Origin of the sequence: Streptomyces sp. NPDC000348 (assembly GCF_042898795.1) — a bacterium.
Classification (GTDB): domain Bacteria; phylum Actinomycetota; class Actinomycetes; order Streptomycetales; family Streptomycetaceae; genus Streptomyces.
The window spans coordinates 166932-216447 of record NZ_JBIAZD010000001.1 but is presented as its reverse complement, the minus strand read 5'-3'; the positions used below and the strand labels follow the sequence as shown (position 1 = coordinate 216447).

49 protein-coding genes, 2 tRNA genes and 1 riboswitch (1 of these 52 running past the window's edge) are annotated in these 49516 nt (G+C 71.4%); of the genes, 25 read left to right on the top strand and 26 right to left on the bottom strand.

Going from position 1 to position 49516, the window contains the following annotated elements; all coding sequences use genetic code 11:
• Positions 1 to 38: 38 nt before the first annotated feature.
• On the bottom strand, positions 39 to 560 hold the full coding sequence (locus tag ACFY3N_RS01070; RefSeq protein ID WP_390814542.1) for an NUDIX hydrolase: 522 nt from the start codon (positions 558 to 560) through the stop codon (positions 39 to 41).
• Positions 557 to 1993 (bottom strand): zinc-dependent metalloprotease, encoded by a 1437-nt coding sequence (locus tag ACFY3N_RS01065; RefSeq protein ID WP_390814541.1) that lies wholly within the window; start codon positions 1991 to 1993, stop codon positions 557 to 559. The genes ACFY3N_RS01070 and ACFY3N_RS01065 overlap by 4 nt, the downstream gene beginning before the upstream one ends.
• A 192-nt stretch (positions 1994 to 2185) precedes the next feature.
• Here ACFY3N_RS01065 and ACFY3N_RS01060 point away from each other — a divergent pair, with 192 nt between their 5' ends.
• The 4 genes from ACFY3N_RS01060 (at position 2186) to ACFY3N_RS01045 (ending at position 5413) form a co-directional block, all read left to right on the top strand.
• Positions 2186 to 3349, top strand: coding sequence for an SDR family oxidoreductase (locus ACFY3N_RS01060; RefSeq protein ID WP_390814540.1), 1164 nt, complete (start codon positions 2186 to 2188; stop codon positions 3347 to 3349).
• A gap of 103 nt (positions 3350 to 3452) precedes the next feature.
• Positions 3453 to 3911: a molybdenum cofactor biosynthesis protein MoaE gene (locus tag ACFY3N_RS01055; protein ID WP_390814539.1), complete on the top strand. Its 459-nt coding sequence runs from the start codon at positions 3453 to 3455 to the stop codon at positions 3909 to 3911.
• 161 nt (positions 3912 to 4072) lie between these two features.
• Positions 4073 to 4219, top strand: coding sequence for a hypothetical protein (locus ACFY3N_RS01050; protein WP_390815040.1), 147 nt, complete (start codon positions 4073 to 4075; stop codon positions 4217 to 4219).
• A gap of 99 nt (positions 4220 to 4318) precedes the next feature.
• Positions 4319 to 5413, top strand: a complete 1095-nt coding sequence (locus tag ACFY3N_RS01045; protein WP_390814538.1) for a PDZ domain-containing protein — start codon at positions 4319 to 4321, stop codon at positions 5411 to 5413.
• Positions 5414 to 5422: 9 nt separating this feature from the next.
• Here ACFY3N_RS01045 and ACFY3N_RS01040 read toward each other — a convergent pair whose 3' ends face one another.
• The gene (locus tag ACFY3N_RS01040) at positions 5423 to 5965 is read right to left on the bottom strand and encodes a PPA1309 family protein (RefSeq protein WP_390814537.1); all 543 of its coding nucleotides are present in this window, start codon (positions 5963 to 5965) and stop codon (positions 5423 to 5425) included.
• A gap of 164 nt (positions 5966 to 6129) precedes the next feature.
• Here ACFY3N_RS01040 and ACFY3N_RS01035 point away from each other — a divergent pair, with 164 nt between their 5' ends.
• The 4 genes from ACFY3N_RS01035 to ACFY3N_RS01020 all read left to right on the top strand — a co-directional run bounded on the left by ACFY3N_RS01035 (position 6130) and on the right by ACFY3N_RS01020 (position 11604).
• Positions 6130 to 9069, top strand: a complete 2940-nt coding sequence (locus ACFY3N_RS01035) for a UPF0182 family protein (protein WP_390815016.1) — start codon at positions 6130 to 6132, stop codon at positions 9067 to 9069.
• A gap of 55 nt (positions 9070 to 9124) precedes the next feature.
• Positions 9125 to 9198 (top strand) — tRNA-Met (locus ACFY3N_RS01030).
• Positions 9199 to 9420: 222 nt separating this feature from the next.
• A complete protein-coding gene (locus ACFY3N_RS01025; protein WP_390814536.1) occupies positions 9421 to 11238 on the top strand; it encodes a sel1 repeat family protein in 1818 nt (605 codons plus the stop codon).
• Between the two features lie 292 nt (positions 11239 to 11530).
• Positions 11531 to 11604 (top strand) — tRNA-Met (locus tag ACFY3N_RS01020).
• Between the two features lie 102 nt (positions 11605 to 11706).
• Here the strand turns inward: ACFY3N_RS01020 and ACFY3N_RS01015 are convergent.
• Complete coding sequence (locus ACFY3N_RS01015) at positions 11707 to 12123, bottom strand: Fur family transcriptional regulator (RefSeq protein WP_390814535.1); 417 nt, start codon at positions 12121 to 12123, stop codon at positions 11707 to 11709.
• A gap of 145 nt (positions 12124 to 12268) precedes the next feature.
• Here ACFY3N_RS01015 and ACFY3N_RS01010 point away from each other — a divergent pair, with 145 nt between their 5' ends.
• Complete coding sequence (locus ACFY3N_RS01010) at positions 12269 to 13720, top strand: catalase (protein WP_390814534.1); 1452 nt, start codon at positions 12269 to 12271, stop codon at positions 13718 to 13720.
• A 71-nt stretch (positions 13721 to 13791) separates the two neighbouring features.
• On the opposite strand, the gene ACFY3N_RS01005 is transcribed toward ACFY3N_RS01010, so the two are convergent.
• Both ACFY3N_RS01005 and hisN read right to left on the bottom strand, forming a co-directional pair.
• Positions 13792 to 14193, bottom strand: a complete 402-nt coding sequence (locus ACFY3N_RS01005; RefSeq protein ID WP_390814533.1) for a cyclic nucleotide-binding/CBS domain-containing protein — start codon at positions 14191 to 14193, stop codon at positions 13792 to 13794.
• Between the two features lie 169 nt (positions 14194 to 14362).
• Entirely contained in the window at positions 14363 to 15163 is an 801-nt protein-coding gene (gene hisN / locus ACFY3N_RS01000; RefSeq protein WP_390814532.1) for a histidinol-phosphatase, read from the bottom strand.
• A gap of 127 nt (positions 15164 to 15290) precedes the next feature.
• Between hisN and ACFY3N_RS00995 the strand changes: the two genes are divergently transcribed.
• The gene (locus tag ACFY3N_RS00995; RefSeq protein ID WP_390814531.1) at positions 15291 to 15899 is read left to right on the top strand and encodes a TetR/AcrR family transcriptional regulator; all 609 of its coding nucleotides are present in this window, start codon (positions 15291 to 15293) and stop codon (positions 15897 to 15899) included.
• Positions 15900 to 15905: 6 nt separating this feature from the next.
• Here ACFY3N_RS00995 and ACFY3N_RS00990 read toward each other — a convergent pair whose 3' ends face one another.
• From ACFY3N_RS00990 to ACFY3N_RS00975, 4 genes are all read right to left on the bottom strand, one after another.
• Positions 15906 to 16229 (bottom strand): DMT family transporter, encoded by a 324-nt coding sequence (locus ACFY3N_RS00990; RefSeq protein WP_390814530.1) that lies wholly within the window; start codon positions 16227 to 16229, stop codon positions 15906 to 15908.
• A 110-nt stretch (positions 16230 to 16339) separates the two neighbouring features.
• The gene (rsgA, locus tag ACFY3N_RS00985; RefSeq protein ID WP_390814529.1) at positions 16340 to 17350 is read right to left on the bottom strand and encodes a ribosome small subunit-dependent GTPase A; all 1011 of its coding nucleotides are present in this window, start codon (positions 17348 to 17350) and stop codon (positions 16340 to 16342) included.
• 9 nt (positions 17351 to 17359) lie between these two features.
• A complete protein-coding gene (gene aroA / locus ACFY3N_RS00980; RefSeq protein WP_390814528.1) occupies positions 17360 to 18700 on the bottom strand; it encodes a 3-phosphoshikimate 1-carboxyvinyltransferase in 1341 nt (446 codons plus the stop codon).
• Positions 18701 to 18822: 122 nt separating this feature from the next.
• Positions 18823 to 19545 carry a M50 family metallopeptidase gene (locus tag ACFY3N_RS00975; protein ID WP_390814527.1) on the bottom strand — a complete coding sequence of 241 codons (723 nt, stop codon included), beginning with the start codon at positions 19543 to 19545 and terminating at the stop codon, positions 18823 to 18825.
• A gap of 60 nt (positions 19546 to 19605) precedes the next feature.
• On the opposite strand from ACFY3N_RS00975, the gene ACFY3N_RS00970 reads away from it, so the two are divergent.
• The 10 genes from ACFY3N_RS00970 (at position 19606) to ACFY3N_RS00925 (ending at position 29712) form a co-directional block, all read left to right on the top strand.
• Complete coding sequence (locus tag ACFY3N_RS00970) at positions 19606 to 20421, top strand: SOS response-associated peptidase (protein WP_390814526.1); 816 nt, start codon at positions 19606 to 19608, stop codon at positions 20419 to 20421.
• A gap of 1 nt (position 20422) precedes the next feature.
• The gene (locus tag ACFY3N_RS00965) at positions 20423 to 21064 is read left to right on the top strand and encodes an alpha/beta family hydrolase (RefSeq protein WP_390814525.1); all 642 of its coding nucleotides are present in this window, start codon (positions 20423 to 20425) and stop codon (positions 21062 to 21064) included.
• A 255-nt stretch (positions 21065 to 21319) separates the two neighbouring features.
• Entirely contained in the window at positions 21320 to 22006 is a 687-nt protein-coding gene (gene sigR / locus ACFY3N_RS00960) for an RNA polymerase sigma factor SigR (protein ID WP_320588452.1), read from the top strand.
• Positions 22003 to 22314 carry a mycothiol system anti-sigma-R factor gene (gene rsrA, locus ACFY3N_RS00955; RefSeq protein WP_390814524.1) on the top strand — a complete coding sequence of 104 codons (312 nt, stop codon included), beginning with the start codon at positions 22003 to 22005 and terminating at the stop codon, positions 22312 to 22314. Before sigR ends, rsrA begins: the two co-directional genes overlap by 4 nt.
• A 145-nt stretch (positions 22315 to 22459) precedes the next feature.
• Positions 22460 to 23860: an HD-GYP domain-containing protein gene (locus ACFY3N_RS00950; protein WP_390814523.1), complete on the top strand. Its 1401-nt coding sequence runs from the start codon at positions 22460 to 22462 to the stop codon at positions 23858 to 23860.
• On the top strand, positions 23857 to 25158 hold the full coding sequence (locus tag ACFY3N_RS00945; protein WP_390814522.1) for an HD-GYP domain-containing protein: 1302 nt from the start codon (positions 23857 to 23859) through the stop codon (positions 25156 to 25158). Before ACFY3N_RS00950 ends, ACFY3N_RS00945 begins: the two co-directional genes overlap by 4 nt.
• Positions 25159 to 25260: 102 nt before the next feature.
• Positions 25261 to 26241: a tetratricopeptide repeat protein gene (locus ACFY3N_RS00940; RefSeq protein WP_390814521.1), complete on the top strand. Its 981-nt coding sequence runs from the start codon at positions 25261 to 25263 to the stop codon at positions 26239 to 26241.
• Positions 26242 to 26389: 148 nt separating this feature from the next.
• A complete protein-coding gene (def, locus tag ACFY3N_RS00935; protein ID WP_390814520.1) occupies positions 26390 to 27040 on the top strand; it encodes a peptide deformylase in 651 nt (216 codons plus the stop codon).
• Positions 27041 to 27259: 219 nt separating this feature from the next.
• The gene (gene cyc1, locus ACFY3N_RS00930) at positions 27260 to 28345 is read left to right on the top strand and encodes an epi-isozizaene synthase (protein ID WP_390814519.1); all 1086 of its coding nucleotides are present in this window, start codon (positions 27260 to 27262) and stop codon (positions 28343 to 28345) included.
• Positions 28342 to 29712, top strand: a complete 1371-nt coding sequence (locus ACFY3N_RS00925) for a cytochrome P450 (RefSeq protein WP_390814518.1) — start codon at positions 28342 to 28344, stop codon at positions 29710 to 29712. The genes cyc1 and ACFY3N_RS00925 overlap by 4 nt, the downstream gene beginning before the upstream one ends.
• A 15-nt stretch (positions 29713 to 29727) precedes the next feature.
• Here the strand turns inward: ACFY3N_RS00925 and ACFY3N_RS00920 are convergent, their stop codons facing one another.
• Positions 29728 to 30690 (bottom strand): GlxA family transcriptional regulator, encoded by a 963-nt coding sequence (locus ACFY3N_RS00920; RefSeq protein WP_390814517.1) that lies wholly within the window; start codon positions 30688 to 30690, stop codon positions 29728 to 29730.
• 93 nt (positions 30691 to 30783) lie between these two features.
• On the opposite strand from ACFY3N_RS00920, the gene ACFY3N_RS00915 reads away from it, so the two are divergent.
• Positions 30784 to 31008 carry a hypothetical protein gene (locus tag ACFY3N_RS00915; protein WP_390814516.1) on the top strand — a complete coding sequence of 75 codons (225 nt, stop codon included), beginning with the start codon at positions 30784 to 30786 and terminating at the stop codon, positions 31006 to 31008.
• Positions 31009 to 31038: 30 nt separating this feature from the next.
• On the opposite strand, the gene ACFY3N_RS00910 is transcribed toward ACFY3N_RS00915, so the two are convergent.
• From ACFY3N_RS00910 to nagB, 7 genes are all read right to left on the bottom strand, one after another.
• Positions 31039 to 32046, bottom strand: a complete 1008-nt coding sequence (locus tag ACFY3N_RS00910) for a ribonucleotide-diphosphate reductase subunit beta (protein WP_390814515.1) — start codon at positions 32044 to 32046, stop codon at positions 31039 to 31041.
• Positions 32046 to 34412, bottom strand: a complete 2367-nt coding sequence (locus ACFY3N_RS00905) for a ribonucleoside-diphosphate reductase subunit alpha (protein ID WP_390814514.1) — start codon at positions 34410 to 34412, stop codon at positions 32046 to 32048. Before ACFY3N_RS00905 ends, ACFY3N_RS00910 begins: the two co-directional genes overlap by 1 nt.
• 122 nt (positions 34413 to 34534) lie before the next feature.
• Positions 34535 to 34706: riboswitch (cobalamin riboswitch) on the bottom strand.
• A 12-nt stretch (positions 34707 to 34718) separates the two neighbouring features.
• Positions 34719 to 35225 (bottom strand): GNAT family N-acetyltransferase, encoded by a 507-nt coding sequence (locus tag ACFY3N_RS00900; protein ID WP_390814513.1) that lies wholly within the window; start codon positions 35223 to 35225, stop codon positions 34719 to 34721.
• 76 nt (positions 35226 to 35301) lie between these two features.
• The gene (mctP, locus tag ACFY3N_RS00895) at positions 35302 to 36930 is read right to left on the bottom strand and encodes a monocarboxylate uptake permease MctP (protein WP_390814512.1); all 1629 of its coding nucleotides are present in this window, start codon (positions 36928 to 36930) and stop codon (positions 35302 to 35304) included.
• Entirely contained in the window at positions 36927 to 37193 is a 267-nt protein-coding gene (locus ACFY3N_RS00890; RefSeq protein ID WP_390814511.1) for a DUF3311 domain-containing protein, read from the bottom strand. The genes mctP and ACFY3N_RS00890 overlap by 4 nt, the downstream gene beginning before the upstream one ends.
• 206 nt (positions 37194 to 37399) lie before the next feature.
• Complete coding sequence (locus tag ACFY3N_RS00885; RefSeq protein ID WP_390814510.1) at positions 37400 to 38164, bottom strand: GntR family transcriptional regulator; 765 nt, start codon at positions 38162 to 38164, stop codon at positions 37400 to 37402.
• Positions 38165 to 38322: 158 nt separating this feature from the next.
• The gene (gene nagB / locus ACFY3N_RS00880) at positions 38323 to 39108 is read right to left on the bottom strand and encodes a glucosamine-6-phosphate deaminase (RefSeq protein ID WP_390814509.1); all 786 of its coding nucleotides are present in this window, start codon (positions 39106 to 39108) and stop codon (positions 38323 to 38325) included.
• A 499-nt stretch (positions 39109 to 39607) separates the two neighbouring features.
• On the opposite strand from nagB, the gene ACFY3N_RS00875 reads away from it, so the two are divergent.
• Positions 39608 to 41083 carry a sensor histidine kinase gene (locus ACFY3N_RS00875; RefSeq protein ID WP_390814508.1) on the top strand — a complete coding sequence of 492 codons (1476 nt, stop codon included), beginning with the start codon at positions 39608 to 39610 and terminating at the stop codon, positions 41081 to 41083.
• 138 nt (positions 41084 to 41221) lie between these two features.
• On the opposite strand, the gene ACFY3N_RS00870 is transcribed toward ACFY3N_RS00875, so the two are convergent.
• Positions 41222 to 41479, bottom strand: a complete 258-nt coding sequence (locus ACFY3N_RS00870) for a WhiB family transcriptional regulator (RefSeq protein ID WP_030219886.1) — start codon at positions 41477 to 41479, stop codon at positions 41222 to 41224.
• 318 nt (positions 41480 to 41797) lie between these two features.
• On the bottom strand, positions 41798 to 42766 hold the full coding sequence (locus ACFY3N_RS00865) for a diacylglycerol/lipid kinase family protein (RefSeq protein ID WP_390814507.1): 969 nt from the start codon (positions 42764 to 42766) through the stop codon (positions 41798 to 41800).
• A 115-nt stretch (positions 42767 to 42881) separates the two neighbouring features.
• Between ACFY3N_RS00865 and ACFY3N_RS00860 the strand changes: the two genes are divergently transcribed.
• Positions 42882 to 43325, top strand: a complete 444-nt coding sequence (locus ACFY3N_RS00860) for a hypothetical protein (protein WP_390814506.1) — start codon at positions 42882 to 42884, stop codon at positions 43323 to 43325.
• 21 nt (positions 43326 to 43346) lie between these two features.
• Here the strand turns inward: ACFY3N_RS00860 and ACFY3N_RS00855 are convergent, their stop codons facing one another.
• The 3 genes from ACFY3N_RS00855 to ACFY3N_RS00845 form a co-directional block, all read right to left on the bottom strand.
• Positions 43347 to 44486 (bottom strand): RNA polymerase sigma factor SigF, encoded by a 1140-nt coding sequence (locus ACFY3N_RS00855; RefSeq protein ID WP_390814505.1) that lies wholly within the window; start codon positions 44484 to 44486, stop codon positions 43347 to 43349.
• 17 nt (positions 44487 to 44503) lie between these two features.
• Complete coding sequence (locus tag ACFY3N_RS00850) at positions 44504 to 44917, bottom strand: anti-sigma regulatory factor (RefSeq protein ID WP_004925829.1); 414 nt, start codon at positions 44915 to 44917, stop codon at positions 44504 to 44506.
• Positions 44918 to 45175: 258 nt separating this feature from the next.
• Complete coding sequence (locus tag ACFY3N_RS00845) at positions 45176 to 45436, bottom strand: UBP-type zinc finger domain-containing protein (protein WP_030219872.1); 261 nt, start codon at positions 45434 to 45436, stop codon at positions 45176 to 45178.
• Positions 45437 to 45496: 60 nt separating this feature from the next.
• Here ACFY3N_RS00845 and ACFY3N_RS00840 point away from each other — a divergent pair, with 60 nt between their 5' ends.
• A complete protein-coding gene (locus ACFY3N_RS00840; RefSeq protein WP_390814504.1) occupies positions 45497 to 47089 on the top strand; it encodes a Na+/H+ antiporter in 1593 nt (530 codons plus the stop codon).
• A gap of 4 nt (positions 47090 to 47093) precedes the next feature.
• Here the strand turns inward: ACFY3N_RS00840 and ACFY3N_RS00835 are convergent, their stop codons facing one another.
• The 3 genes from ACFY3N_RS00835 to ACFY3N_RS00825 form a co-directional block, all read right to left on the bottom strand.
• Entirely contained in the window at positions 47094 to 48014 is a 921-nt protein-coding gene (locus ACFY3N_RS00835) for a 1-aminocyclopropane-1-carboxylate deaminase/D-cysteine desulfhydrase (protein ID WP_390814503.1), read from the bottom strand.
• Positions 48011 to 48436 carry a DUF6010 family protein gene (locus ACFY3N_RS00830; protein ID WP_390814502.1) on the bottom strand — a complete coding sequence of 142 codons (426 nt, stop codon included), beginning with the start codon at positions 48434 to 48436 and terminating at the stop codon, positions 48011 to 48013. Before ACFY3N_RS00830 ends, ACFY3N_RS00835 begins: the two co-directional genes overlap by 4 nt.
• 141 nt (positions 48437 to 48577) lie before the next feature.
• On the bottom strand, positions 48578 to 49168 hold the full coding sequence (locus ACFY3N_RS00825; RefSeq protein WP_390814501.1) for an N-acetylmuramoyl-L-alanine amidase: 591 nt from the start codon (positions 49166 to 49168) through the stop codon (positions 48578 to 48580).
• 294 nt (positions 49169 to 49462) lie between these two features.
• Between ACFY3N_RS00825 and ACFY3N_RS00820 the strand changes: the two genes are divergently transcribed.
• Positions 49463 to 49516: the start of a family 2B encapsulin nanocompartment shell protein gene (locus tag ACFY3N_RS00820; RefSeq protein ID WP_390814500.1), read on the top strand. The gene runs 1353 nt beyond the window's last position; only the first 54 of its 1407 coding nucleotides appear in the window; it begins with the start codon at positions 49463 to 49465; its stop codon lies off the right edge, out of view.

Here is a 49516-nt window from a genome sequence, read left to right as displayed (position 1 = left end):
TGGGGGCGACCGCCCGGGCGGTCGCCCCCACCCCCCGGTCAGGCGCCCAGTCTCATCCGGGTCGCTTCCACCAAACGGGTGACCGAGGTGTCGGCCACGTCCGCCACCTCGTCGTACGGGAACCAGCGCAGGTCGAGGGACTCGTCGCTGATCGCCTCGACTGCTCCGGGCGGAGCCAGGACCGCGTACTGGACATCCAGGTGCCAGGCACACGGCGTGTGGTGACGGTCCAGCCGCACGGGCCCGCCGGGCACGAGCGTCAGTCCCGCGATGCCGGACTCCTCCGTCGCCTCCCGCAGGGCCGCCGCCGCGAGCGAGACGTCACCCGGCTCGCAGTGCCCGCCCATCTGGAGCCACATCCGCAGCTTCCGGTGCAGGGTCAGCAGGACCCGGCCCCGCTCGGGATCGATCACCAGGCCGCTCGCCGTGATGTGAGCGTCCCCGCAGGCCTTCCACATGCCGTCCGGATGCGCCGCGAGATGGTCCAGATAGGTCTGGCGCAGTTCGGGCTGGTCCTCGTACCCCTTGAGCACGAGGACCGCGTCGTCGTGGAGGCTCACTCGGCGTCGTCGCCCTCGTTCTCGTCCTTGTCCGCGTCCTTCTTCTTGAGGTCGGGCCTGCCGGCGGCCTCGCCGAGCATCTTGTCCAGCTCGGAGAAGTCGATCTGCTCGCGGTGCACGAAACCGTCCGGGTCGTCCAGGTCGGTCGCCGTCGGCAGCATGTCCGGGTGCGCCCACAGGGCGTCCCGGCCGTCGACTCCGCGCGCGTCGGTGAGCGAGGCCCACAGGCGCGAGGCGTCGCGCAGCCGGCGCGGGCGCAGCTCCAGACCGATCAGCGTGGCGAACGTCTGCTCCGCCGGGCCACCCGAGGCGCGACGGCGGCGCAGCGTCTCGCGCAGCGCGTCGGCCGACGACAGCCGGGGCTTGGCCGCCGCGTGCACCACGGCGTCCACCCAGCCCTCGACGAGCGCCAGAGCCGTCTCCAGACGGGCCAGGGCGGCCTTCTGCTCCGGCGTGTCCTCCGGCTGGAACATGCCCTGCTGGAGGGCCTCCTGCAGCTGCTCGGGGTTCTGCGGGTCGAACTGGCCGACGACGTCCTCGAGCTTGCCGGTGTCCACCTTGATCCCGCGCGCGTAGCCGTCGACGGCGCCGAACAGGTGTGAGCGCAGCCACGGGACGTGCGCGAACAGGCGCTGGTGGGCGGCCTCGCGCAGGGCGAGGTACAGCCGCACCTCCTCTTGGGAGACGCCCAGGTCCTTGCCGAACGTCTCGATGTTCAGCGGCAGCAGCGCGGCCCGGCCGGCCGGGCCCAGCGGCAGACCGATGTCGGACGAGCCGACGACCTCACCGGCGAGCACGCCGACGGCCTGCCCGATCTGCGTGCCGAACATGGCGCCGCCCATGGAGCGCATCATGCCGATCAGCGGGCCTGCCATGGCCTGCATCTCCTCCGGCAGCACGTCACCCATCGCGTTCCCGACGCGCTCGGCCACCGGGTCGACCAGCTCCCGCCACGCCGGAAGGGTGGCCTCCACCCACTCCGCGCGGCTCCAGGCCACGGCGGAGTTGGCTCCCGACGGCAGGGAGGTCGCGTCGTCCAGCCACAGGTCGGCCAGACGGACCGCTTCCTCCACGGCCCTGCGGTCGGCGGGGCCGACGCTCGCGTCCTTCGACCCCTCCGCGGTGCCCTGCGAGACGGTCTGCCGGGCGATCTGCTTGGCCATGTCCCAGTTCACCGGCCCGCCCTCGTAGGAGAGCATCTGGCCGAGCTGCTGGAACGCTGCGCCCAGGTCGGTGGGGTTCAGCGACCCGAACATCGCGGCGAACGGATTGTCCGCGCCCGGGCCGCCAAAGCCTCCTGCTCCGGGCATGCCGAAGCCGAACGGGTTGGCCGGGCCCTGACCACCACCGCTCTGCGGGTCCTTCTTCTTGCCCTCGTCGCCGTCGTCCGGCTCCTCCGGCGGAAGGCCGAATCCGAATGGGGTGTCACTCACGGGTTTCCTCGGCTGGTAAGGCCACCGGTTCTCTCCGGCGGCACGGCTGCCCGACAACACCACCCAGCGTAGACACCTGAAGCCGTTCGGGCCTCGGTGCTTCGCCGACAGGAGGCCTGCGGCAGGATGGATGCCACCTGGTACGCACGCGTCGCTCGCGCTCGTACTGAAGACAACCGCTGGAGACGCCCGGTGAGTTCCCCAGATCCGCAGGTTCGCGCAGCGCGAAACGACTCAGCCCACCCGTCACCCGACCATCGCCCCTCAACGAAGGCGCTGCGCGCCGACAGGACGACTGCGGCGCGCGGGCCCGTCGTAGCGGTCACCGGAGCCGCGTCCGGCGTCGGCGCGCTGCTCACCGCGCGGCTCGCCGCCTCGGAGGAGATCAAGCAGGTCATCGCCATCGACGAGCGGCGCGGCGAGTGCGCCGAGGCGCGCTGGCACGTCCTGGACGTACGGGACCCGGCCATCGCGGACAAGCTGCGCGGCGCCGACGTGGTGGTCCACCTCGCGCTCGACCTGGACCTGGAGACCGATGCCGCCGCCCGGACGGCCTACAACGTGCGGGGCACGCAGACGGTGCTGACGGCCGCCGCGGCCGCCGGAGTGCGCCGCGCGGTGCTGTGCACGTCGACGATGGTCTACGGGGCGCTGCCGGACAACGAGCTGCCGCTGTCCGAGGACGCGGAGCTGCGGGCCACGGCGGAGGCCACGGGGGTCGGCGACCTCCTGGAGATCGAGCGGCTCGCGCGCCGGGCGCCCAGGGCGCACCCGGGGCTCAATGTCACGGTGGTGCGCCCCGCCGTGCTGGTGGGAGGCACCGACACCGCGCTGACCAGGTACTTCGAGTCGCCCAGGCTGCTCGTGGTGGCCGGGTCGCGGCCCGCGTGGCAGTTCTGCCACGTCGAGGACCTGTGCAGTGCCCTGGAGTACGCCGTTCTGGAGAAGGTCGACGGCGAGCTGGCCGTCGGCTGCGACGGATGGCTGGAACAGGAGGAGGTCGAGGAGCTCAGCGGGATCCGGCGGATGGAGCTGCCGTCGGCCGTCGCGCTCGGCGCGGCGGCCCGGCTGCACCGGATCGGGCTCACCCCGTCCCCGGCCGGGGACCTGGCGTACACGATGTACCCCTGGGTGGTGAGCGGGAGCCGGCTGCACGACGCCGGGTGGCGGCCCGCGCACACCAACGAGGAGGTGCTCGCGGAACTGCTGGAGGAGGTGTCCGGCAGGCACACGGTGGCCGGCCGGCGGCTGGGGCGCAAGGACGCGACGGCGGCGGGCGCCGCGGGGGCGACGGTGGCCCTGCTGGGCGCGGCCGCGGTGGTACGACGGGCGCGCAAGGCCCGGCGCCGGATCTGACGTGCCTCCTGCGGGAAGCTCCGGGAAGCTTTGTACGGGCACGCGCGCGTGCCGGGCGACGCCGCCGTTCCGCGATGCCGCCGGGGTGGGGCACGATGGGGGCATGGCATCCACGCACGAGCACCCCGGTGAGCAGGCCGCACAGGACCCGATCAAGCTGATCTCGATCCGCGACACGCCGCTCTCCGTGGACGAGGTCCTCCGCGCGGTCGGGGACGACGCGGCCGGCGGGACGGCACTGTTCGTGGGGACCGTGCGCAACCACGACGGGGGCGCCGACGTCGACGGACTCGGCTATTCGTGCCACCCCGGCGCCGAGGACGAGATGCGGCGGATCGCCGGGAAGGTCGCCGCCGAGTACCCCGTTCGGGCGCTGGCCGCCGTGCACCGTGTGGGGGACCTCCGGATCGGGGACCTGGCCGTGGTCGTCGGCGTGTCCTGTCCGCACCGGGGGGAGGCCTTCGAGGCCTGCCGGAAGCTGATCGACGACCTCAAGCACGAGGTGCCCATCTGGAAGCACCAGAGGTTCTCGGACGGGACCGAGGAATGGGTCGGCGTGTAGCGCCGTCGCCGGGGGCGGGTGCCCGCTGAGCGGGCCGGAACTCCGGTTGCGTAACCCCACCCCTGACGTGAGCGTTGTCACTGCGGATGGTTAATCTGCTGATCAGTCAGTGTTGCGGACGCTCATGGGGTTGGGAGGTCGGCATGGCGGCACTCGCCTGGTTGCTGATTCCGCTTGTGGCCGCGATCGGAGCGGGGCTGTGGGGCAGTTGGGCCAATCGCACCCGCAAGGTGCGGGGCGACGGCCCCGAACTCATCGGTTACGCCCGGTTCCGCGAGGCCATGGAGAAGCCGCGCCCGGGCGGCTGAGGGCCGAAGACAGCAGGTCACGGCGTACGACGCGGGCAGGGCCGTCCGTCCGGGCGGCCCTGACGGTGCGCTGACAGGCCTGTCCCGTACTGTCGAGTCATGCCACGCCGCACCGCGACGATGCTCGCCTCCACCCTGATGCTGATCGCGCTCCTGTGCGCGGGAGTGTTCATCCCCGTGCCCTATGCGGAGATGTCCCCGGGGCCGACGGTGAACACGCTGGGCGAGCACGACGGCGAGCCGGTGCTGCAGATCGACGGGCACAAGACCTACCCGACGGACGGGCACCTCAACATGACCACGGTGCGGGTCACCAGTGCCGACTACCGGATGAACCTCGTCGAGGCCGTCTACGGATGGCTCGCGCACGACAACAAGGTCGTCCCGCACGACACCCTCTACCCCGACGGCAAGACGGAGGAGCAGTCCACCCAGGAGAACGCCGAGGAGTTCAGCCAGTCCCAGGAGAGCGCCAAGGTCGCGGCCCTGAAGGAACTCGACGTCCCGGTGGAGTCCTGGGTGATCGTCTCCACGGTGGTCAAGGGGTCCCCCGCCGAGGGCGAGCTGCACGCGGGTGACGTCATCAAGGCCGTCGACGGCACGGCGGTGGAGGAACCGGCCGACGTCGCCGAGCGGGTGACCGAGCACAAGCCGGGCGAGGACGTCGTCTTCACGATCGTGCCGGCCAAGGAGCAGGCCGCCGCCGAGAAGGAGAACCGGACGGCGACGAGGACCGAGAAGGTGACGATCACCACCACGGCCTCCGAGGACGGCGGCGAGGAGCGCGCCATCGTCGGGATCTCCGCCGGGACCGACCACACCTTCCCGTTCACCATCGACATCAAGCTCGCCGACGTCGGCGGGCCGAGCGCGGGCCTGATGTTCGCCCTCGGCATCTACGACAAGCTCACCCCGGGCAGCCTGACCGGCGGCGCGTTCGTCGCCGGCACCGGCACGATCGACGACGACGGCCGGGTGGGGCCGATCGGCGGGATCGAGATGAAGACGGTGGGCGCGCGCAGCAAGGGCGCCCGGTACTTCCTTACGCCCGCCGACAACTGCGCGTCCGCCGCCAAGGACACCCCGGAGGGCCTCACGCTGGTGAAGGTCGACACCATCGACGACGCCCTGGACGCCCTGAAGGGCATCCGCTCCGGCGACACCTCGGACCTGCCGAGGTGCACGGCGTCCTGACCGGCCCCGCTACTCCTCGAACGTCGCCGTCAGCGCCTCCGCCAGGCCCGGCACCAGCTCGGAGCCGGTGAGGACCTCCGTGGCGGAGTCCTTCTCACGCAACCGCAGAGCGGACTCGCGGGCTCCGTCGCGCAGCACCGCGACCGTCATCCGGACCTCCTGGCGCTCCGGGTGCCGCGCCACCCACTTCGTCAGCGCGGCCTCGTCCAGATCCTCCGGGACCTGGGCCTCGGCCGACGGCGGCAGCATCAGCCGCTCCACGGTCAGGGCACAGCCGGTCACCGCGTCGGGCCAGGCGATGGTGCCCAGGAACTCGTCGAGCGGCTTGCCCGTTGGAATCTCGTCCTGCTCGATCGGGGTGAGAGCGGTCGTCTCCTGTTCGTCGCCCAGACCGAGCCGGTCCGCGAGCGAGGGCTGTTCGGCCCGCAGCCGGGCGGTGTCGACGAGGGCGAACAGGCGGGCGGGCTGGTCCCAGCCGAGGCCGGAGACGTACTCGTCGATCTCGAGCACGGCCCGGGTGAGCGGGTTGGCCGCCATGGGTGTGTTGGACATGGTCACAATCCTCTCTCGTTCCTGGCCGGAATCGGGAACCGAGTAAAGCGTGAGTAAGTTGCATAGGTGTGGGCCCGCGATCACGGGGGGCCACGCACGGTCCGTGAAGACGCGGACCTGCCGAATCAACAGCGAACTTCGAGGTGCCTACCTTGGCTTTCCAGATGCCGGACCGCGGCGGAGGCCCGACGGGGCCACGGATCAGAGTGGGCCGCCCGTCCCGGCGGGTCCGGACCCTGCTCATGACACTGGGCGTCCTGGCCGTCCTCGGCATGGTGTTCACCATGTTCGCGGGCTTCTGGACCGACTGGCTGTGGTACCGCTCGGTCGACTACTCGTCGGTGTTCACGACGACCCTGTGGACCAAGATCGGGCTGTTCTTCGTCTTCGGTCTGCTGATGGCCCTCGCGGTCGGCTTCAACGTCTGGCTGGCACACCGGATGCGGCCGCCGCTGAGCGCCATGTCGATGGAGCAGCAGAACCTCGACCGGTACCGGATGGGCATCGCCCCGTACAAGAAGTGGCTGCTGCTCGGCATCACCGCGCTGGTGGGTCTGATCGCCGGCGCCTCGGCGTCGAGCCAGTGGCGGACCTGGCTGATGTGGGTCAACGGCGTGTCCTTCGGCCAGAAGGACCCGCAGTTCAAGCTCGACGTCTCCTTCTACGCCTTCGACCTGCCCTGGTACCGGTTCCTGCTCGGCTTCGGTTTCGCCGCCACCATCCTGGCGCTGATCGCCGCCGCGCTCACCCACTACCTGTACGGCGGGCTGCGCATCACCAGCCCGGGCGCGCGCGCCACGGCCGCGGCCACCGGACACCTCTCGGTGCTCCTCGGCGTCTTCGTCGCCCTGAAGGCGGTCGCCTACTGGCTCGACCGGTACGGCCTGGCGGTGAAGTCCAGCGACTTCAAGGCCACCGACAGCTGGACGGGCCTCAGGTACGTCGACGCCAACGCCTATCTGCCGGCCAAGACGATCCTGTTCTGCATCGCCGTGATCTGCGCGCTGCTGTTCTTCGGCACGCTGTGGCGGCGCACCTGGCAGCTGCCCGTGATCGGCTTCGGCCTGATGGTGCTGTCGGCGATCCTCATCGGCGGCCTGTACCCGGCGATCGTGCAGAAGTTCCAGGTCCAGCCGAACGAGCAGGCCAAGGAAGCGCCGTACGTCGAGAAGAACCTCAAGGCCACGCGTGAGGCCTACGGCATCGACGACTCCAAGGTCACCGACTACCCGGGCACGAGCCAGACCGAGGACAAGACCCAGCTGCGGGACGACGTCACCGACACGGCGAGCATCCGGATCATGGACCCGAACATCGTCTCGCCGACGTTCCAGCAGCTCCAGCAGATCAGGAACTACTACGCGTTCCCGACCAACCTGGACGTCGACCGGTACCCCGTCGACGGCAAGGAGCAGGACACGGTCATCGGTCTGCGCGAGCTGAACCTGGACGGCATCCCCAAGCGGAACTGGATCAACGACCACTTCCGCTACACCCACGGATACGGTGCCGTCGCGGCCGAGGGCACCAGCGTGGACTCCGGCGGCCGTCCGAACTTCGTCGAGTCCGACCTGCCGTCCAAGGGCGAACTCCCGGAGTACGAGCAGCGCGTCTACTACGGCGAGCGCACCACCACGTACTCGATCGTCGGCGGTCCCCAGAAGGAGATCGACTACTCCGACGACAGCGGCGAGAAGACCTACAGCTACAAGGGCGACAGCGGGGTCAACCTCGAGAACCCGATCAACCGGGCCGCCTACGCGGTCGCGTTCAGCGAGCCGCAGATCCTCTACTCCGGGGCGATCGGCGAGGGGTCGCGGATCCTGTACAACCGCACGCCCAAGGAGCGGGTCGAGGCGATCGCCCCGTGGCTGACCATCGACGGCGACGCCTACCCGGCGGTCGTGGACGGCCGTATCCAGTGGATCGTCGACGCCTACACCACCACCAACGGCTATCCGTACGCGTCGCGGACGACCCTCGGTGACACCACGGCCGACTCGCTGACCGCCACCAACGACCAGCGCGCGGTGGTGGCCCAGCAGAACCAGGTCAACTACATCCGCAACTCGGTGAAGGCGACCGTCGACGCGTACAGCGGCGAGGTCAAGCTCTACCAGTGGGACACCCAGGACCCCGTCCTGAAGACCTGGATGAAGGCCTTCCCGGACACGGTGCAGCCGAAGACCGAGATCTCCGGCGAGCTGATGTCCCATCTGCGGTACCCGCAGGACCTGTTCAAGGTGCAGCGCGAACTGCTGACCCGCTACCACGTGAAGGACGCCACGACGTTCCTCTCGGGCAGCGAGGTGTGGCAGGTGCCGGACGACCCGACCAACAAGACGGGCGACGCGGTGCCTCCGTACTACCTCAGCATGAAGATGCCCGACCAGGACGAGCAGACCTTCTCGCTCACCACGACGTTCACGCCGAACGGCCGGGACAACCTCAGTGCCTTCATGGCGGTGAACGCCGATCCGGGCACCGAGGACTACGGCAAGATCAGAGTGCTGAAACTGCCGACCAGCACCACGGCCGCCGGACCCAAACAGGTCCAGAGCCAGTTCAACTCCGAACAGGACATCGCCGAGTCCATCAGGCTGCTGAGAGGCGGTGACTCCGAGGTCGAGTACGGCAACCTCCTGGCCGTCCCGCTCGACGGGGGACTGCTCTACGTGGAGCCGGTCTACGTGCGCGGTGGTGGACTGAAGTACCCGCTGCTGCGGAAGGTGCTGGTGACCTACGGAGGCCAGACCGCCTTCGAGGACACCCTCGACCAGGCCCTCAGCAAGGTCTTCGGTGGTGAGGGCACGACCACCGAGCCACCGGGCGAGGACCAGGGAACCGGCGAGCAGGAAGGCACGACGCCACCGCCGACGTCCGACAATCCGACGGTCCAGGAGGCGCTGAACGACGCCCAGAAGGCCTTCGACGCCGGCCAGGAAGCCCTGAAGAAGAACGACTGGGAGGCCTACGGCCAGGCGCAGAAGGACCTGGAGGAAGCGTTGCGCAAGGCCGAGCAGGCCCAGTCGGCAGAAGGAGGCAGTGGCGGCGGCGGGGACGGCGGTACCGGTCCCGGCACGAGCCCGAGCCCGAGCAGCTAGCGAGCAGGCTGGTCAAACGCCCGCCCCGCGCCGTGCTACGGTTGCAGCACAACGGCGCGGGGTGGAGCAGCTCGGTAGCTCGCTGGGCTCATAACCCAGAGGTCGCAGGTTCAAATCCTGTCCCCGCTACTCACATCGCCGAGTCGGCGAATCAAAGGCCCGGATTCCTGAAGGAATCCGGGCCTTTGTGATGGGCGAACGCATGTGCCTGGACGAGTGACGGCCGTGCCGCCGACGGGAGTTGGCGGATCTGTGTTTGACTTGTCTCTCTGTGGGCATGTCGACAAAACGCTGTAGTGACCTCACTGACTGCGGTATACCAGGTGTACCCAGGTTGCAGGTGGTGCGACGATGGATGGTATGGGGGACAAGGCAACTCTGTTCGGGACAGGGCGTTTTGTGCAGTCCTCCCCTCGGGAGGAACCCCGCGACGAAGCGGGGGAGGCCGCCGACGAGGCGGCCGAGGAGCTCCGTCAGCGGCTCGCCGCCGAGGCCGGCGACGTCGAGGCGATGAGCGTCCTCGGCGCCATGCTGCTGCGCCGCGGTGATCTCGACGGGGCCGAACCCCATCTGCGTGCCGCCACCGCCGCGGGCGACCGCGCCGCCGCCAACAACCTGGGCGTTCTGCTCCACCAGCGGGGCTACGCCGACGAGGCCGCGGGCTGGTGGCGGATCGCCGCCGTGGCCGGCTCCACCGCGGCGGCCCACGCGCTCGGCCGCCACCACCGGGAGCGCGGGGACGAACCCGCCGCCGAGTACTGGCTGCGCCAGTCCGCCGAGCAGGGTCACACCCTCGGCGCGTACGCCCTCGCCGACCTGCTGGAACATCGCGGGGACACGGCCGGGACCGAGCGCTGGATGCGGGCCGCCGCCGAGCGGGGGCACCGGGAAGGGGCCTACCGGCTGGCCCGGGCGCTGGACCGCAGGGCCGCGCGGGAGGGCGACGGCCACGCCGCGGCGCTGGTGCGGGAGGCCGAGCAGTGGTACCGGCAGGCCGCCGCGCGGGGACACCGCCGGGCCGCACTGCACCTCGGGGCGATCCTGGAGCGGCGCGGCGAGCTCAAGGAGGCCGGCCGCTGGTACCTCACCTCCGCCAAGGACGGCGAGGCCCGGGCGGCCTGCGCGCTCGGCTTCCTGCTGCGCGACGCCGGGGACACCGAGAACGCCGCCGTGTGGTGGCTGCGGGCCGCGCAGGACGGCGACGGCAACGCCGCCAACGCGCTGGGCGCGCTGCACGCCGAGCGGGGCGAGACCCAGACCGCCGAGCGCTGGTACCGGGCCGCGATGGACGCCGGTGACATCAACGGCGCGTACAACCTCGGGCTGCTCTGCGCCGACCAGGGCCGCACCGCCCAGGCCGAGCAGTGGTACCGCCGGGCCGCGTACGCCGGTCACCGCGAGGCGGCGAACGCGCTGGCGATCCTGCTGCTGCGGGCCGGGGACGAGACCGGCGCGGAGCCGTGGTTCTCCAAGGCCGCGGAGACCGGCAGTGTGGACGCCGCCTTCAACCTCGGCATCCTGCACGCGGGCCGGGGCGAGGAGCGGTCCGCGCTGCGCTGGTACGAGCGGGCGGCGGCCGCCGGACACATGGAGGCGGCGCTCCAGGTCGGGATGGCGCGGCTGCGGGAGGGCGAGGAGGGCGAGGCGGAGCGGTTCCTGCGGTGCGCGGCGGGCGGGGGAAGCGCGGAGGCCGCGTACCGGCTGGCGACGGTGCTGGACGCCCGCAGGCCGCCGGAGCCCGCGCACGAGCTGGGGGAGCCGGTGAACCGGCGCAGCGAGTGCGAGGAGTGGTACGAGCGGGCGGCCTCCCAGGGACACCGGCGGGCGCAGGTGCGGGTCGGGATGCTCGCGGCGGCCCGGGGGGACGTGGTGGAGGCGGCGCGCTGGTACCGGGAGGCGGCGGAGGCCGGGTCGCGCAACGGTGCCTTCAACCTGGGGTTGCTGCTGGCCCGTGAGGGCAGCGAGCCGGAGGCGGCCGTGTGGTGGACCCGGGCGGCCGATGCGGGGCACGGGCGGGCGGCGCTGCGGCTTGCGCTGGTCTACGCGCGGCGAGGGGAGCTCGCGGAGGGGCAGCGGTGGGCCGAGCGGGCGGCGGCGCTGGGGCCGACGGCGGTCGCGGAGCGGGCGACGCGGCTGCGGGACGCGCTGCGTGAGGAACTGTCGGCGTGAGGCCGGGCGGAGGCATTGCGCAGCCCGGCGTTGGCGGGGTGCCTCCCCCAGAGGGGGACCCCCGGCCCACCCTCCCCCACTCTCGGCTCCTCCCCCCACTCTCGGCTTCGCTCGAGCGGGGGGACCCCCATGAGCGGGGCCCCCATCGCCCTGGGGGCACCTCCCAGGCCTTTAAGGCACTGGGGGAGGCACGCCTGCCCGCAGGGGCGGGGCGGTGCGCGACTGCCCGCAGGAGCGCGCGGAAACGGATTTGCTTCTGCCGGACGTCTTGACGTAGTGTTTCATTCATCGCCGCGGGGTGGAGCAGCTCGGTAGCTCGCTGGGCTCATAACCCAGAGGTCGCAGGTTCAAATCCTGTCCCCGCTACTGAAGGCCTGAGGCCGGAATCCGACAGGATTCCGGCCTCAGGTCGTTCTCGGCCCCGGCATCCCTCGGACGCCGGGGCTTCCGCTTGCGTGCGCGTGCCGCCTATGCCGCCGCGCAGTTCGGGCAGACCCCGCGGTACGTCACCTCGACGTCGGAGACCGTGAAGCCGAAACGCTCCGTGTCGGGGAGGTCGGACAGCGGATTGCCGGTCGGGTGGACGTCGCGGATCGCGCCGCACTGCGCGCACACCAGGTGGTGGTGCGGACGGTGCGCGTTGGGGTCGTACCTCTTGGCCCGCTTGTCCGTGGCGACTTCCAGCACCTCGCCGAGCGAGACCAGCTCACCCAGGGTGTTGTAGACGGTCGCCCGGGAGATCTCGGGCAGCTTGGCGACGGCCCTGGCGTGCACCTCGTCGGCCGTCAGGTGGACGTGTTCGCCGTCGAGGACCTCGGCCACGACACGGCGCTGTGCGGTCATCCGCCATCCACGTCCACGGAGCCGTTCCAAAAGGTCACTCATAGGCACCAGCCTAACAGCAGGGGGGACGAGAATCCCGAACGGGTGTGATTTTGGAGCTCTGCTTGACTTAGACATTGTCCATTGTAGGATCGGGATCGGATTTGGCCAAGGCATGGTTTGGTCAGCAAGGACGCAGGAGGCGCACGTGACGCAGGGACCGCTCACTACGGAGGCCGGTGCTCCGGTAGCCGACAACCAGAACAGCGAGACCGCGGGCGTCGGTGGCCCGGTCCTCGTCCAGGACCAGCTCCTCCTGGAGAAGCTGGCCCACTTCAACCGTGAGCGCATCCCGGAGCGTGTGGTGCACGCCCGCGGTGCCGGTGCCTACGGCACCTTCACGGTGACCGCCGATGTCACGCAGTACACGCGGGCCGCGTTCCTCTCCGAGGTCGGCAAGCAGACGGAGACCTTCCTCCGCTTCTCGACGGTGGCCGGCAACCTGGGCGCCGCGGACGCCGTGCGCGACCCGCGCGGTTTCGCGCTGAAGTTCTACACCGAGGAGGGCAACTACGACCTCGTCGGCAACAACACCCCGGTGTTCTTCATCCGGGACGCGATCAAGTTCCCGGACTTCATCCACACCCAGAAGCGCGACCCGTACACGGGCTCGACGGAGGCGGACAACGTCTTCGACTTCTGGGGTCTGTCGCCGGAGTCCACGCACCAGGTGACCTGGCTGTTCGGTGACCGCGGCATCCCGGCGTCGTACCGCCACATGGACGGCTTCGGCTCGCACACCTACCAGTGGAACAACGAGGCCGGCGAGGTCTTCTGGGTCAAGTACCACTTCAAGACGGACCAGGGCATCAAGAACCTGACCGCCGAGGAGGCCGAGATCCTCGCGGGCAAGGACCCCGACTCCCACCAGCGGGACCTGCGCGAGGCCATCGAGCGCGGCGAGTTCCCGTCCTGGACCGTCTACGTCCAGGTGATGCCGGCGGCCGAGGCGGCCACGTACCGCTTCAACCCGTTCGACCTGACCAAGGTCTGGCCGCACGCGGACTACCCGCTGATCGAGTTCGGCAAGCTGGAGCTCAACCGCAACCCGGAGAACATCTTCGCCGAGGTCGAGCAGTCCATCTTCAGCCCCGCCCACTTCGTGCCGGGCATCGGTCCCTCCCCGGACAAGATGCTCCAGGGCCGCCTCTTCGCGTACGGCGACGCCCACCGCTACCGCGTCGGCATCAACGCCGACCACCTGCCGGTGAACCGCCCGCACGCCACCGAGGCGCGTACCAACTCCCGTGACGGCTACCTGTACGACGGCCGCCACAAGGGCGCGAAGAACTACGAGCCGAACAGCTTCGGCGGCCCGGCCCAGACGGGCCGTCCGCTGTGGCAGCCCATCCCGGTGACCGGCGTCACCGGCGAGACGGTCACGCCCGTCCACGCCGAGGACAACGACTTCGTGCAGGCGGGCAACCTCTACCGGCTGATGACGGAGGAGGAGAAGGAGCGCCTGGTGAGCAACCTGGCGAACGCCATCTCCGGCGTCACGCGTGACGAGATCGCCGACCGCGCGATCAACAACTTCCGTCAGGCGGACGAGGACTTCGGCAAGCGGCTGGAGGCCGCGGTCCAGGCCCTGCGCGGCTGATTCCAGCGCTGGACCGCTTGTCGAAACACGGGCCGGACCCCCTCCCGGGGTCCGGCCCGTTCCGCGTGTCACTACGCCGGTACCTGCTGGGCCCGCTGCCGCCCGGGTGCCCAGCAGCGGATGATGTCGCGGACCGAGACGACACCGGCGGGCTCGTCTCGGTCCAGGACGATCAGATGGCGGAAACCGCCGCGGGCCATGGCGACGGCGGCCTCCTCCAGGGTCCAGGACGGGGCGGCGAAGACGACGTCGGTGGTGGTGTGGGCGTGGGCGCGCTCGGCGTCCGGATCCTGGCCGAGGCCGAGGGAGTTGAGGACGTCCCGTTCGGTGAGGATGCCGATGCCGGTGCCGTCGGGGTCGAGGACCACCGCCGCGCCCACCCGGCGGGCGGACATCAGGGCGGCGGCCTGCCGGAGGGTGTGGGCGGGGCCGATGGTGAGGACCACGGTGCTCATGGCGTCACGGACGAGCATGGATGGAGCCACCTCCTACCGGAAAACGCGAGGTCACGGGCGAGGGGCCGGTTCGTTCGCGATTTCACAAGTTCACAAGTGGGGGAGCTCTCAGAGTGGCAGGCACAGCGGGGGTCAACAAGAGGGCGCGTGCGGCCGATCGGGGGCGCGCACGCTCGCCCCGTGCCGCTCAGTAACGCTGGTTGAGATACCCCAGCAACTCGTCGTGCAGCAGCCCGTTCGACGCGGCCGCGTTGCCGCCGTGCGGGCCGGGGCGGCCGTCGAGCCCGGTGAAGCTGCCGCCCGCCTCCGTGACCACGATCGCGGTGGCCGCCATGTCCCACAGCGACAACTCCGGCTCGGCGCACAGGTCCACCGACCCCTCGGCGACCATCATGTACGGCCAGAAGTCGCCGTACGCGCGCGTGCGCCACACCTCGCGGGTGAGGTCGAGGAAGCCGTCCAGGCGTCCCTGCTCCTCCCAGCCGCTGAGCGAGGAGTACGCGAAGGAGGCGTCGGAGAGTTCGGAGACGCGGGAGACGTGCAGCCGGGAGGCCGACGACAGACTGCGGCCGGTGTAGGCGCCGTGCCCCTGCGCGGCCCACCAGCGGCGGCCGAGGGCGGGGGCGGAGACCACTCCGACGACCGGCTGGAAGCCTCCCTCACCGGCCTCCATCAGGGAGATCAGCGTGGCCCACACAGGGACCCCGCGCACGTAGTTCTTGGTGCCGTCGATCGGGTCGATCACCCAGCGCCGGGGCCCCGTGCCCTCCACCCCGTACTCCTCGCCCAGGACCGCGTCCCTCGGGCGGGCGCGCTTGAGATGGCCGCGGATGAGTTCCTCGGCGGCCTTGTCCGCCTCACTCACCGGAGTCATGTCCGGTTTGGTCTCCACCTTGAGGTCGAGAGCCTTGAACCGTTCCATCGTCGCGGCGTCGGCGGCGTCCGCCAGGACATGGGCGAGACGCAGGTCGTCGAGGTAGTCGGGCATGCAACGAACGGTATCTGCCGAGGTCGGTGCGGGGCCACCGGGGGCGGGTCCCGCGAACCCTTGACAGTGCCCGACGGCGCGTCAAACCTGACCGCAGGGCCGGCCGCTCGTTCCGAGGGAGGCGAAGATGCCCGCAGCGCGGGAATCCCTGCTGGACGCCGCCTGCACGGCGCTGGAGCGTCGCCCGTGGTCCGCGGTGCGGATGGTGGACGTGGCCGCCGCGGCCGGGTTCTCCCGCCAGACGCTGTACAACGAGTTCGGCAGCAAGGACGGCCTGGCCCGGGCCCTCGTCCGCAGGGAGGCCGACGGCTACCTCGCCGGCGTCGACCGCGCCCTCAGCGGCCACTCGGACCCGCGCGACCGGCTGACCGCGACCGCCGAGTGGACCACCGCCAGCGCCCGTGAGAACGCCCTGGCCCGCGCCCTGCTCACCGGCTGCTGGGGCGAACGCCTGCCCGCCCCGGGCCTCGCGGCCGTGGCGTCCGGCTCCGCCGTGCCCGCGCAGCGCCGCGCCGACGGCCCGCTGCCCTCACCCACCGACCTCGTCGGCCTCGTCCGCGACCGTGCCGTCGCGGTCCTGGCCGGCCCCGGCGTCACCGGGGCAGGCACCGCCGAGCTGGCCCGGTGCTGCGAGCTGGTGGTCCGCCTCGCCCTGTCCTGCGTCGCCGCGCCCCCGGCCGACGGCGTCGCCGACCTGGTGCGCGGCGCCCTGCACCGGCCCGCGGTGGTGCCGTAGCAGGGCTCAGTGCGCGGACCCCGACAGCTGCAGCCCGATCACACCGACGATCACGAACGTGATCGACACGATCTTCAGCGTCGACACCAGGTCCCCGAGGAACACCATCCCGTAGACGGCCGTCCCCGCCGCGCCGATGCCCGTCCACACCGCGTACGCGGGTCCCACGTCCAGCTTCTTCAGCGACAGGGTCAGCAGCCCGAAGCTGCCCAGGGCGAACGCGGAGAACGCGACGGTCGGCCAGAGCCGGGTGAAGCCGTGCGACAGCTTCAGACACACGGCGAAACCGGTCTCGAGCAACCCGGCCACCACGACCAGCAGCCACGCCATGTGTCGTCCTCCCGCATTCCCCGCCTACAGTGACCGCTTCGTCAGGTTCGGGTCCGGCTCGGTGCGATTATGCACTTACCGTCCGGGGGCCACGGCAAACAACGCGGAGGTCAGTCGTCCTCCGTGCGCTCCCGCGTCGCCAGCAGCCGCCGCAGCGAGTACAGCCGCGCCGGATCCGCGTGACCCCCGGCCACCCACGCGTCCAGCGCGCAGTCCGGCTCGTCGTGACTGCACGCGCGCGGACAGCCCTCCGTGCCCGACTCGAGGTCGGGGAAGGCGTGGATCACCCGGGACGGGTCGACGTGGGCGAGCCCGAAGGACCGCACCCCCGGGGTGTCGATCACCCAGCCCTCGGCACCCGACAGCGGCAGCGCCAGCGCGGACGTCGTCGTGTGCCGCCCCCGCCCGGTCACCGCGTTGACATGTCCGGTCGTACGCCGCCGTTCCTCCGGCACCAGCGCGTTGACCAGCGTCGTCTTGCCGACCCCGGAGTGCCCCACGAACGCGGTGATCCGGCCGTCCAGCTGCTCCCGGACCCGGTCCGCCGCCTCGCCGCTCTCCAGCTCCGCGCGACTGGTCACGACGTACGGGATGTCGAGGTCGCCGTACAGCTCCAGCAGCTTGTCCGGCGGCGCGAGGTCCGACTTGGTCAGCACCAGCAGCGGTTCGAGACCGCCGTCGTACGCCGCGACCAGGCAGCGGTCGATCAGCCGCGGGCGGGGTTCGGGGTCGGCGAGGGCGGTGACGACGGCGAGCTGGTCGGCGTTGGCGACGACGACCCGCTCGTAGGGGTCGTCGTCGTCCGCGGTACGGCGCAGCACCGAGGCGCGCTCCCCGATCCGCACGATCCGCGCGAGGGTGTCCTTCTTCCCGGACAGGTCGCCCACGATCGCCACCCGGTCGCCGACCACCGCCGCCTTGCGGCCCAGCTCGCGGGCCTTCATCGCCAGTACGATCCGGTCGTCGACGAGGCAGGTCAGCCGGCCCCGGTCGACGGTGAGGACCAGGCCCTCGGCGGCGTCCTCGTGCTTGGGCCGGGTGTGGGTGCGCGGCCGGTTGCCCCTGCGGTTGGGGCGGGAGCGGATGTCGTCCTCGTCGGTGTGCTTGCCGTAGCGGCGCATGGTGAACCCCTACGCCCCGAGCATCCCGGTCCACAGCTCGGGGAAGTCCGGCAGGGTCTTCGCCGTGGTCGCCACGTTCTCGATCTGCACGCCCTCGACCGCCAGGCCGATGATCGCACCGGCGGTGGCCATGCGGTGGTCCTCGTAGGTGTGGAAGACCCCGCCGTGCAGCCGGCGCGGGCGGATGTGCAGACCGTCGGCGGTCTCGGTGACGTCGCCGCCCAGCTCGTTGATCTCCTTGGTCAGCGCGGCCAGCCGGTCCGTCTCGTGCAGCCGGAGGTGGGCCACGCCCCGCAGGGTCGACGGGGAGTCCGCGAGCGCCGCCACGGCCGCGATGCCGGGCGTCAGCTCGCCGACCTCGCCGAGGTCCACGTCGACTCCGTGGATCGACCCGGAGCCGGTGAACACGAGCCCGAACTCGGTCAACTCGCAGGAACCGCCCATCTCGGTGAAGATCTCCCGCAGCCGGTCACCGGGCTGGGTGGTACGGGCCGGCCAGTCCGGGACGACGACCTTGCCGCCGGTCACCAGCGCAGCCGCCAGGAACGGCTGGGCGTTGGACAGGTCCGGCTCGATGGTCAGGTCCCGGCCCAGCAGGGCGCCCGGCGTGACCCGCCAGACGTTGGGCTCGCCGCCCGACTCGGGGGTGTCCACCTGGGCGCCCACCGCGCGGAGCATGTCGACGGTCATCCGGATGTGCGGCAGCGAGGGCAGCGTCGCGCCGGTGTGGCGGACCTCGACGCCCTGGTTGAAGCGCGGCGCGGACAGCAGCAGGGCGCTGACGAACTGGGAGGACGAGGACGCGTCGACCTCCACGGTGCCGCCGTCCAGGGCGCCGCCGCCGTGCACGGTCATCGGCAGCGCGCCGCGGTCCTCGTCGTCGATGCGGGCGCCCAGCTGACGCAGCGCGTCGATGACGCCGTTCAGGGGACGCTCGTAGGAACGCGGGTCGCCGTCGAAGCGGACGGGGCCGTCGGCCAGCGTGGCGACCGGGGGCAGGAACCGCATCACCGTGCCGGCGTTGCCGACGTCGACGGTGGCCGGGCCGCGCAGGCCGGTGGGGAGCACCCGCCAGGCCTCGCCGGTGACGTCCGGGCCCCCCGCGACGGAGGAGCTGGACGACACCGTCTCCTCGATCTCGACGCCCATGGCGCGCAGCGCGCCGGCCATCAGCAGGGTGTCGCGGGAGCGCAGCGGGCGGCGCAGCCAGCCCGGCTCGGAGGCGAGGGCGGCGAGCACGAGGGCGCGGTTGGTGACCGACTTGGACCCGGGCACGTGGACCGTCGCGTCGACGGCTCCGCTCGCGTGCGGGGCGGGCCAGAGGGCGGTGTGTGCGGGGTTTCGGGCCATGGGGTCCACTTTATAAGGAGGGCGGGGGGCAGGCCGTGCTTCGGGTACGGCCGCGTGGTGGCCTGTCGCGCCCACGCGGCGGAACCCCGCGGCCCTGCCGACAGGTGCCGTGCCCGTGCCCGCTACAGCCCCAGGAGCCACCTGCCGCCGCCCAGCAGGGAGCACAGGGACACCGCGTGGAACAGGAACAGCCACAGGCCCGCCGGCACGTGGGTCAGACGCGAGAGCTGGTCCGCGTCCGAGTCCCCCGCGCCGCCGCGTGAGCGCTTGGCCTGGAGCTCGAAGGCCGGGCGCACGCCGCCCAGCAGCAGGAACCAGACCACGGCGTACGCGAACGCCGCCTGCACCTGGGGCCCGGCCAGCCAGGACACCAGGACGAACGTGCCGCCCGTGACGAGCACCGACACCGCCCCGTACGCGTTGCGGATCATCACCAGCATCGCCACCAGCAGTGCCGTGGCCAGCCACAGCAGCAGCGTGATGCGGCCGGCGCCGAGCAGCGCGGCGCCGCCCAGCCCCAGCAGCGGGGGAGCGGTGTAGCCGGCGGCGGCCGTGAGGATCATGCCGACGCCGTGCGGTTTTCCGCGGCTGACGGTCAGACCGCTGGTGTCCGAGTGCAGACGTATCCCCGTCAGCGTGCGGCCGGTGAGCAGCGCCACCAGACCGTGCCCGCCCTCGTGGGCGATCGTGACGGCGTTCCGGGACAGCCGCCACAGCCCCTGCGGCACGACGACGGCGGCCGCGGCCACCAGTGTGGCGACGACCACCCACACGTCCGGGTCGGGCTGGGTGCCGGAGACCTCGTCCCAGAGGGAGGCGAGTGAGGCGGACGCGGTACTGACCATGCTTTCCATCTGTTTCCGGTTGCTCCCTCTGCGCGTGCGGAGTCTGGCAGTGTTGCACGTATGTGCGGACGGTATGCAGCGAGTCGCAGGCCCGAGGATCTCGCAGGAATCTTTGAGATCGAGAAGTGGGAGCCGGAGGAAGCCCTGGAGCCCGACTACAACGTGGCGCCGACCAAGGAGGTCTACGCCGTACTCGACCGTGCCCTGAAGGACGCGGCGGACCCGCGCCCGGTTCGGCAGCTGCGGAAGCTGAGGTGGGGCCTGGTGCCCTCCTGGTCCAAGACGCCCGAGGGCGGGGCCCGGATGATCAACGCCCGCGCGGAGACCGTCCACGAGAAGCCGTCCTACCGCCGCGCCTTCTCCTCCCGGCGCTGCATCCTGCCCGCCGACGGCTACTACGAGTGGGTCACCGGCAAGCAGGAGCGGGACCTGGAGGTCGAGGGGAAGAAGAAGCGGCCCCGCAAGCAGCCCTACTTCGTGACCCCGGCCGACGGCTCGGTGTTCGCGATGGCCGGGCTGTACGAGTTCTGGCGGGACAGGACGCTGCCGGACGACCATCCCCAGGCCTGGTGGGTGACGTGCTCCGTCATCACCACCGAGGCGGAGAGCGACCCGCTCGCCGTGTCGCCGGCGGACGGCCCGCACACCCTCGCCGAGATCCACCCGCGGATGCCGCTGATGCTCACCCCGGACCGCTGGGACGCCTGGCTCGACCCCGCCCGCACCGACGTCGGCGAAGTGCGCGAGCTGCTCGCCCCGCCGCCCCCCGGCCTGATGCGCGCCTACCCGGTCGCCACGGCGGTCAGCAACGTCCGCAACAACGGGCCGGAGCTGCTGACCGAGCTGGCCGCGCCGGAAGAGGGCACACTCTTCTGACGTGACCTCTGACACGACCGAGACCGTCGGGACGGACGCGGGCCCCGCCCGCATCACCTGGCACCGCGCACCCGGCCGCGCCCGCCTCGTCCTCGCGCTGGGTCACGGCGCCGGCGGCGGCGTCGAGGCCCGGGACCTGAAGGCGCTCGCCGCCGCACTGCCCGCGCACGGGGTGACCGTCGCCCTGGTCGAACAGCCCTGGCGGGTGGCCGGCAGGAAGGTGGCCCCCGCGCCGAGGACCCTCGACGCCGGCTGGCGCGGCATCTGGCCCGCGCTGGCGAAGCCGGGCCCGCCGGTGGTCGCGGGCGGGCGCAGCGCCGGCGCCCGCGTCGCCTGCCGCACCGCCACGGAACTCGGCGCGCACGCCGTGCTCGCCCTGAGCTTCCCCCTGCACCCGCCGGGCAGGCCCGAGAGGTCCCGCGCCGACGAGCTGCTGGGCACCGGCGTGCCCACGCTCGTGGTCCAGGGCGGCAACGATCCCTTCGGCAGGCCCGGGGAGTTCCCCGAGGGGGGTTTCGAACTGGTCGAGGTCCCCCACGGCGACCACGGCTTCGCCGTGCCCAAGCGGGCGGACATCACCCAGGACGGGGCCGTGGCGGTCGTCACCGACGCCGTCGTGCGGTGGACCGGCACGCTCGGCTGAGCACCGGGAATGCCCGGGCGGCTCCCACTGTTGGGACGGTCGTACGTGCCGGCCGACGGCACCACCGCCGTAGGAGAGGAAGTCCGCCGCATGGGTTCGACAGCCTGCCCGACCCGCAGCAGCCGCGCCGACCTGGACTGGACGGTGCTGCACGCGGCCAAGACCGCCCCCATTCGGGCGGCGGGCGGACCGGATCGTCGTCTATCCTCCGATTCGGGTGGGGCCGCCTTCGGTCCCACGACAACTCTGGAGGAGGTGGGTCCGGTTCCCGGTACCGACGCAGGGACCGAACACGGCCAGGCGGAGCAGCCCGAGGGCCAGGGCGGCACGGGCGCGGAGTCGACCGCGGAGCGCAGTGCGCGCTTCGAACGGGACGCGCTCGAGTTCCTCGACCAGATGTACTCGGCCGCCCTGCGCATGACGCGCAACCCGGCCGACGCGGAGGACCTGGTGCAGGAGACGTACGCCAAGGCGTACGCGTCCTTCCACCAGTTCCGTGAGGGCACCAACCTCAAGGCGTGGCTGTACCGGATCCTCACCAACACCTTCATCAACTCGTACCGCAAGAAGCAGCGCGAACCCCAGCGCAGCGCGGCCGAGGAGATCGAGGACTGGCAGCTCGCGCGCGCCGAGTCGCACATGTCCACAGGTCTGCGCTCCGCGGAGTCGCAGGCGCTGGACCACCTGCCCGACTCGGACGTCAAGGAAGCGCTCCAGGCGATCCCGGAGGAGTTCCGCATCGCGGTGTACCTCGCCGATGTGGAGGGCTTTGCCTACAAGGAGATCGCGGACATCATGGGGACACCCATCGGTACGGTGATGTCCCGGCTGCACCGTGGCCGCCGTCAGCTGCGCGGCATGCTGGAGGACTACGCGCGCGAGCGCGGACTGGTCCCGGCCGGCGCCGGAGAGTCGAACGAAGCGAAAGGCTCGGGGTCATGAGCTGCGGAGAGCCGCACGAGACGGATTGCAGCGAAATCCTCGATCATCTCTACGAGTTCCTCGACCGTGAGATGCCGGATTCCGACTGTGTGAAGTTCGAGCACCACTTCGAGGAGTGCTCGCCGTGCCTGGAGAAGTACGGGCTCGAGCAGGCGGTGAAGAAGCTGGTCAAGCGCTGCTGCGGGCAGGACGACGTGCCGGGCGACCTGCGCTCCAAGGTCATGGGCCGGATCGACCTGATCCGTTCCGGCCAGGCCGTCCCCGGCCAGGACGTCACGGCCTCGCCGGCCACACCGCAGGAGTCCTGACACCCCGCGGTTCCCCGGCCCCTGTATCACTCGAACGTGCTAATGCGCGGGTTATCGGCCCGTGGAGGCACACCCCGCCGTCCTAGGCTCCAGAGCCTGGCAGGTGACAGGTCGGGTGTCGGCGGGCACGGTCGGGGAGGGGTTCATGGAGGCGTTACCGGCACGGGCCCGCGCGTATGTCACCTGTGTCACCGTGCTGGGCCTGCTCTGTCCGCTGTCCCCGGCCCTTTCCGCCCCGGTGTCCCCGCCGGGCGGCGCCCGCTTCTCCTGGTGGGCGGTCGCCCTGCTCGCCGCGCTGTACGCGGGCTGCGAGCGCCTCGCCCGCTCGCGTCCGGCCGCCGCCCCGCACCCGGGCGGGACCTTCCACCCCGTCCTGCTCGCCGGGGCCTTCCTGCTGCCACCGCCCGCCGCGGCGCTGGTCGCGCTCCCCGGGGCGCTGCTGCTCCCCGGGGACCAACGCCCGCACCTGACGCGCGGGCTCTGGCGGGCCGGCCGGCTGATGCTCGCCGTGTGGGCCGCGAGCCGGGTCCACCTGGCGGTCGGCGGCCGGGACGCGGTGGCGGACTGCGACGTCCCGGCCGCGCTCGGCACGGCCGGGGCCGCGGTGCTGGTGTTCTGCCTGGTGCTCACCCTGCTGGACGGCGGCATCCCGGCGCCGGCGCCCGGCGTGCTCCCGCACGGGAGGCGGATCCCGGTGTCGGCCGCCTGGTGGCGGTTGTTCCTCGGGTCGCTGGCCCCGATCACCGTGCACGGCCTCGCCGGACTCATGATGGCGCTGCTGTGGCGCAGCCCCTACGGTCCCGTGGCCGCGCTGCTCGTGCTGCTGCCGATGGGCGTCTCCTGGTGGGCGTTCGCCCAGTACCACCGGGAGCGGGCCGCCCATCAGGCGACGATCCGCGCCCTCGTCCAGGCCGTCGACATCAAGGACGGCTACACGCGCGGGCACAGCGAACGCGTCGGACGGGCGTCCATGATGATCGCGCGGGAACTCGGCATGGACGACGAGCGCGTCGAGGTGCTCCGCTTCGCGGGCATCCTGCACGACGTCGGCAAGCTCGGCGTGCCCACCCGGCTGCTCACCAAGAACGGCCCGCTGACCCCCGAGGAGCGCCGGGTGATCGAACTGCACCCCGAGTACGGGCACGAGATGGTGCGGGGGATCTCCTTCCTCGGCGAGGCCCGCGCAGCGGTCCTGCACCACCACGAACGGCTGGACGGCACCGGATACCCCTACGGACTGGCGGGTGGTCAGATCCCGGAGTCCGCCCGGGTGGTCGCCGTCGCCGACGCCTTCGACGCGATGACCTCCACCCGCTCCTACAGCAGGGCGCGGCCCGTGCCCGTGGCGCTGGAGGAGCTCCGGCGGTGCGCGGGCGCCCACTTCGACCCGCGGATGGTGGCCGCGCTGGTACGGGCGATCGGCCGGGCCGGCTGGCATCCGGCGGTGACCGCCGACGACCCCCGGCCGGCCACCGGCGACCCACGGTCCACCGCCGTGCCCGGGCCCGCGGCACCGGTCGCCGGCCGGCCCGGGACGCGCCGATGAGGCCCCGGCTCCACACCGTCGTGCACCTGTGCGCCGCCGTCCTCGCCGCCGGTTCCCTCGGCGCCACCCTCTACAACGGCGTCGAGGAACGCGGTGCCGCCCTCGCCTTCGGGGTGTTCATCGCGGTCGGCGAGCTCACCCGGCGCAACGGGACGCGGATCAGGGAGGCCGCGCCGCTCGCCGCCGCGGGATCCCTGGCGTACGCGCTGCTCGGCGAGACCGCCGGACGGCCCACCCAGCACGGCGCCGCCCAGGTCGTCACCGTGGTGCTCGCCGCGTCCCTGCTCGGCAGCGTGCCGCACGTCGGGCGTGGTGAAGGCCCCGCCCTCGACCCGCCGGCCCGCAGGGTGCTGACCGTCGGGTTCGCCGCCGTGTGCTTCCAGCCGCTGTACAACCGGGGCACCTTCGACGACTGGGGAGGCCCCGCCCACGCGCTCCTCCTGCTCGCCCTGCTGTCCCTCACCGCGCTGTGCGACGCCGTGCTCGCCGCCGCGCTGGCCCACTCCCGCACCGGGTGGCCCTTCCGGCCGGCGCTGCGCGACGAACTGCGGGCCGTGCCCGGGATCGGGGCCGCCGTCATCGCCACCGGCGCGGTGATGGCGCTCGGGGTCGCGGTCGTGGGGCTGTGGGCGCTGCCCGTCTTCTCCGTGCCCCTCCTGCTGGCCCAGCTGTCCTACCGGCGGTACGCCGCCGTGCGCGCCACCTACCGGCAGACCATCGCCTCCCTCGCGCGGGCCACCGAGATCGCCGGATACACCCCGGCCGGGCACGCCCGCCGGGTCGCCGCGCTCAGCCGGGCGGTGGGCCGGGACCTCGGGCTGACCGAGCCCGAACTGACCGTGCTGGAGTACGCCGCCCTGATGCACGACATCGGCCAGCTCAGCCTCGTCGACCCGGTCCCCGACGGTGCCACCGCCGACCTGCCGGCCGCCGAGCAGCGGCGGATCGCGCTGCTCGGCGGCGCCGTGGTGCGCCAGACCGGGGTGGACCCGCGCGTGGCCGCCGTCGTCGAGCGCCAGGCCGACCCGCATCCGGAGCAGCCGCTCGCCGCACGTATCGTCCGGGTGGTCAACGCGTACGAGGAGAAGTCCCGGGAAGGAGGGCTCGGCGGGCCGCTGACCGCGCTGGAGGAACTGCGCCTGGGCGCCGCCGGGGAGTACGCCCCGGAGGTGGTCGAAGCACTGGCCCGGGTGCTGTCACGGAACACGGAGGGGACGCGTGAACACGGAGGCCGAGCGTGGCGAGGGCCACGGACGGGACTGTCTGACCCCGGCCGAGGCTGGGTAACCCATGGGTAATGAGCGCCCGTGCGGCCGTACGTGGTTGGATGCGAAGAAGAGGGTGTCCGGGGGCGCGGACAGGTACAGCCAGCCCACCGACGGAACTGGCAGGCGGGAATCGTGAGGATCTTCGGCAAGGGACGGCACCGGCCCTCCGCCTCCTGGCGGCAGGCCACGGACCGTGCGTTCACGCTCATCGGCGACGGCCGGTACGAGGACGCGGGCGCGCTGCTGACCCGTGCCGCCGATCTGGAACCCTGGTTGTCGGAGTCCTGGTTCAACCTCGCGCTGCTGCACAAGTTCCGTCACGACTGGGAGCAGGCGCGGGCCGCCGGACTGCGGGCCGTGGCGCTGCTCGACCGCGACACCGGGGCTCCCGACTGGTGGAACGTCGGCATCGCCGCCACCGCCCTCCAGGACTGGCCGCTGGCCCGGCGGGCCTGGCAGGCCTACGGACTCAAGGTGCCCGGCTCGGCCACCGACTCCGGCGAGCCCCTCGGCATGGACCTGGGCAGCGCGGCCGTACGGCTGTCCCCGGAGGGGGAGGCGGAGGTGGTGTGGGGGAGGAGGCTGGACCCCGCCCGGATCGAGGTGCTGTCCATTCCGCTGCCGTCCTCCGGGCGCCGCTGGGGCGAGGTCGTCCTGCACGACGGCGTGCCGCACGGGGAGCGGAGCACCGCCGCCGGGCACACCTACCCGGTGTTCGACGAGATCGAGTTGTGGGCGCCCTCGCCGGTGCCGACCTGGGTGGTGCTGCTGGAGGCCGCGACCGAGGCCGACCGGGACGCGCTGGAGCAGCTGGCCTCCGACGCCGGGTTCGCGGCCGAGGACTGGTCGTCCTCCGTACGGCTGCTGTGCCGGATGTGCTCGGAGTCCCGGATGCCGTCCGACGAGGGGGACGGCGAGCACCTGGACCCGCACGACCACAGCGAGCCGGGGCACCCCGGACCGCTCGGGCATCGTACGGACGGGCAGTTGTGGGTGCCGGAGCGGGAGTGCGGCGTCGCGGCGCCGGCTTCCCTGGTCCGGGGGCTGCTCGACGGATGGGTCGCGGACAGCCCGGACTCGCGGGATTGGCGGGACCTTGAAGAGGTCTGCTGAGGCCGTCGGCCGACCGCGGATTCGTCGTGGTTGACCGCGCCCACGCGGCGGAGCCGCACATCGCCCGGTCCCGCGCCCTCGAGGAGTGCTTCCCCGTACCCTGTATCAGCATCACACCCTTGTTTTTCCAGGAAGGCACACGTCGGTCATGGCTCAGCAGGACACCGATCAGCAGCACGCGGGCGTGCTCCCCGTCGACGACGAGGGATACGTCATCGACACGGAGAACTGCGAGGAGCGCGAGACGGCGTGGCGGGAGCGCGGCACCTCGCGTCCGATCACCGTGGTCGGCAACCCGGTGCTGCACCAGGAGTGCAAGGACGTGACGGACTTCGGCGACGAGTTCCAGCAGCTGGTCGCCGACATGTTCGCCAGCCAGCGCACCGCCGAGGGCGTGGGCCTGGCCGCCAACCAGATCGGCGTGGACAAGAAGGTCTTCGTCTACGACTGCCCGGACGACGAGGGCGTGCGGCACGTCGGTGTGGTCTGCAACCCCAGGCTGGTCGAACTGCCCGCCGAGAAGCGCCGGCTGGACGACAGCAACGAGGGCTGCCTGTCGGTGCCCACGGCGTACATGCCGCTGGCCCGCCCCGACTACGCCGAAGTGACCGGGCAGGACGAGAAGGGCAACCCCGTCCGGGTACGCGGCACCGGCTACTTCGCACGGTGTTTGCAGCACGAGACCGACCACCTCTACGGCTACCTCTACATCGACCGGCTGTCCAAGCGCGAACGCAAGGACGCGCTGCGGCAGATGGCCGAGAACGAGCCGCGTTACCCCGTGGTGGCCAACGACTGACCGGTCTCCGGAGCCCCTCCGTCTCCTCACCGACGGCGCCCGATCGAGCACTTCTTCGATCGGGCGCCGTTCATCTGTGCCGCATCCGCATGAGGGAAAGAAGCAAATCCGTTCCCAGAACGGTCAGTTGTGGTGCTGAATGGAGGTGCGGGGATACGCACGGCGTGCGCCCGGCTCGGGGCGGGCGCACGCCGACTGGCGGCAGAGAGGGGATTGTTCGTGCATGCTTTGTCACACGGCACCACATCGACACCGACCACCATCGCAGTTCCACCGGCGCTGTCTCTTCCGGTGATCGAGGCGGCTTTTCCCCGGCAACTCCACCCCTATTGGCCTCAGCTTCAGAAGAGGACCAGGGCCTGGCTGCTCGAAAAGCGGCTCATGCCGACGGACAAGGTGGAGGAATATGCCGATGGCCTGTGCTACACCGACCTTATGGCGGGCTACTACATAGGCGCCCCCGACGACGTCCTGCAGGCGATAGCGGACTACAGCGCATGGTTCTTCGTCTGGGACGACCGGCACGACCGCGACATCGTGCACGGCCGCCCCGCCGCCTGGCTGCGACTGAAGGACCGCCTGCACCGGGCCCTCGACGCCCCCGGTGACCACCTGGGCCACGAGGACCCGGTGGTGGCGGGGCTCGCGGACAGCGTGGAGCGGCTGTACGCGTTCCTGCCGGGTGGCTGGAACGACCGGTTCGCCCGGCACTTCCACGAGGTGATCGAGGCGTACGACCGGGAATTCCACAACCGCACGGAGGGCGTCGTCCCCACCGTCGAGGAATACCTGGAACTGCGTCGGCTCACCTTCGCGCACTGGATCTGGAACGATCTCCTGGAGCCGAGCGCGGGCTGTGAACTGCCGGACGAGGTGCGCCGGAACCCGGCCTACCGGAAGGCGGCACTGCTCAGTCAGGAATTCGCCGCCTGGTACAACGACCTGTGTTCACTGCCGAAGGAAATAGCGGGCAGTGAGGTGCACAATCTCGGCATCAGTCTCATCACCCACGGAAAACTCACGCTCGAAGAGGCAATCACGGACCTGAGGCGTCGCGTCGAGGAATGCATCAGCGAATTCCAGGACGCCGAAAGGGACGCCCTGCGCTTCGCGGACGCCCTCGACGACGGCACGGTGGGAGGAAAGGAGACGAGTGCCGCCGTACGCGCCTGCGTCGGCAACATGCGGAACTGGTTCAGCTCCGTCTACTGGTTCCACCACGAGTCCGGCCGGTACCGGGTCGACAGCTGGGACGACCGGTCCACACCCCCGTACGTCGACAACGAAACGGCAGGTGAGTCATGACCGTCGGGTCCGTGAACCCCGAAACGGCCGGGGCGGCCGCACTGCGCGAGCCTCCCGTGGCCGGCGGAGGGGTCCCCCTCCTCGGCCACGGGTGGAAACTGGCGCGCGATCCGCTGTCCTTCATGTCCCGGCTGCGTGACGACGGCGACGTCGTGCGTCTCAGACTCGGACCGAAGACGGTGTACGCCGTCACCACCCCCGCCCTCACCGGGGCGGTGGCGCTGAGCCCGGACTACATCATCGCCGGACCGCTGTGGGAGTCCCTGGAGGACCTGCTCGGCAAGGAGGGCGTCGCCACCGCCAACGGCCCGCTGCACCGGCGCCAGCGCCGCACCATCCAACCCGCGTTCAAGCTCGACGCCGTTCCCGCGTACGGGCCGATCATGGCGGAGGAGGCGTACGCGCTCGTGGAGCGCTGGCGCTCCGGCGAGGTGCTGGACGTCACGGCGGAGTCGTTCCGCGTGGCCGTCCGGGTGACCACCCGCTGCCTGATGCGCGGCAGTTACATGGACGCCCGGGCGGAGCGCATCTGCGACGCCCTCGCCACGCTCTTCAGCGGTATGTACCAGCGCATGGTGGTACCGCTCGGACCGCTTTACAAGGTGCCCCTTCCGGCCAACCGGGAATTCAACCGGGCGCTGGCCGATTTGCATCTCCTGGTGGACGAGATCGTCGCCGACCGACGAGCGGGCGGTCAAAGACCGGACGATTTGCTGACGGCTTTGCTGGAGGCGAAGGACGACAATGGCGAGCCCATCGGGGAACAGGAGATCCATGATCAGGTCATCGCCATAATCACCCCCGGCAGCGAAACCGTCGGAGCCACGATCATGTCGCTCCTTCTGGTCCTCACCGAGCACCCGGAACTCGGTGACAAGATCCGCGACGAGGTGAAAACCGTCGTAGGTGACCGCCCGGTCGCATTCGAGGACGTCCGAAAGCTGACGTACACCGCGAATGTCGTCACCGAGACCCTGCGGTTGTATCCGGCGGTCTGGATATTGACGCGCCGGGCGGTGGCCGACACGGAACTCGGCGGATACCGCATTCCCAAGGGGGCGGACCTCATCTACAGCCCGTACGCCGTCCAGCGCGACCGGCGGTCGTACGAGCGGCACGAGGAGTTCGACCCCGACCGCTGGCTCCCCGAGCGGTCCAAGGACGTGCCCAGGTACGCGATGAGCCCGTTCAGCGTGGGCAACCGCAAGTGCCCCAGCGACCACTTCTCGATGGCCGAGCTCACGCTCGTCACCGCGGCGGTCGCCTCCGCCTACCGCTTCGACCACGCGAGCGGCTCCGACCCCCGGCCCCGGATCGGCATCACGCTCCGGCCGCGCCGGCTGAGGCTGCGGGCGCTGCCCCGCTGACCGGCCGGCGTGCGTTCAGGCGGCCTCCGGGCCCCTGAACGTGCGCCGGTAGGCGTGCGGGGTCGTACCGACGGTCCGTATGAAGTGGTGGCGCAGTGCCGCCGCGTTCCCGAAGCCGGTGCGGCCCGCGATCGCGTCCACCGTCTCGTCCGTCGCCTCCAGCAGACGCTGCGCCAGCAGCACCCGCTGGCGCAGGATCCAGCGGTAGGGCGTGGTGCCGGTCTCCTGCTGGAAGCGGCGGGCGAAGGTGCGCGGCGACATGTGGGCGCGGGCGGCGAGCTGCTCGACGGTGGTCTCCTCGTCGAGATGCCGCTCCATCCACACCAGCACCTCGGAGACGGTGTCGCCCCCGGACCGGGGCAGCGGCCGCTCGATGTACTGGGCCTGCCCGCCGTCGCGGTGCGGGGGCACCACCATGCGCCGGGCGATCTTGTTGGCGACCTCCGGCCCCTGCTCCTTGCGCACCAGGTGCAGACAGGCGTCGATGCCCGCGGCGGTGCCCGCGGAGGTGATCACCGGGTCCTCGTCGACGTAGAGCACGTCCGGCTCGACCGTCAGATGGGGGTGCCGCCTGGTCAGCTCCTCCGCGTGCTTCCAGTGGACGGCCGCGCGCCGGCCGTCGAGCAGCCCGGCGGCGGCGAGCACGAACACCCCGGAGCAGACGCTCAGCACCCGCGCGCCCCGGTCCACGCCCCGGCGCAGGGCGTCCAGCAGCTCGGGCGGGAACTCCCGGGAGACGTAGGAGGCACCGGCGGGCACGGCGATGAGGTCCGCCGTCTCGAGGCGCTCCAGACCGTGCTCGACCTGGAGGGAGAAGCCCGTGTTGGTGCACACCGAGGGGCCGTCGGCCGAGGCGACGGCGAAGTCGTACACCGGCAGCCCGTCGTCGCTGCGGTCGACGCCGAAGACCTCGCAGACGACGCCTAGTTCGAAGGGATTCACGCCGTCGAGGAGGACGGCGGCCACGTTCTGGAGCATGGCTCCAGTGTGCCGTGCCGTTGGCAGTAAATCGAGGGTGCGCGGCAGTCCTGCCACTGCCGGTAAGGAGCATCGGGCGGGACAGTGGTGTCCATGGATACGACGCAGTGGGAAGCACTGATCGCGATGGTGGCCGTTCTCGGCCTGTTCGTCTTCATGACCTGGCCCGCCCTGATCGGCATCGCGCGCGAGCGGCGGATCGACCGGCAGATCGAGCGGGCCGAGGCCGCCCGCGCCGCCGCCGAGCGCCGCGAGGGGCCGGCGGTCTCCCGCCCGGCGACGGGCGCCGCCCCCCGCCGCACCGCACGAGCGGCGTGACGGCGGGGCGGCACCCGGGCGCACGGCGGTCTAGAAGTCCTCGTCCAGGTCGACCGTGCCCTCCACGGCGACCTGGTACGCGGACGGGCGCCGCTCGAAGAAGTTCGTCAGCTCCTGGACGCCCTGGAGCTCCATGAAGGAGAACGGGTTCTCCGAGCCGTACACCGGAGCGAAGCCCAGCCGTACCAGCCGCTGGTCGGCGACGCACTCCAGGTACTGCCGCATCGACTCGGTGTTCATGCCCGGCAGCCCGTCCCCGCACAGGTCGCGCGCGAACTGCAGCTCGGCCTCGACCGCCTCGCGCAGCATGTCGGTGACCTGCCGGCCCAGCTGCTCGTCGAACAGCTCCGGCTCCTCCTTGCGCACGGTGTCGACCACGTCGAAGGCGAAGGACATGTGCATCGTCTCGTCCCGGAACACCCAGTTGGTGCCGGTCGCCAGACCGTGCAGCAGACCCCGGCCGCGGAACCAGTAGACGTAGGCGAACGCCCCGTAGAAGAACAGGCCCTCGATGCACGCGGCGAAGCAGATGAGGTTCAGCAGGAAGCGGCGGCGGTCGGCCTGCGTCTCCAGCCGGTCGATCGTCTCCACCGAGTCCATCCACCGGAAGCAGAACTCGGCCTTCTCCCGGATGGACGGGATGTTCTCCACCGCCGCGAAGGCCGCCGCGCGGTCGTCCGGGTCCGGCAGATAGGTGTCGAGCAGCGTCAGGTAGAACTGGACGTGCACCGCCTCCTCGAAGAGCTGCCGCGACAGGTAGAGCCGCGCCTCCGGGGAGTTGATGTGCTTGTACAGGGTCAGCACCAGGTTGTTGGCCACGATCGAGTCGCCCGTCGCGAAGAACGCGACCAGCCGGCCGATCAGGTGCTGCTCCTCGGGGCTGAGCTTCGCCAGGTCGGCCACGTCCGAGTGGAGGTCCACCTCCTCCACGTGCCAGGTGTTCTTGATGGCGTCCCGGTAGCGCTCGTAGAAGTCGGGGTAGCGCATGGGGCGGAGAGTCAGCTCGAAGCCGGGGTCGAGCAGGTTCTTCGTGGTCATCACTGGCAGGCCTCGCAGGACTCGGGGTTTTCCAGGGAGCAGGCGACCGCTTCGGGGTCGGCCGCCTGCGGGACGGGGACGGAGGCGCGGGCCGCGCGGGCGATCCGGGTCGCCGGGCGGGAGCGCAGGTAGTACGTGGTCTTCAGGCCCTGCTTCCAGGCGTAGGCGTACATCGAGGAGAGCTTGCCGATGGTCGGCGTCTCCAGGAACAGGTTCAGCGACTGGGCCTGGTCCAGGTACGGGGTGCGCGCGGCGGCCATGTCGATCAGACCGCGCTGCGGGATCTCCCAGGCGGTGCGGTACAGCCGCCGCACGTCCTCGGGGATCCAGGTGAAGTCCTGCACCGAGCCGCCCGCCTCGCGCAGCGCCTCACGGGTGCGCGCGTCCCACACGCCGAGCCGCTTCAGGTCGTCGACGAGGTACGAGTTGACCTGGAGGAACTCCCCGGACAGCGTCTCGCGCTTGAACAGGTTGGACACCTGCGGCTCGATGCACTCGTACACGCCCGCGATCGACGCGATGGTGGCGGTGGGCGCGATCGCGAGGAGCAGCGAGTTGCGCATCCCGACGGTGGCGATCCGCGTCCGCAGCGCCGCCCAGCGCTCCGGCCAGGTCAGGTCGGTGTCGTAGTGGTCGGGGTGCAGCACGCCCCGGGCGGTACGGGTCTCCTCCCAGGCCGGGAGCGGCCCGTCCCGCTCGGCGAGGTCGGCGGAGGTCTCGTACGCGGCGAGCATGATCCGCTCGGCGATCCTCGTGGACAGCGCCTTCGCCTCCGGGGAGTCGAAGGGCAGCCGCAGCTTGAAGAAGACGTCCTGCAGCCCCATGGCGCCGAGACCGACGGGGCGCCACCTGGCGTTGGAGCGGCCCGCCTGCTCGGTCGGGTAGAAGTTGATGTCGACGACCCGGTCGAGGAACGTCACGGCCGTGCGCACCGTCTCGTCGAGGCGCTCCCAGTCGATGTCCCCCCGCTCCACGAAGGCGCCGAGGTTGACCGATCCCAGGTTGCAGACCGCCGTCTCCCCGTCGTCGGTGACCTCCAGGATCTCCGTGCAGAGGTTCGAGGAGTGAATGACACGGCCCGGCCCGGCGGTCTGGTTCGCCGTGCGGTTGGCGGCGTCCTTGAAGGTCATCCAGCCGTTGCCGGTCTGCGCGAGGGTGCGCATCATGCGGCCGTACAGCTCGCGGGCCGGGAGGGTCTTCCTCGCCAGGCCCTTCGCCTCGGCGGCCCGGTACGCCGCGTCGAACTCCTCGCCCCACAGGTCGACCAGTTCGGGCACGTCCGCCGGGGAGAACAGCGACCAGGGCGCGTCGGCGTTCACCCGGCGCATGAACTCGTCCGGCACCCAGTGCGCGAGGTTCAGGTTGTGCGTACGGCGGGCGTCCTCGCCGGTGTTGTCGCGCAGCTCCAGGAACTCCTCGATGTCGGAGTGCCAGGTCTCCAGGTAGACCGCCGCCGCGCCCTTGCGCCGGCCGCCCTGGTTCACGGCGGCGACCGAGGCGTCGAGCGTCTTCAGGAACGGGACGATGCCGTTGGAGTGGCCGTTGGTGCCGCGGATCAGCGAACCCCGGGCGCGGACGCGGGAGTAGGACAGGCCGATGCCGCCGGCGTGCTTCGAGAGGCGGGCGACCTGGTGGTAGCGGTCGTAGATCGAGTCCAGCTCGTCCTTGGGGGAGTCGAGGAGGTAGCAGGACGACATCTGCGGGTGCCGCGTGCCGGAGTTGAACAGCGTGGGGGAGGAGGGCAGGTAGTCCAGGCGGCTCATCAGCCCGTACAGCGCGGCGACCTCGTCCAGCGAGCGCACGCTGTCGTCCTCGGCGAGACCGGTGGCGACCCGCAGCAGGAAGTGCTGGGGCGTCTCGACGACCTTGCGGGTGACCGGGTGCCGCAGCAGGTAGCGGCTGTGCAGGGTGCGCAGGCCGAAGTAGCCGAAGCGGTCGTCGGCCCGGGGGTCGATCAGCGCGTCCAGGCGGGCCGCGTGGAGCCGGGCGAACTCGGCGGTCCGGTCGGCGATCAGACCCTCGCGGTGCCCGGTCGCGACGGACCCGGTGAACGAGGTGACGCCCTGTGAGGCGGCCTCGGCGCGGATGCCGATGGTCAGCAGCCGGGCGGCGAGCCGGGAGTAGGCCGGGTCCTCGGAGATGAGCCCGGCCGCCGCCTCGGTGGCCAGCTCCCGCAGCTCCGCGGTGATGTCGGAGCCCGCGGCGGCGGACCGGCCGCGCAGCGCGGCGGCGGCGACCCGGCCGGGGTCGGCGTCCGGCAGGTCGGCGGTCAGCTCGGTCAGGGTCCGCAGCAGCGCGGCACCGGGGCCGCCGCTCTCCTCGGTCGCGTCGATCGCTGAGGCCGGATCGGCTGGCGCGATGGTCACGTGGGGCTCTCCCTCGCTCGGCACGGGGCCTCGAAGAGGGCAGGGGGCAGCACACGAGCGCACGCGGCGCCGCGTCCACCGGCCCATTCCGCGAGGCCCGGACGTCCACGCACCCGGACCGGACGGCCGGGCGCACTGTCGGCAGGTCCTCGGACTGACGCCCGTGCACACGCGTGCGCGGGCATGGGTACACCGTTGCGGGACAGTTCCGGACTCACACCGGATTCCCCTGCGGCGACAGCGAGCATGAGCATACATCTTGTGCCGGGTGCCGCCGACAACCCCATATGTTGTGTCGCGGAGGTGTCAGAGCGTCAACTCGTAGGTGAGCAGAGTGATGTCGTCCAGGTCCGGCAGGGGGTTCCAGTCACGCTCCGGGCTGCGGGCGAAACCCAGCCGTTCGTAGATGCGATGGGCGGAGCGCATGGTGCGCTGGGTCGACAGCACGACCCGCACGCACCCCTCGACGGCCCGCGCCCGGTCGACGCAGGCACGCACCAGGGCCTCCCCGGCGCCCCGGCCCCGGCCCGCGCGGGCGACCGCGAGCATCCGGATCTCCGCCTCGCCCGGCCCCGCTATGTCGGCCATCGGCCCGGGGCCCGGCACGAAGGTCACCCCGCCCAGCACCGCCCCGTCCTCCACGGCGACCAGCACCTCGGCGGCCGTCGCCCGCTTCGCCACGTTCCGCAGCTCACCGAGGTACGCGTCGTTCTCCCCGAAGTCGAGCAGCCCGTCCAGCAGATAGGCCTGCGCGGTGATCTCACCGAGTTCCTCGTGCTCGCCGGGCTCCACCGGCCGGATGACGATGTCCATGGGGGGAGTCTGCCGGACGGGTACGACGACGGGCCGCCGGATTTCTCCGGCGGCCCGTCGCCCCGCGTCCCGGGCGTCAGTGGCTGCTGCCCGCGGTGGCCGGCGGAAGCTCCACCTGGACACCGGGGTCACCCGCGTCCGCCGTGTAGTCCTGCGGCTCGGTCTCGTCGACGCCCTCGGGCGCCTTCACGGCCCTCAGGACGAAGGTCAGGACGACCGTGACCAGGACGTTGATCACGAACGCGGTGAGGCCGATGTAGCCGATCTCGCCGATGCCCGGGATCTCCTCGGACGACCCGCCGAAGTGCTTCTGCGTCGGCGAGGCCACCCCGTACGCGGCGACCGTGCCGTAGACCATGCCGACCGCCCAGCCGCCGATCAGCGCCCAGCGGTGGAACCAGCGGGTGAACAGGCCGCCCACCAGCGCCGGGAAGGTCTGCAGGATCCAGATGCCGCCGAGCAGCTGGAAGTTGATCGCGACGGTCTTGTCCATGGTCAGGACGAAGGCCAGCGCACCCACCTTCACCAGCAGGGACACGATCTTGGAGACCTGGGTCTCCTGCTTGGGCGTGGCGTCCGGCTTGATGAAGTCCTTGTAGATGTTGCGGGTGAAGAGGTTCGCCGCCGCGATCGACATGATCGCCGCCGGCACCAGCGCGCCGATGCCGATCGCCGCGAAGGCCACGCCCGCGAACCAGTCCGGGAACATGTTCTCGAACAGCTGCGGGATCGCCAGCTGGCCGTTGCTGACCTCGACCCCGGCCGCGATCGCCATGAAGCCGAGCAGCGCCAGCAGGCCCAGCATCAGGGAGTACAGCGGCAGGATCGTGGTGTTGCGGCGGATCACCTCACGGCTGCGCGAGGACAGCGTCGCCGTGATCGAGTGCGGGTACATGAACAGCGCGAGCGCCGAGCCGAGTGCCAGCGTGGCGTACGTCCACTGGCCCGCCTCGCCCGGCACCAGCGCACCGCGCGGCGCGCCCGTGGCCGGGTTGGTCTGGCCGTACGCCTCGCTCGCCGAGGCGAAGATCTCGTCGAAACCGCCCAGCTTGATCGGGATGTAGATGATCGCCACCGCGATCACGACGTAGATCAGCGTGTCCTTCACGAACGCGATCAGCGCGGGGGCCCGCAGACCCGACGAGTACGTGTAAGCCGCCAGCACACCGAAGGCGATCAGCAGCGGCAGGTCCTTGACGAACCAGTTGGTGTCCTCGCCGCCGCCGACGCCCATCACGTCCAGCACGGCCTGGATGCCGACCAGCTGGAGCGCGATGTACGGCATCGTCGCCAGGATGCCGGTGACCGCGACGGCCAGCGACAGCCCCTTCGAGCCGAACCGGCCGCGCACGAAGTCGGACGTCGTCACATAGCCGTGCTTGTGCGACACCGACCACAGCCGGGGCAGGAAGGTGAAGATCAGTGGGTACACCAGGATCGTGTACGGCACCGCGAAGAAGCCGGCCGCCCCCGCCGCGTAGATCGCCGCCGGCACGGCGACGAAGGTGTACGCGGTGTACAGGTCGCCGCCGAGCAGGAACCAGGTGACCCAGGTCCCGAACGACCGCCCGCCCAGGCCCCACTCGTCGAGGCTGTGCTCGTTCTCGGCCTTGCGCCAGCGCGCGGCCATGAAGCCCATCGCCGTGACCAGCAGGAAGAAGAAGATGAAGACGGCGAGCGCCACGCCGTTCACGCCGTCGTTCACCGCGACGCACCGCCCTTCGCGGCCGAGCGGGCGCGCTGGTCACGCTGCCAGAGCTTGTACGCGACCATCGTCAGGGCGGTGGAGAGCAGCACCCACAGCATCTGGTACCAGTAGAAGAACGGGATGCCGACGAGCACCGGGTCGGTCTTCGCGTAGGACCCGACCCACAGCATGGCCACGAACGGTGCGACGAGACAGAGGGCGATGACGACGCGCACGGGCGTCACCACCGGCCCTCCTCTGGTTTCTGGGGCTTGCGACATCAGACGGCTCCCGTCCCCTCACTGATCACCGGCGGTAGTGCGCAGGAAATCTAGGGCAGGGTGCGGCGCGGTCGTAACCCCTCGTCCGCATAGCGGTACCCAGGCGCCGCTCAACCGAGAGGCGACAGCGACGAAATCCCCGTCGGCCGCCCGCGCCGTCGGGTTCCGCGGCCCCGCCGAGGACCCGCGGCGGGGCCGGTCCGGGCTCAGTCCCGGGGGCGCTTCAGGCGCGCGACGAACTTGTACCGGTCACCCCGGTACACCGACCGCACCCACTCCACCGGCTGCCCGTCCCGGTCCAGCGAGTGCCGGGACAGCATCAGCATCGGCAGGCCGACGTCGGTGCCGAGCAGTCCGGCCTCGCGCGGGGTGGCCAGGGACGTCTCGATGGTCTCCTCGGCCTCCGCGAGACGGACGTCGTACACCTCGGCGAGGGCGGTGTAGAGGGAGGTGTACTTCGTCAGGCTGCGGCGCAGCGCGGGGAAGCGCTTGGCGCTCAGATGGGTGGTCTCGATGGCCATCGGCTCGCCGTTGGCCATGCGCAGCCGCTCGATGCGCAGCACCCGCCCGCCGGCCGTGATGTCGAGCAGCCCGGCGAGCCGGTCGTCGGCGGTGATGTAGCCGAGGTCCAGCAGCTGCGAGGTGGGCTCCAGGCCCTGGGCGCGCATGTCCTCGGTGTACGACGTGAGCTGGAGCGCCTGGGAGACCTTGGGCTTGGCGACGAAGGTGCCCTTGCCCTGGATGCGCTCCAGGCGCCCCTCGACCACCAGCTCCTGGAGCGCCTGGCGCACGGTGGTGCGCGAGGTGTCGAACTCCGCCGCCAGGGTGCGCTCGGGCGGGACCGGCGTGCCGGGCGGCGCCGTCTCGGTCATGTCGAGCAGGTGCTTCTTCAGCCGGTAGTACTTGGGCACACGCGCCGTACGGACCGTGGTCCCACCCTCGTTCTCCGCACTGCTGACGTCGGTGCTCATGCTCTGCCTTCCCGGCTCCGGATGCCGAAACGACCGACATCCCCATCGGCCACGGCTGACATCGTGGCACGGCTCGGGACGGGGGTGTGCCCCGCACGCTCCGTGATCCCCTTTGTATACCCTCGGGACAAGGGCTGGTCCAGACCACAGGCGGTCGCTCAGACGCCCTGCCAGTCCGGCTTGTTCGCGTAGGTGTGCCGGAAGTAGTCGGCGAGCTTCAGCTTGGCGGCGGCGGCCTCGTCGACGACCATCGTGGCGTGGGGGTGCAACTGCAGCGCGGACGCCGGGCACACCGCCGCCACCGGCCCCTCGACGGTCGCGGCGACCGCGTCCGCCTTGCCCTCGCCGGTGGCGAGCAGGACCAGGTGGCGGGCCTCCAGGATGGTGCCGATGCCCTGGGTGATGACGTGGTGCGGGACCTGGTCGATGTCGCCGTCGAAGAAGCGGGCGTTGTCCACCCGGGTCTGCTCGGTCAGCGTCTTGATCCGGGTGCGGGAGGCGAGCGAGGAGCACGGTTCGTTGAACCCGATGTGCCCGTCCGTGCCGATCCCGAGCAGCTGGAGGTCCACGCCGCCGGCCCCGGCCAGCTCCCTGTCGTACGCCTCGCACGCGCCCTGCACGTCCTCGGCGGTGCCGTCGGGGCCCATGAAGGCGTCCATCCCGATCCCGAGCGGCTCCAGCACCTCGCGCCGCAGCACCGAGCGGTAGGACTCGGGGTGGTCGGCGGGCAGTCCCACGTACTCGTCGAGCTGGGCGATCCGTGCCCGCGCGGTGTCCACGGCGCCGGAGCGCACCTTGGCCGCCAGCGCCTCGTAGACGGGCAGCGGCGTCGAGCCGGTGGCCACGCCCAGCAGGGCGTCGGGCTTGCGCCGCAGGAGCTGCGCCATGGCCTCGGCGATGAGCTCGCCGCCCGCCCCGGCGTCCGCGACGATGACAACTTCCACGGTGGGCCTGCCGATCTTGAGGGGGACTCGACTGGGACCGGACCCGTCGGCACGGGTCCGTGCGTGATGCAATGTGGTTTAGACCAATCTCAATCTAGCAGAGCGGGCGCGGAGGCCGCGCGCCGAAATTGACCCGGCCGACCGGCCCCGCGCGGGAACCCCGCGGGTTAGGCTGCATGACGGACGCCCGCGGGTCCGGACCGACGGCGGCGCGGCACCGAAGAACAGTGTCCGACGCATTTACAGGGACAGTGGTCTAGTCCACAATGCGTAGCAGGGCACGACAAGCCTGCCTTCCCCGCACAGGAAGGCGGAACCGAGGAACCGGAGCTCTCTGCCCTGACTGCCCCGGCTCCTCGTCCCTCGGCCGACCGGGACCGCACACCCCGCGGCCGATGTTGCTCCGGGCTGCGGTGCCGGGAGGGTTGAGGGTCCCTCCCAGGCGCCGCGGCCCGCGGGTGTTTCGGGGCCCCGCGGACCGCCGGGTACGCTCGCTGACGTGCCCTCCATGAACGAACTCGTACGCCAGCACACCGCCCTCGACGACACCGATCTCGAGTGGCTCCACCTGCTGGTCTCGGAGTGGCAGCTGCTCTCCGACCTCTCCTTCGCCGACCTGGTCCTGTGGGTCCCCACCCGCGACGGCACCCGCTACGTCTCCGTCGCCCAGATGCGGCCCAACACCGGCCCGACCTCCTACCAGGACGACATGGTCGGTCATCTCGTCCCGCGCGGCCGCCGCCCCATGCTGGACGCGGCCCTGGACGAGGGCCGGATCGTGCGCGAAGGGGACCCGGAGTGGCGCGAGGAGGTCCCCGTACGGGTCGAGTCCATACCCGTACGGCGTGAGGGGCGCGTCCTCGGGGTCATCGCGCGCAACACCAACCTGCTCACCGTGCGCACCCCGAGCCGGCTGGAGCTCACCTACCTCCAGAGCGCCTCGGACCTCGCGCAGATGATCGCGGCCGGATCCTTCCCGTTCGCGAACCAGCAGCTCGAAATGGACGCCTCGCCCCGCGTCGGCGACGGGCTGATCAGGCTCGACGCCGACGGCATCGTCCAGTACGCCTCCCCGAACGCCCTGTCCGCGTACCACCGCATGGGTCTCGCCGCCGACCTGGTGGGTCATCACCTCGGGCGGACCACCGCCGAACTTGCCCCCTCCCGCGGGCCGGTGGACGAGGCGCTGGCCAAGGTCGCCAGCGGGTGGGCCCCGCGCGAGTTCGAGATCGAGGCGCACGACGGGGTGATCCAGTTCCGTGCGATCCCGCTCAAACCGAAGGGGACCCGCATCGGCTCGCTGGTGCTGCTCCGTGACGTCACGGAACTTCGCCGCCGTGAACGCGAATTGATCACCAAGGACGCGACCATCCGGGAGATCCACCACCGGGTGAAGAACAACCTCCAGACGGTGGCGGCGCTGCTGCGTCTGCAGGCACGGCGCATCGGGTCCGAGCGCGGCCGTGCGGCGCTGGAGGAGGCGGTGCGCCGGGTGGGGTCCATCGCCATCGTGCACGAGACGCTGTCCCAGAACCTGGACGAGCGCGTGGAGTTCGACGAGATCGCCGACCGCGTCCTCGCGATGGTCGCCGAGATCTCCCCGGGCAAGGTCACCGGCCGGCGCACGGGCCGCTTCGGCATACTCGACGCCGAGGTCGCCACCCCGCTGTCGATGGTGCTGACCGAGGTGCTGCAGAACGCCCTGGAGCACGGCTTCCGCGAGGGCGAGACCGGTTCCGTCGAGGTGTCGGCGGTCCGCGGCGGCACCACGAAGGAGACCCGCCTGCTGGTCACCGTGCAGGACGACGGCGTGGGTCTGCCCGAGGGCTTCGACCCGCACACCGCGGGCAACCTCGGCCTGCAGATCGTACGGACCCTGGTGGTGGGCGAGTTGGGCGGCACCTTCGACATGGTCCCGGCCCCGGAGCGGGGGACCAGGGTGATCCTGGACATCCCGGTGCAGTCGGACAAGTAGCGGGCGCGGACGGCACAGAGCCCCGGTCCGCTGAAAGCGGCCGGGGCTCGTGCTCAACTGCGCGCTGCGGCTCGGGGGCGGGAGATGCGTACGCGCCGTACGCGCCGCCAAGCTCAGGCTGTCAGCAGGGGTGGGTTGTCAGGCGGAGGCCTGACGGGCCCGGTTGCGGGCGGCACGGCGCTTCATCGCGCGACGCTCGTCCTCGCTGAGACCACCCCAGACGCCGCTGTCCTGACCGGACTCGAGCGCCCACTGCAGGCAGCTCTCGATCACCGGGCAGCGACGGCAGACGGCCTTGGCTTCCTCGATCTGCAGCAGCGCAGGACCGGTGTTGCCGATGGGGAAGAAGAGCTCGGGGTCTTCCTCGCGGCAAACGGCGTTGTGACGCCAGTCCATGGCTGCTACCTCTCCTGGGTATGTACTGCGATTGCTTGTGAATGTGAACGCTTTCACGAATCCCCCGACAAGGGAAGGGCCGACTGCCAGGTTCGCTGGCGTGGTCCTTGGGTTTGAAGAGGGGTTCCGGTGATCTGTGGAGGCCGGTGTTGCGGGCCGTCCCGATCGCCAAGAAGAGACTCGCAAACCTCGGCGGCGGATACAACCCCTTCCGAAAAGTTTTTTTTGATTCTTCGGTGTCGACTAGGTCACAGCCGTACTTCCATGGGGTGGATCCTTGCCTAAACGTTCGAGTGAAAGGACTTTGGCCCTTTCTGCTCACACAATCACACGCAGTGCACGGCGTACGCCTGTGAACGTCACGCTGGTTCGCAGCCCCAGGTGATCACCGTCCATCTGGAGGGGCAGTGGCACCTTCGAATGCAAGGTGAAGCGTGTCAGATCGTGCCGGGAGACCGCGTGCCTGCCATGGGGTCCGCGCTCCGGGGACGAAGTGAGCAACTGGGTGCCATACCGGGCAACCGCGGCGGTGGACAGCCGGCTCAGGCCGAAGAGATCGAGGCCCGTATCGAACGCGGCCTTAGGTGACGCGTAGATCGGGCGATTGCCGAGAAACGTCCACGGCGAGGTGTTCGAGACTATGGAGAGCGCCAGATCGGTGACCGGCTCCTCGCCCGGATGCTCCAGGGTGATCACCCCGCGCCGCCGGTGCGGATCGCCGAGCAGCTGACGGACCACCTGGCGCATGTACAGGGCGTGGGTCGACTTCCTGCCGCGCTCCCGCTGCTGCTCCACCCGGCCGACCACGCCGGCGTCGAACCCCAGCCCCGCGTTGAAGGTGAACCAGCGGGCCGGTACGGCCTCGTCCTCCGAGCCCGGCGTGCCCGAGGTCAGACCCAGGCCGACGGTGCGTTCACGGCCCTCGCGCAGCGCGTCCAGCAGGACGCCGGTGGCCTCCACGGGCTGGTTGGGCAGGCCCAGGGCGCGGGCGAAGACATTGGTGGAACCGCCGGGGACCACGGCGAGACCGGGCAGGTGCTCCGGGTCGGGTCCCGCGTGCAGCAGACCGTTGACGACCTCGTTGACCGTGCCGTCCCCGCCGAGGGCCACCACCAGGTCGATGTCGTCGCTCTCCGCGGCCTGCCGGCCCAGATCGCGCCCGTGTCCGCGGTACTCGGTGGTGACCGCCTCCAGCTTCATCTCGCTGGCGAGCGCGTGGATCAGCACATCGCGCGTGCGCGCACTGGTGGTGGTTGCCGCCGGATTGACCACGAGAAGTGCACGCATGACGTGCAGGGTACCTACTGAGTGGTACCGGGCCCAGACCGAGGCGGGGGCGGAGGGGTGGACGGGGCGTGAACCTCGACACGGGTGCGCGCACGGCGAGGGCTACCCTTCAGGGGTGAGCAGTGAGCAGACCCCCACCACCGCCCCGGACGTCACCGGCCCCCGCCCGCGCCGTCTGATCCACGCCGCGGCGCTGGCCGCCCTGGAGGGGCTCGCGCTGGTGGCCGCCGGAGTGTGGATGTCGGTCCTCGCCCTCACCGGCGAACCGGACGACCGCCGGCAGGCCGTCACCGGCGGGGTGACACTGATCGTGCTCGCGCTGCTCCCGCTGCTCGCCGCGCGGGGGCTGTTCGCCCGGCGGAGCTGGAGCCGCGGCCCCGCCGTCATCACACAGATCATCGCGCTGCCGGTGGCCTACAACCTGCTGCGCTCCGACAGCGTGGCCATCCCCGCCGGGATCGTCCTCGCCGTCGTGGCCGTCACCGCGCTCGTCCTGCTGATCAACCCCGAGACGACCCGGGCCCTCGGCATCCGGGGACCCGGGAACGCCGGGAAGTAGCGCCCCGGCGGCCGCGCCGGGTCACTCCTCCACGAGCAGCTTCTCCCGCAGCTGGGCCAGGGTGCGGGCCAGCAGCCGGGAGACGTGCATCTGCGAGATGCCGACCTCCTGGGCGATCTGCGACTGGGTCATGTTGCCGAAGAAGCGCAGCAGCAGGATCCGCTTCTCGCGCGGCGGCAGGTCCTCCAGCAGCGGCTTGAGCGACTCCCGGTACTCCACACCCTCCAGCGCCTCGTCCTCGGCGCCGAGGGTGTCGGCGACCGCCGGGGACTCGTCGTCGGTGTCGGGGACGTCCAGGGACAGCGTGGAGTACGCGTTCGCGGACTCCAGGCCCTCCAGGACCTCCTCCTCGGAGATGGCCAGCTTCTCGGCCAGCTCGTGCACCGTGGGGGAGCGGCCGTGCAACTGGGAGAGCTCCGCCGTGGCCGTGGTGAGCGACAGCCGCAGCTCCTGCAGCCGGCGCGGCACCCGCACCGCCCAGCCCTTGTCGCGGAAGTGCCGCTTGATCTCGCCCACGACCGTCGGGGTCGCGTACGTCGAGAACTCCACCCCCCGGTCGGGGTCGAAGCGGTCGACCGACTTGATCAGCCCGATGGTGGCGACCTGGGTGAGATCGTCCAGGGGCTCACCGCGGTTGCGGAAGCGGCGCGCGAGGTGCTCGACGAGCGGCAGATGCATGCGCACCAGGCGGTTGCGCAGCTCCGCGTACTCGGGAGTGCCGTCCTGCAGCGTGCGCAGCTCGAGGAACATGGCGCGCGCCCCGCTGCGGTCCTGCGGGTCGTGGTGCGCGTGTCCGCCCTGGGTGCCCGAAGCGCCGGGGGCGCTCCGCGCGCCCCGGGCGGCGGGCGCCCGCGGCGCCTCGTCCTCGGCATGTCGCTCGTGCTCGCTCATCGTCCCGCCCGTCGCCCTTCCCCGAGCGCTCGCCTCGTCCCCCGCCGCCGGGTTGGCCCTGGCCGGGGCGCCCCCTCGGCCCGGAGCGACCCCGGCCCGCCCGGCCGCGGGCGTGCTCCGCACGGCACCGCCGGCCTGCCCGCCGCCCGGTACGACGGTCTCCGCGGAGTCGTCCTCCGGATGCGGCCGGGCCTGCTCGGGGATGCCGTCGATGCCGTCCGGCATGCGCTCGGCCGGCAGCTCCTGTGTGCCGCGTTCTTCGTCCCGCACCGGCCCGTCCTCGCTCCTCACGCCGGCCCGGGTCCCGCGCCGCGCTGTTTGTAGAGGCTGATCGACACGGTCTTGTCCTCGTCCACCGCGGAGGAGACCTTGCCCGCGAGCGCGGACAGGACGGTCCAGGCGAAGGTATCCCGCGAAGGGGCGTGACCGTCCGTGGTCGGCGCCGAGACGGTCACTTCGAGCGAGTCGTCGACGAGCCGGAAGACACAGCTGAGCACCGAACCCGGCACGGCCTGCTGAAGCAGGATCGCGCAGGCCTCGTCGACCGCGATGCGCAAATCCTCGATCTCGTCGAGGGTGAAGTCCAAACGGGCCGCGAGGCCGGCCGTGGCCGTACGCAGCACCGACAGGTAGGCACCCGCGGCCGGCAGCCGGACTTCCACGAAGTCCTGGGTCGCGGGCTCGCCTGCGATCTGGGACACCCTCACCTCCAAGGTGGTACAAGCGTTTCAGGGCCTGGTTCGCCCCCGGGTAACGCGCTACGTGGTTCAGCGGTGACGCTATCGCGCTCTCGACGGTCCTGTCCCCGGGACCCCGACCCGCATGTCGTCACTCATAGTAAAACTATGAATACGCTCCGTGGCTAGGGGTCTGCGGCTCCCAAATGGGAAGAGCGTGCGCCGCATTGACGTACCCAGACGTCAGACGGTCGAACCGTCCGGCACCGGGGTCTCGCCGGGTCACACGAGTACGTGGTCGACGAAGCACCAGCGCCAGTCCTCGCCGGGCTCGTGGGTCCGCATCACGGGGTGACCGGTCTCCCGGTGGTGCTCCGTGGCGTGCCGGTTCGGCGAGGAGTCGCAGCACCCGACGTGACCGCAGGTGAGGCAGAGGCGCAGCTGCACCGGATCGGTGCCGTCCCGCAGGCACTCCGGACACGTCTCACCGAGCGGGACGGGTTCCGGGTGCGGCAGCGCGTCGGCGTGCGTGCACTGTTTCATGATTGCCAGATTACGACGCCCGCGCGGAGAGCCGCGCGGAAAAACGAGGGTGGGCCGGACATGGATGTGATGCCGCTGCTGTTGCTGGTGGCGGGCAGTGCGGCGATCGCCGCGGCCGCCCGGCGCACCCCGGTGCCGCCGCCGCTGCTGCTGGTCGCCGCCGGGCTGGCGGTCAGCTACGTCCCCGGCGTGCCCGCATACACGCTCGACCCGCACGTCGTCCTGCCGCTCGTCCTGCCCCCGCTGCTGCACACGGCGGCCACCGACAGCTCCTACCTCGATCTGCGGGCGCAACTGCGGCCGGTGGCGCTGCTGTCGGTGGGGTACGTGCTGTTCGCGACGTTCGCCGTCGGCTGGGTCCTGTACCTGATCGTGCCGGGCCTGCCGCTGACCGCGGCGCTGGTGTTCGGCGCCGTGGTGGCCCCGCCGGACGCGGTCGCGGCGACGGCGGTGGCACGCCGGGTGGGCCTGCCGTCCCGGATCACCACCATCCTCCAGGGCGAGTCCCTGCTGAACGACGCCACCGCGATCACCGCGTTCCGGGTGGCCGTGGCGGCCGCGGTCGGCGAGGGCGCGACCTGGTCCGGGGGAATCGGTGAGTTCCTGCTCGCGGCGGTCGGCGGGCTGGTGGTCGGCCTGGTGCTGATGGCACCGCTGCACTGGCTGCGCACCCACGTGAAGGAGGCGCTGCTGCAGAACACGCTCTCCCTGCTGATCCCCTTCGTCGCGTACGCCGCCGCCGAGCAGGTGCACGCCTCCGGCGTGATCGCCGTGGTGGTCGTCGCCCTCTACCTGGGGCATCGCGCGTGGGAGGTCGATTTCGCCACCCGCCTCCAGGAGGAGGCGGTGTGGAAGATGGTCGCGTTCGTCCTGGAGTCCGCGGTGTTCGCGCTGATCGGACTGCAGCTGCCCGTCGTCCTGAGAGGACTCGGCGCGTACGAGGGCGTCGACGCCGCCTGGTACGCGGTCGCCGTCTTCGCGGTGGTCGTCGTCATGCGGTTCGTCTGGGTGTACCCGGCGACCTGGCTGCCGCCGATGCTGTCGGCGAAGATCAGGGAACGCGAGGGGAGACCCGACTGGAAGGCGCCGTTCGTCATCGCGTGGGCCGGGATGCGGGGCGTGGTCTCGCTGGCCATCGCCTTCTCGATCCCGGTCACCGCCGAGGGCGAGGACTTCCCGCAGCGCAACCTGCTGCTCTTCCTGACCTTCACCACCGTCATCGGCACCCTGGTCGTACAGGGGCTGACGCTGCCCCCGCTGATCCGGGCGCTCGAGCTCCCCGGACGCGACGTGCGGGCCGAGACCCTGGCCGAGGCAAACGCCCAGGCACAGGCCTCCCGGGTCGCCGAGCAGCGCCTGGACGAGCTGCTGGCCGACGAGCGCAACACCCTGCCCGCACCGCTCGCCGAACGCCTGCGCGCCGTCCTGGAGCGCCGCCGCAACGCCGTCTGGGAACGGCTCGGGCAGGTCAACCCGGTCACCGGGGAGTCGGTGGACGACACCTACCGGCGGCTGTCACGGGAGATGATCGGCGCGGAACGCGAGATGTTCGTCCGGCTGCGCGACGGCCGCCACATCGACGACGAGATGCTGCGCACGCTGCTGCGCCGGCTGGACCTGGAGGAGGCGGCGGCGTTCCGGGAGACGACCTAGCCGCCTAGGGGAAGGGCCGCCCGGTGATCACCGCGGCGACCGTGCTCCCGCGCGGGAACGCGTCGCAGTCCGCCAGGGCGACAAGGGCGTAGAGCAACTTGGCGACATAGAGACGTTCCACCGGGACCCCGTGACGGTGTTCGAAATCCTCGGCGAACGCGTCGAGTTCCGGGGGGACGCGGGCGTAACCGCCGAAGTGGAAGCGGTCGTCGAGGCTCCAGTCGCCGCGCGGGCCGCCGAACGCCTCGCCCTGCAGGGCCCGTATGTCATCGGCCAGGAAGCCGCCCTTGAGCACGGGTACGCCCAGCGCGCGCGTCCCGCCGCCCAGCCCGGCGGCCAGTCCGGCCAGCGTGCCGCCGGTGCCGCAGGCCACCGCGACCACGTCCGCCCGGCCGGCCAGCTCCTCCCCGAGCGCGCGGCAGCCGCGCACGGCGGCGGGGTTGCTGCCGCCCTCCGGCACGACGTACGCGTCCTCGGCGTCCGCCGCGCGCAGCACGGCCGCCAGGGTCTCCGGCTCGGTCTTGCGGCGGTACGCCGACCGGTCGACGAAGTGCAGCCGCATCCCGTCGGCCGCGCACCGGGCCAGCGAGGGATTGAGCGGACGGCCGGCGAGTTCCTGCCCGCGCACCACGCCGACCGTGCGCAGGCCGAGCAGCCGGCCGGCGGCGGCCGTGGCCCGCAGATGGTTGGAGTACGCGCCGCCGAAGGTGAGCACGGTCCGCCCGGCCGCCTCGTCGAGGTTCGGCGCGAGCTTGCGCCACTTGTTGCCCACCAGCTCGGGGTGGATCAGATCGTCCCGCTTCAGCAGCAGCCGCACCCCGCGCCGCTCGAACCGCCCGTCCACGACCTCCCGCAGCGGGGAGGGCAGCCGTGGGCGCAGGCCCGCGAGGGCGGCACGGGGGTCGGGGGCGTCGGGGCCGGTCACCGGGCCATTGTCGCCCGCGGCTCCGCGCGGCCGCGGCCGCGGTCCCGGAAGATGCCGAGCAGGGAGGGACCGCCCCGCAGGCACCACAGCGCGATCACCGGGTCGCAGATCGCGCAGCCCAGGGACGACGTGTGGGCGAACGGGACGATGGGGTTGCCCTTGATGTGGTGGACGACGTCCCACACGGTGTGCAGCAGCCAGCCGACGCCGATGAACGTCCAGGAGTCCAGGCCGCGGAACGCGACATAGGTGACCAGCGCCGTGAAGACGAACTCCCAGCCGCCCAGCCCGCCGCCGCTGAGGTAGGCGGCGCCCGCACCGGCGACCATGAGGGCGTTCAGGCGCCGCCGGTGCGGTTCACGGACGAGGGACATCAGCAGGGCGTAGAGGACACCGATGCCGACCGGGGCGACGTACTGCATGGCGAGGCCTTTTCCTGGGACCGTCAGGGACGGTTCACCACGCTAGGAGCGGGTCGCCGCGGGCCCCAGCGGAGCGAGCGACAGTTTCCAACGGGTTGTCGCCAGTGAGGCCGTGCGCCGTCGCGCCCGCACGTCCGCGCGTCACTTCAACCGGTCGCCGATCCGCTTCCTCATCGAGCTCATCGTGAACCCGCGCGGGTCCACCTTCCCCGGCTGCCACTCCTTGTGCCCGATCACCGACCGCTCGTTCCAGCCGTGGTGGCGGCACACGGCGGCCGCGGCTCTCTCGACGGCCTCCAGCTGGGCCGCCGGCCAGGGGTCCTCGCCGTCGCCGAGGTTCTCGCACTCGAAGCCGTAGAAGTGCCGGTTGCCGTCGGTGTTCGCCTCGTTGTCCTTCGGCAGCCGGGTCTCGGCGATCACCGCGCGGAGCACCTCGTCGTCGCCGAGCCCGGCGTGGTTGGCCCTGCCGTAGCCGACGAGGTGGACCCGGCCGTCCTTGGTGATGACGCCGTGGCACAGGGGCCCGGGCAGATCCGCGTAGCCCTCGCGGCAGATGTCGACCGTGCGGGCGCTGCCCCTGGTCACGGTGTGGTGGATCATCACGCCGTGGACCGGGCCCCACGGGCCCTTGTGGTTGCGGTTGTGGTCGCGCCAGTCACCGACCTCGACGACCGTGAGCCCTTCCGCCTTCAGAGCCCGCAGGAACGTGCTCGCGGACATGGGTGGGGCCATGACCGCCCTCCTTCGTGCCGGGCGGCGGCCGCCCTTCGCAACCGCTCGCTACCGGGCCTATACCTAAAAGGAGCGGGTTCAACTACTCGTCCGTCTCCTGTGCGAGCCGATCCGGACAACTTCCTTCCGGTGCGAGCCGTCGGACGGGCGCCCCATGTGTGCCCAGCTCTCCCAAGATCCAATCCCGCTCGATCGGGTAATGGCGTGCGCACGCTGCGTGAGGGAGGCTTGATCGCGCAATGCCCCGCCCGGCGCGGCCGGGTGCGGGATCACCATCGGGGAGGGCAATTCTCTATGTCGGTAGGCGAAGAGGTCCGCACGGAGCAGGCCGGGCAACAGCAGAGCCTC

What these genes read in the sequence shown, in the direction of transcription:
- ACFY3N_RS01055 (WP_390814539.1), top strand. Translation starts at nt 3,453, where the DNA reads ATGGCATCCACGCACGAGCACCCCGGTGAGCAGGCCGCACAGGACCCG.
- ACFY3N_RS01045 (WP_390814538.1), top strand. Translation starts at nt 4,319, where the DNA reads ATGCCACGCCGCACCGCGACGATGCTCGCCTCCACCCTGATGCTGATC.
- ACFY3N_RS01040 (WP_390814537.1), bottom strand. Translation starts at nt 5,965, where the DNA reads ATGTCCAACACACCCATGGCGGCCAACCCGCTCACCCGGGCCGTGCTC.
- ACFY3N_RS01035 (WP_390815016.1), top strand. Translation starts at nt 6,130, where the DNA reads ATGCCGGACCGCGGCGGAGGCCCGACGGGGCCACGGATCAGAGTGGGC.
- ACFY3N_RS01025 (WP_390814536.1), top strand. Translation starts at nt 9,421, where the DNA reads ATGGATGGTATGGGGGACAAGGCAACTCTGTTCGGGACAGGGCGTTTT.
- ACFY3N_RS01015 (WP_390814535.1), bottom strand. Translation starts at nt 12,123, where the DNA reads ATGAGTGACCTTTTGGAACGGCTCCGTGGACGTGGATGGCGGATGACC.
- ACFY3N_RS01005 (WP_390814533.1), bottom strand. Translation starts at nt 14,193, where the DNA reads ATGCTCGTCCGTGACGCCATGAGCACCGTGGTCCTCACCATCGGCCCC.
- hisN (WP_390814532.1), bottom strand. Translation starts at nt 15,163, where the DNA reads ATGCCCGACTACCTCGACGACCTGCGTCTCGCCCATGTCCTGGCGGAC.
- ACFY3N_RS00995 (WP_390814531.1), top strand. Translation starts at nt 15,291, where the DNA reads ATGCCCGCAGCGCGGGAATCCCTGCTGGACGCCGCCTGCACGGCGCTG.
- ACFY3N_RS00990 (WP_390814530.1), bottom strand. Translation starts at nt 16,229, where the DNA reads ATGGCGTGGCTGCTGGTCGTGGTGGCCGGGTTGCTCGAGACCGGTTTC.
- rsgA (WP_390814529.1), bottom strand. Translation starts at nt 17,350, where the DNA reads ATGCGCCGCTACGGCAAGCACACCGACGAGGACGACATCCGCTCCCGC.
- aroA (WP_390814528.1), bottom strand. Translation starts at nt 18,700, where the DNA reads ATGGCCCGAAACCCCGCACACACCGCCCTCTGGCCCGCCCCGCACGCG.
- ACFY3N_RS00975 (WP_390814527.1), bottom strand. Translation starts at nt 19,545, where the DNA reads ATGGTCAGTACCGCGTCCGCCTCACTCGCCTCCCTCTGGGACGAGGTC.
- ACFY3N_RS00970 (WP_390814526.1), top strand. Translation starts at nt 19,606, where the DNA reads ATGTGCGGACGGTATGCAGCGAGTCGCAGGCCCGAGGATCTCGCAGGA.
- rsrA (WP_390814524.1), top strand. Translation starts at nt 22,003, where the DNA reads ATGAGCTGCGGAGAGCCGCACGAGACGGATTGCAGCGAAATCCTCGAT.
- ACFY3N_RS00950 (WP_390814523.1), top strand. Translation starts at nt 22,460, where the DNA reads ATGGAGGCGTTACCGGCACGGGCCCGCGCGTATGTCACCTGTGTCACC.
- ACFY3N_RS00945 (WP_390814522.1), top strand. Translation starts at nt 23,857, where the DNA reads ATGAGGCCCCGGCTCCACACCGTCGTGCACCTGTGCGCCGCCGTCCTC.
- def (WP_390814520.1), top strand. Translation starts at nt 26,390, where the DNA reads ATGGCTCAGCAGGACACCGATCAGCAGCACGCGGGCGTGCTCCCCGTC.
- ACFY3N_RS00925 (WP_390814518.1), top strand. Translation starts at nt 28,342, where the DNA reads ATGACCGTCGGGTCCGTGAACCCCGAAACGGCCGGGGCGGCCGCACTG.
- ACFY3N_RS00920 (WP_390814517.1), bottom strand. Translation starts at nt 30,690, where the DNA reads ATGCTCCAGAACGTGGCCGCCGTCCTCCTCGACGGCGTGAATCCCTTC.
- ACFY3N_RS00915 (WP_390814516.1), top strand. Translation starts at nt 30,784, where the DNA reads ATGGATACGACGCAGTGGGAAGCACTGATCGCGATGGTGGCCGTTCTC.
- ACFY3N_RS00910 (WP_390814515.1), bottom strand. Translation starts at nt 32,046, where the DNA reads ATGACCACGAAGAACCTGCTCGACCCCGGCTTCGAGCTGACTCTCCGC.
- ACFY3N_RS00900 (WP_390814513.1), bottom strand. Translation starts at nt 35,225, where the DNA reads ATGGACATCGTCATCCGGCCGGTGGAGCCCGGCGAGCACGAGGAACTC.
- ACFY3N_RS00890 (WP_390814511.1), bottom strand. Translation starts at nt 37,193, where the DNA reads ATGTCGCAAGCCCCAGAAACCAGAGGAGGGCCGGTGGTGACGCCCGTG.
- ACFY3N_RS00885 (WP_390814510.1), bottom strand. Translation starts at nt 38,164, where the DNA reads ATGAGCACCGACGTCAGCAGTGCGGAGAACGAGGGTGGGACCACGGTC.
- ACFY3N_RS00870 (WP_030219886.1), bottom strand. Translation starts at nt 41,479, where the DNA reads ATGGACTGGCGTCACAACGCCGTTTGCCGCGAGGAAGACCCCGAGCTC.
- ACFY3N_RS00865 (WP_390814507.1), bottom strand. Translation starts at nt 42,766, where the DNA reads ATGCGTGCACTTCTCGTGGTCAATCCGGCGGCAACCACCACCAGTGCG.
- ACFY3N_RS00845 (WP_030219872.1), bottom strand. Translation starts at nt 45,436, where the DNA reads ATGAAACAGTGCACGCACGCCGACGCGCTGCCGCACCCGGAACCCGTC.
- ACFY3N_RS00840 (WP_390814504.1), top strand. Translation starts at nt 45,497, where the DNA reads ATGGATGTGATGCCGCTGCTGTTGCTGGTGGCGGGCAGTGCGGCGATC.
- ACFY3N_RS00830 (WP_390814502.1), bottom strand. Translation starts at nt 48,436, where the DNA reads ATGCAGTACGTCGCCCCGGTCGGCATCGGTGTCCTCTACGCCCTGCTG.
- ACFY3N_RS00825 (WP_390814501.1), bottom strand. Translation starts at nt 49,168, where the DNA reads ATGGCCCCACCCATGTCCGCGAGCACGTTCCTGCGGGCTCTGAAGGCG.